37 protein-coding genes and 1 rRNA gene (1 of these 38 running past the window's edge) are annotated in these 49,864 nt (G+C 71.5%); 15 read left to right on the top strand and 23 right to left on the bottom strand.

What is annotated here, in order from left to right:
* A 5S ribosomal RNA gene (rrf, locus tag ACZ4MF_RS29550) occupies positions 1-95 on the top strand; the annotation flags it as partial.
* A 90-nt stretch (positions 96-185) separates the two neighbouring features.
* Here rrf and ACZ4MF_RS29545 read toward each other — a convergent pair.
* The 5 genes from ACZ4MF_RS29545 to ACZ4MF_RS29525 are packed head-to-tail and all read right to left on the bottom strand — an operon-like array spanning position 186 to position 5,811.
* Complete coding sequence (locus ACZ4MF_RS29545; protein WP_467494890.1) at positions 186-1,496, bottom strand: DUF58 domain-containing protein; 1,311 nt, start codon at positions 1,494-1,496, stop codon at positions 186-188.
* The gene (locus ACZ4MF_RS29540) at positions 1,496-2,476 is read right to left on the bottom strand and encodes an AAA family ATPase (RefSeq protein ID WP_467494901.1); all 981 of its coding nucleotides are present in this window, start codon (positions 2,474-2,476) and stop codon (positions 1,496-1,498) included. Before ACZ4MF_RS29540 ends, ACZ4MF_RS29545 begins: the two co-directional genes overlap by 1 nt.
* Complete coding sequence (locus tag ACZ4MF_RS29535; protein WP_467494889.1) at positions 2,476-3,672, bottom strand: DUF4350 domain-containing protein; 1,197 nt, start codon at positions 3,670-3,672, stop codon at positions 2,476-2,478. Before ACZ4MF_RS29535 ends, ACZ4MF_RS29540 begins: the two co-directional genes overlap by 1 nt.
* Positions 3,669-4,448: a DUF4129 domain-containing protein gene (locus tag ACZ4MF_RS29530; protein ID WP_467494888.1), complete on the bottom strand. Its 780-nt coding sequence runs from the start codon at positions 4,446-4,448 to the stop codon at positions 3,669-3,671. The genes ACZ4MF_RS29535 and ACZ4MF_RS29530 overlap by 4 nt, the downstream gene beginning before the upstream one ends.
* Positions 4,449-4,452: 4 nt before the next feature.
* Complete coding sequence (locus ACZ4MF_RS29525; RefSeq protein WP_467494887.1) at positions 4,453-5,811, bottom strand: DUF7847 domain-containing protein; 1,359 nt, start codon at positions 5,809-5,811, stop codon at positions 4,453-4,455.
* 140 nt (positions 5,812-5,951) lie between these two features.
* On the opposite strand from ACZ4MF_RS29525, the gene mtnA reads away from it, so the two are divergent.
* On the top strand, positions 5,952-7,094 hold the full coding sequence (gene mtnA, locus ACZ4MF_RS29520) for an S-methyl-5-thioribose-1-phosphate isomerase (RefSeq protein WP_467494886.1): 1,143 nt from the start codon (positions 5,952-5,954) through the stop codon (positions 7,092-7,094).
* Positions 7,095-7,567: 473 nt separating this feature from the next.
* Here the strand turns inward: mtnA and ACZ4MF_RS29515 are convergent, their stop codons facing one another.
* Positions 7,568-7,675, bottom strand: a complete 108-nt coding sequence (locus ACZ4MF_RS29515) for a helix-turn-helix domain-containing protein (RefSeq protein WP_467494885.1) — start codon at positions 7,673-7,675, stop codon at positions 7,568-7,570.
* A 925-nt stretch (positions 7,676-8,600) separates the two neighbouring features.
* On the opposite strand from ACZ4MF_RS29515, the gene mtrA reads away from it, so the two are divergent.
* The 6 genes from mtrA (at position 8,601) to ACZ4MF_RS29485 (ending at position 16,322) form a co-directional block, all read left to right on the top strand.
* Complete coding sequence (gene mtrA, locus ACZ4MF_RS29510) at positions 8,601-9,290, top strand: two-component system response regulator MtrA (protein ID WP_350839843.1); 690 nt, start codon at positions 8,601-8,603, stop codon at positions 9,288-9,290.
* 1 nt (position 9,291) lies between these two features.
* Positions 9,292-11,406, top strand: coding sequence for an MtrAB system histidine kinase MtrB (gene mtrB, locus ACZ4MF_RS29505; protein WP_467494884.1), 2,115 nt, complete (start codon positions 9,292-9,294; stop codon positions 11,404-11,406).
* Positions 11,396-13,237 carry an LpqB family beta-propeller domain-containing protein gene (locus ACZ4MF_RS29500; RefSeq protein WP_467494883.1) on the top strand — a complete coding sequence of 614 codons (1,842 nt, stop codon included), beginning with the start codon at positions 11,396-11,398 and terminating at the stop codon, positions 13,235-13,237. Before mtrB ends, ACZ4MF_RS29500 begins: the two co-directional genes overlap by 11 nt.
* A 205-nt stretch (positions 13,238-13,442) precedes the next feature.
* Positions 13,443-14,366, top strand: a complete 924-nt coding sequence (locus ACZ4MF_RS29495; RefSeq protein WP_467494882.1) for a ComF family protein — start codon at positions 13,443-13,445, stop codon at positions 14,364-14,366.
* Between the two features lie 312 nt (positions 14,367-14,678).
* Complete coding sequence (hpf, locus tag ACZ4MF_RS29490) at positions 14,679-15,371, top strand: ribosome hibernation-promoting factor, HPF/YfiA family (protein ID WP_356031727.1); 693 nt, start codon at positions 14,679-14,681, stop codon at positions 15,369-15,371.
* Positions 15,372-15,575: 204 nt separating this feature from the next.
* On the top strand, positions 15,576-16,322 hold the full coding sequence (locus tag ACZ4MF_RS29485; protein ID WP_356031725.1) for a response regulator transcription factor: 747 nt from the start codon (positions 15,576-15,578) through the stop codon (positions 16,320-16,322).
* A 28-nt stretch (positions 16,323-16,350) separates the two neighbouring features.
* On the opposite strand, the gene ACZ4MF_RS29480 is transcribed toward ACZ4MF_RS29485, so the two are convergent.
* Positions 16,351-17,526 carry a winged helix-turn-helix domain-containing protein gene (locus ACZ4MF_RS29480; protein WP_467494881.1) on the bottom strand — a complete coding sequence of 392 codons (1,176 nt, stop codon included), beginning with the start codon at positions 17,524-17,526 and terminating at the stop codon, positions 16,351-16,353.
* A 63-nt stretch (positions 17,527-17,589) separates the two neighbouring features.
* Positions 17,590-18,159 (bottom strand): GNAT family N-acetyltransferase, encoded by a 570-nt coding sequence (locus ACZ4MF_RS29475; RefSeq protein ID WP_467494880.1) that lies wholly within the window; start codon positions 18,157-18,159, stop codon positions 17,590-17,592.
* 253 nt (positions 18,160-18,412) lie between these two features.
* Between ACZ4MF_RS29475 and secA the strand changes: the two genes are divergently transcribed.
* Positions 18,413-21,223, top strand: coding sequence for a preprotein translocase subunit SecA (gene secA, locus ACZ4MF_RS29470; RefSeq protein ID WP_467494879.1), 2,811 nt, complete (start codon positions 18,413-18,415; stop codon positions 21,221-21,223).
* Between the two features lie 114 nt (positions 21,224-21,337).
* Here the strand turns inward: secA and ACZ4MF_RS29465 are convergent, their stop codons facing one another.
* A complete protein-coding gene (locus ACZ4MF_RS29465; RefSeq protein ID WP_467494878.1) occupies positions 21,338-21,853 on the bottom strand; it encodes an Rv3235 family protein in 516 nt (171 codons plus the stop codon).
* A 290-nt stretch (positions 21,854-22,143) separates the two neighbouring features.
* On the opposite strand from ACZ4MF_RS29465, the gene ACZ4MF_RS29460 reads away from it, so the two are divergent.
* Positions 22,144-22,659, top strand: a complete 516-nt coding sequence (locus ACZ4MF_RS29460; RefSeq protein ID WP_467494877.1) for a DUF6912 family protein — start codon at positions 22,144-22,146, stop codon at positions 22,657-22,659.
* 71 nt (positions 22,660-22,730) lie between these two features.
* Positions 22,731-23,399, top strand: a complete 669-nt coding sequence (locus tag ACZ4MF_RS29455) for an HAD family hydrolase (RefSeq protein WP_467494876.1) — start codon at positions 22,731-22,733, stop codon at positions 23,397-23,399.
* A gap of 68 nt (positions 23,400-23,467) precedes the next feature.
* On the opposite strand, the gene ACZ4MF_RS29450 is transcribed toward ACZ4MF_RS29455, so the two are convergent.
* Positions 23,468-24,034, bottom strand: a complete 567-nt coding sequence (locus tag ACZ4MF_RS29450) for a DJ-1/PfpI family protein (RefSeq protein WP_356031709.1) — start codon at positions 24,032-24,034, stop codon at positions 23,468-23,470.
* A 572-nt stretch (positions 24,035-24,606) separates the two neighbouring features.
* Here ACZ4MF_RS29450 and ACZ4MF_RS29445 point away from each other — a divergent pair.
* The gene (locus tag ACZ4MF_RS29445; RefSeq protein WP_467494875.1) at positions 24,607-29,544 is read left to right on the top strand and encodes an NAD-glutamate dehydrogenase; all 4,938 of its coding nucleotides are present in this window, start codon (positions 24,607-24,609) and stop codon (positions 29,542-29,544) included.
* A 103-nt stretch (positions 29,545-29,647) separates the two neighbouring features.
* Positions 29,648-31,171 carry a hypothetical protein gene (locus ACZ4MF_RS29440; protein ID WP_467494874.1) on the top strand — a complete coding sequence of 508 codons (1,524 nt, stop codon included), beginning with the start codon at positions 29,648-29,650 and terminating at the stop codon, positions 31,169-31,171.
* Positions 31,172-31,229: 58 nt separating this feature from the next.
* On the opposite strand, the gene ACZ4MF_RS29435 is transcribed toward ACZ4MF_RS29440, so the two are convergent.
* The 4 genes from ACZ4MF_RS29435 to ACZ4MF_RS29420 form a co-directional block, all read right to left on the bottom strand.
* A complete protein-coding gene (locus tag ACZ4MF_RS29435) occupies positions 31,230-32,906 on the bottom strand; it encodes a glycosyltransferase family 2 protein (protein WP_467494873.1) in 1,677 nt (558 codons plus the stop codon).
* The gene (locus ACZ4MF_RS29430) at positions 32,903-35,110 is read right to left on the bottom strand and encodes a CDP-glycerol glycerophosphotransferase family protein (RefSeq protein WP_467494872.1); all 2,208 of its coding nucleotides are present in this window, start codon (positions 35,108-35,110) and stop codon (positions 32,903-32,905) included. The genes ACZ4MF_RS29435 and ACZ4MF_RS29430 overlap by 4 nt, the downstream gene beginning before the upstream one ends.
* Before the next feature lie 232 nt (positions 35,111-35,342).
* A complete protein-coding gene (locus tag ACZ4MF_RS29425) occupies positions 35,343-36,167 on the bottom strand; it encodes an ABC transporter ATP-binding protein (RefSeq protein ID WP_467494900.1) in 825 nt (274 codons plus the stop codon).
* 61 nt (positions 36,168-36,228) lie between these two features.
* On the bottom strand, positions 36,229-37,140 hold the full coding sequence (locus ACZ4MF_RS29420) for an ABC transporter permease (RefSeq protein ID WP_467494871.1): 912 nt from the start codon (positions 37,138-37,140) through the stop codon (positions 36,229-36,231).
* A gap of 200 nt (positions 37,141-37,340) precedes the next feature.
* On the opposite strand from ACZ4MF_RS29420, the gene ACZ4MF_RS29415 reads away from it, so the two are divergent.
* Positions 37,341-37,967: a TetR/AcrR family transcriptional regulator gene (locus tag ACZ4MF_RS29415; protein ID WP_467494870.1), complete on the top strand. Its 627-nt coding sequence runs from the start codon at positions 37,341-37,343 to the stop codon at positions 37,965-37,967.
* Between the two features lie 25 nt (positions 37,968-37,992).
* On the opposite strand, the gene ACZ4MF_RS29410 is transcribed toward ACZ4MF_RS29415, so the two are convergent.
* The 4 genes from ACZ4MF_RS29410 to ACZ4MF_RS29395 form a co-directional block, all read right to left on the bottom strand.
* The gene (locus ACZ4MF_RS29410) at positions 37,993-38,946 is read right to left on the bottom strand and encodes an ADP-ribosylglycohydrolase family protein (protein WP_467494869.1); all 954 of its coding nucleotides are present in this window, start codon (positions 38,944-38,946) and stop codon (positions 37,993-37,995) included.
* Positions 38,947-38,955: 9 nt separating this feature from the next.
* Positions 38,956-39,936, bottom strand: a complete 981-nt coding sequence (galE, locus tag ACZ4MF_RS29405) for a UDP-glucose 4-epimerase GalE (RefSeq protein WP_356031697.1) — start codon at positions 39,934-39,936, stop codon at positions 38,956-38,958.
* 117 nt (positions 39,937-40,053) lie between these two features.
* Positions 40,054-41,742, bottom strand: coding sequence for a glycosyltransferase family 2 protein (locus tag ACZ4MF_RS29400; RefSeq protein ID WP_467494899.1), 1,689 nt, complete (start codon positions 41,740-41,742; stop codon positions 40,054-40,056).
* Between the two features lie 171 nt (positions 41,743-41,913).
* Positions 41,914-42,438, bottom strand: a complete 525-nt coding sequence (locus tag ACZ4MF_RS29395) for a MarR family winged helix-turn-helix transcriptional regulator (RefSeq protein WP_467494868.1) — start codon at positions 42,436-42,438, stop codon at positions 41,914-41,916.
* 126 nt (positions 42,439-42,564) lie between these two features.
* On the opposite strand from ACZ4MF_RS29395, the gene ACZ4MF_RS29390 reads away from it, so the two are divergent.
* On the top strand, positions 42,565-42,978 hold the full coding sequence (locus tag ACZ4MF_RS29390) for an organic hydroperoxide resistance protein (RefSeq protein ID WP_467494867.1): 414 nt from the start codon (positions 42,565-42,567) through the stop codon (positions 42,976-42,978).
* Here ACZ4MF_RS29390 and ACZ4MF_RS29385 read toward each other — a convergent pair.
* From ACZ4MF_RS29385 to ACZ4MF_RS29365, 5 genes are all read right to left on the bottom strand, one after another.
* Positions 42,968-45,187, bottom strand: coding sequence for a bifunctional glycosyltransferase/CDP-glycerol:glycerophosphate glycerophosphotransferase (locus ACZ4MF_RS29385; RefSeq protein ID WP_467494866.1), 2,220 nt, complete (start codon positions 45,185-45,187; stop codon positions 42,968-42,970). The two genes, ACZ4MF_RS29390 and ACZ4MF_RS29385, sit on opposite strands and share 11 nt — an antisense overlap.
* Positions 45,188-45,456: 269 nt before the next feature.
* Positions 45,457-46,365 (bottom strand): carbohydrate ABC transporter permease, encoded by a 909-nt coding sequence (locus ACZ4MF_RS29380; RefSeq protein WP_467494865.1) that lies wholly within the window; start codon positions 46,363-46,365, stop codon positions 45,457-45,459.
* Positions 46,362-47,720 carry a carbohydrate ABC transporter permease gene (locus tag ACZ4MF_RS29375; RefSeq protein WP_467494864.1) on the bottom strand — a complete coding sequence of 453 codons (1,359 nt, stop codon included), beginning with the start codon at positions 47,718-47,720 and terminating at the stop codon, positions 46,362-46,364. The genes ACZ4MF_RS29380 and ACZ4MF_RS29375 overlap by 4 nt, the downstream gene beginning before the upstream one ends.
* Positions 47,721-47,727: 7 nt before the next feature.
* A complete protein-coding gene (locus ACZ4MF_RS29370; RefSeq protein ID WP_467494863.1) occupies positions 47,728-49,107 on the bottom strand; it encodes an ABC transporter substrate-binding protein in 1,380 nt (459 codons plus the stop codon).
* Between the two features lie 191 nt (positions 49,108-49,298).
* Positions 49,299-49,864, bottom strand: partial view of an FHA domain-containing protein gene (locus ACZ4MF_RS29365; RefSeq protein ID WP_467494862.1) — the end only. It continues 2,989 nt past the right edge of the window; only the last 566 of its 3,555 coding nucleotides appear in the window; the start codon falls outside the window, past its right edge; its stop codon occupies positions 49,299-49,301.

The following is a 49,864-nucleotide window of genomic DNA, read 5'->3' as shown; positions in this document are numbered from 1 at the left end:
AAACGCCCGGTTACATTCCGAACCCGGAAGCTAAGCCTCACAGCGCCGATGGTACTGCAGGGGGGACCCTGTGGGAGAGTAGGACGCCGCCGAACAATTCTTGGGAAAGGCCCACGCCATCAGGCGTGGGCCTTTCTGCGTTTCACCTACTTTCCGTTCTCGATGAACGGAGGGGCGGGCTCCTCTCAGAGCCGGCCCGCCGCTTTCAGAGCGAGATACGCGTCCGCCAGCGTCGGCGCCAGGTCTTCGGGGGTCGCGTCCACCACCGTCACCCCATGACGACGGAGCTGTTCTGCTGTGTTCCGACGCTCGCTCTGTGCCTGAGCCGCGGCCGCGGCCTCGTACACCGCCTCTGCGTTGCCCCGGGCCTTGCCCATGCGCGCGATGTGTGGGTCCGCCACCGAGGCGACCAGAACCGTGTGCCGTTGCGTGAGCTGCGGGAGCAGTGGGAGAAGGCCCTGTTCCATCGGGGCAGCGTCGAGTGCGGTGAGCAGGACGATCAAGGAGCGGCGTGGCGCCGTACGGAGTGCCGTGGCGGTGAGGCCGCGTGCGTCCGTTTCGACGAGTTCCGGTTCGAGCGGGGCCATCGCGTGGACCAGGGACGGCAGGACGTCTCCTGCGGAGCGGCCCTGGACGAGGGCGCGTACCCGGCGGTCGTAGGCGAGGAGCGCCACACGGTCGCCGGCCCGGGAGGCGAGCGCGGCGAGGAGCAGGGCCGCGTCCATGGAGGCGTCGAGGCGCGGGGCGTCGCCCACGCGGCCGGCGGAGGTGCGGCCGGTGTCCAGGACCAGCAGGATCTGCCGGTCCCGTTCCGGGCGCCAGGTGCGGACGGCGACGGTGGACTGCCGGGCGGTGGCTCGCCAGTCGATCGAGCGGGTGTCGTCGCCGGGGACGTACTCGCGCAGGCTGTCGAACTCGGTCCCCTCGCCGCGTGTCAGCACGCTGGTGCGGCCGTCCAGTTCACGCAATCGGGCGAGTTTCGACGGGAGATGCTTTCGGCTGGTGAACGGGGGCAGAACCCGTACAGTCCAGGGCACCTTGTGGGTGCCCTGGCGGGAGAACAGGCCGAGTGGGCCGTAGGAGCGGATCGTGACGCGGTCGGCCCGTCGGTCGCCGCGGCGTGTCGGGCGCAGTCGGGTCGTCACGCGCCTGCGTTCACCCGGGGGGACGGTCAGGCGGTGGCGGGAGGCCTCGATCTCGGTGCCGGGCTGCCAGGTGCTCGGTGGCCAGGCGTCCCGTAGCTGTGCCCGCAGAGGGCGGCGGGACGGGTTGGTGAGTGTGAGGGTGACGTCGGCGGTCTCGCCGAGGCGCGTGGAGGTGTCGCCGGAGCGGGTCAGGGCGAGACGTCGGACGGGCGCGGCGAGAGCGAAGTCGCAGGCGCAGGCCAGTGCCAGGGGCCCGTTGACCGCGAGGATGCCTGTCCAGCCGGGTTCCAGGATGCCGACGGGGATCGAGCCGAGGGCCGCGAGCAGGGCGGCACGTCCGGTGAGCGCCATCAGCGGGGGACCGGGACGTGGGCGAGGACGGCGTTGATGACGGAGTCGGCGGTCACGCCCTCCATCTCGGCCTCGGGGCGCAGTTGGACACGGTGGCGCAGGGTGGGCAGGGCGAGCGCCTTGACGTCGTCGGGGATGACGTAGTCGCGGCCGGTGAGCCACGCCCAGGCGCGCGAGGTGGCGAGGAGGGCCGTGGCGCCGCGCGGGGAGACGCCGAGGGTGAGCGAGGGTGACTCGCGGGTGGCGCGGCAGATGTCCACGACGTAGGCGGTGATCTCGGGGGAGACGGTCGTCTTGGCGACGGCTGCGCGGGCCACGTCGAGGTCGGCGGGGCCGGCGACGGGGCGTACGCCGGCGGCGCGCAGGTCGCGCGGGTTGAAGCCGGAGGCGTGGCGGGTGAGGACGTCGATCTCGTCCTGGCGGGAGGGCAGAGGGATCGTCAGTTTGAGGAGGAAACGGTCGAGTTGGGCTTCCGGGAGGGGATAGGTGCCCTCGTATTCGACGGGGTTCTGCGTCGCGGCGACCAGGAAGGGGTCGGGGAGCGGGCGTGGGGTGCCGTCGACCGTGACCTGGCGTTCCTCCATGGCTTCGAGGAGGGAGGACTGAGTCTTGGGCGGGGTGCGGTTGATCTCGTCCGCGAGGAGGAGGTTGGTGAAGACCGGGCCTTCCTGGAAGGAGAACTCGGCGGTGCGGGTGTCGTAGACGAGGGAGCCGGTGACGTCGCTCGGCATCAGGTCGGGGGTGAACTGGACGCGTTTGGTGTCGAGTTCGAGGGCCGAGGCGAGGGTGCGGACGAGGAGCGTCTTGGCGACTCCGGGGACTCCTTCGAGGAGGACGTGTCCGCGGCAGAGGAGGGCGACGACGAGGCCGGTCACGGCGGGGTCCTGGCCGACCACGGCTTTGGCGATCTCGGCGCGCAGGGCTTCCAGAGAGGCTCGGGCGGCGCCGGTGGTCCCGGCGTTGTCAGTGGTCGGGTCCATCATGAATGGCGTACCTCTCTTTCGAGGGCGTCGAGTTGGTCGGTCAGTGCGATGAGGGCCGCGTCGTCGCGGGGCGGCGGTCCGAAGAGGAGGGGGTGCAGGGTCTGTCCGTCGCCGGAGCGGTGGGCGGACAGGGCGGGTAGCAGGGCCTCGGGCGCGTGCGCCTGGGCGACGGGGACGCCGACGAGGGGGGCGAGCCGGGTGCGGGTGGCGGAGCGAAGAGCGGCGGCCGCGCGGTCGCGGGCGTCGGCTTTGCGGTAGAGGCGGGCGCGGCCTTCGGCGGTTTCGGAGGCGCGGATCGCGACGGGGAGTCTTTCGGGCACGAGCGGGCCGAAGCGGCGTGCCCGCCACAAGGCGGCGAGAGCGGCCGCGATGAAGAGCTGGAGCGTGCCCCAGAGCCAGCCCGAGGGGAGCAGGTCGAGGAAGTTCTTCTGGTCGCCGTCGTGGGCGGCCGAGGTGTCGGCGAGCGAGGGGAGGTACCAGACCAGATGGGGGCGGGAGCCGAGGAGTTGAAGGGCGAGCGAGGCGTTGCCCTGCTTGTCGAAGTGGTCGTTGTAGAGGATGTCGGGGGCGCCGAGCACGATGGTGTCACCCGCCCCGGATGCCGCGGGGATGCGCAGCAGGGTGGCGAGGCGTGCGCTGGGGTAGCAGTGTTCGGCGTCGAGGCGGGTGGTGGTGTAGCGGATGCCGCCGGTGTCTGCGCTGCCCGCGCGCCGGGCCTCGGGGAGGGCGCAGCCGGGGGCGAGAGTGTCACGGCTGCTCGTGGTGGGGTCCGCGGTGACCCCGGGGGCGAGCCGCTCGACGGACCAGCTGCCGGCTGCGACCAGGACGGTGCGTCCGCCGGAGGCCGCGGTCGCCTGGTGCAACTGCTCCTGTTGTCGGGTCGTCAGCAGGTCGGGTACGGCGACCAGCAGGGTGGTGTCCGGGCCGGTGACGGCTCGCGCCTGGCCGAGGGTGGTGACCACGCGGGTGGAAATGCCGCGGTCGGCGAGGAGTTGGGCGACGGCGCGGCTGCCGTAGGGGTCGGCGGAGCGCGGGTCCAGTTCGCCGTGCCGGGCGGTGGAGCGTACGGCGGCCATGGCGATGGCCGCCGCGAGGAGCAGGACGACGGCGAGCGTGATGCCTCGCGCGCGGGTCCACACCTGGCGGGCGGTGGGCGCTGTGGAGGTGGCAGGCACGGAGGCCTCGGCGGTCACTGGGCCGCCCCTTGGCGGGCGTTGCGGGCTGTGCTCACGGCGCTGTGGGCGAGGGCGGGCCTGGTGCGTTCCAGGTCGCGGTCGAGTTCGGCCATGCGTTGGTACGACTGCTCGTTCGCGCTGCGTCCGCCGTATGTGATGTCGTCGAACTCCCGTGCCGCGGAGGCGAGTCGGTCCGTGTGCGCCGGGAGTGTGCGGCCGGCTTCGGTGGCCGCTTCGTCGGCGGTGCGGCCGGGGCGGACGTCGAGCAGGGCCCGTTCCTCCAGGGAGCGGACGATGGCCCGCATGCGTTCCTGGACGGCCTGGTTCCAGTGGCCCTGGGCCGCGTGTGCCTCGCCGGCCGCGCGGTGTTCGGCGGCGCTGCGAGGGCGGTCGTCGAACAGGGAGGCAGCGGAGGCGGGTTGGCGGCGCGGGGTGCCCAGGCGCCACCACAGGGCGGCCAGGACGACGACGATGAACAGGATCACGACGACCAGGCCGAGCGTGCCGCCGGGTGTCGCGGAGGCGGCCGAGCCGAGCAGCCGGTCGAGCCAGTCCCAGAACGCGTTCAGGGCGCGCTGGAACAGGCCGGGTTCGTTCTCGTGGTACATGCGCTTGGACAGTTCGCGCCGAGCCGCCTCCCGCGCGGGGTCGCGCGAGAGGGTCACTGGCGGCTTGTCACCCGAGCCGCCTGCTGCGCGGACGGCCGTGTCCGACGCGCGCAGCAGGCCGCGTACGACCGTGTTGCCGACGCCGACCGGGGCCGCCGCCGTGAGAACTCCCCCCGTGAGACTCACCGCATCAGCTCCCCGGGACGGGACCGGGGGTGCCGGTGCCGTAGCCCTGGACACCGGCGGCGCGGGCCAGTTCGAGGTCGAGGGCCTCGCGGCGGATGCGCTGGTCGATGTAGAGGAGCACGGTGACGCCGGCGCTGATGGGGAGGGTGAGCGTGGCGCCGACCAGCGCGCCGATTCCTTGGACGATCAGGGTCGTCCAGCCGATGTGCCCGCCGTTGGCGCCGAGCAGGTCGTTCATGCCGTCACCGCTCGCGGCGGCTCCGATGAGGGTGAAGGGGATGGTCACGACGGCCGAGACGATGAGGGTGATGAGGAGGGTGAGCAGCATGATGCCGAAGATGCGCCACCAGGAGCCGCGCACGAGCTTCGCCGAGCGCTTCAGGGACTTCACGATGCCCTGCCGCTCCAGCATCAGGGCGGGGGCGGCGAGGTAGTAGCGGATCAGCAGCCACACGCCGACGACGGTGCCGCCGAGGAAGCCCAGGGCGAGCAGTGCCGCTCCGGCGTTGTCGCCGCCGCCGGCGATCAGGACGAGCAGGCCGGGCAGTGCCCCGGCGAAGATCGCGCCGACGAAGATCAGGGCCAGCAGGATGAGCAGCCCGAGCAGCTTCAGGATCTGCGGCCGGGCGTCGCGCCAGCTCTCCCGGGTGGTGACCGGTCGGCCGAGGACGGCCCGGCTGGTGATGGTGGTGAGCAGGGCGGTCGCGATGAGCATGGCGGCCGTGCGGATCACCGAGAGGACGCCGGTGCCGATCATGGTGTCGCGCAGGGCGTGGAGTGCTTCGGAGGGGGTGGCGTTGGGGTCGCTGACCGTGGTCTGGACGTCGTTCAGCACGAAGCCCTGAAGGAGGACCATGCTGACGTTCATGACCAGGGCGACGGTCAGCGAGATGCCGAGCACCGTGCGCCAGTAGGTGCGCATGGTGGAGACGGCGCCGTCGAGGATCTCGCCGACGCCGAGCGGGCGGAGCGGGATGACACCGGGCTTGGCCGCGGGCGGGGGGCCGCCCCAGCCGCCGCCCCAGGCTCCGTAGCCGCCGGGGGCGCCGTAGCCGGTGGGCGGGCCCGCGTAGCCGCCGGGGCCCGGTGTGCCGGGCTGCTGTCCGCCCCAGCCCGGGCCGGGCGGTGGGGGCGGCGGAGCCTGGTGCGGGCCGGGGGCACTGGTGGGGGCGGACCACTGGCCGGGCGGCGGCTGTTCCTTGGACCACTTCACGCCTGGGCCCTGCGCGTCGGTGCCCGGCTGCGGCGCGGGCTCGGCATCGGCGGGGCGGCCGGCGGGCTCGGCGGGGCCGGACGCGCCGGGTTCCCGCCCCTCGGACGACGGGGCGGATCCGGGCGAGGCCCAGCCCGGAGTGTCTGTCATCGAAGCTCCTTCTCGGTGCCGGTCCGCTGTCGCGGCGGCAGGTTGGCAGCCATCGTGCCATGGGGTGGTTGTCCCCGGACCTGCCGCGGTGGGCGCCGGACTCCTTCAATTGTCCGCGGGATCCGGGGCAGACTGATCACATGGCTGATCAGCAGGCGCGAAGCGACGGGGACAAGCGGCCGACCGAGATACCTGTGGTCCGATGGGAGGAACCACCCGAAGGTCCTGTGCTGGTCCTTCTCGATCAGACGCGGCTTCCGGCGGAGGAGGTCGAGCTGGTGTGCACGGACGCGCCGGCGCTGGTGGAGGCGATCCGTTCGCTCGCCGTGCGCGGGGCGCCGCTGCTCGGGATCGCCGGGGCGTACGGCGTCGCGCTCGCCGCCGCGCGGGGCTTCGACGTGGCAGAGGCGGCGCGGGCGCTGGAGGGCGCCCGGCCCACCGCGGTGAATCTGTCCGTCGGGGTGCGCCGGGCCGAGGCGGCGCACCGGGCGGCGCTGGCGAAGAGCGGCGATCCCGAAGCGGCGGCAGCCGCGGCGCTGGCCGCCGCGCGGACGCTGCACCGCGAGGATGCCGAGGCCAGCGCCCGGATGGCGGCGCACGGTCTGGCGCTGCTGGACGAGTTGCTGTCCGGCGGTGGCCACCGGATTCTCACCCATTGCAACACCGGTTCGCTGGTGTCGGGCGGGGAGGGCACGGCCTTCGCGGTGGCCCTCCAGGCGCACCGTGAGGGGCGGTTGCGGCGGTTGTGGGTGGACGAAACGCGTCCGTTGCTGCAAGGTGCTCGCCTGACGGCGTACGAAGCGGCACGCAGCGGCATGGCGTACACCTTGCTCACCGACAACGCGGCGGGTTCCCTGTTCGCGGCGGGTCAGGTGGACGCGGTGCTGATCGGGGCGGACCGCATCGCGGCCGACGGTTCGGTGGCGAACAAGGTGGGGAGCTATCCGCTCGCTGTGCTGGCGCGGTACCACCATGTGCCGTTCATCGTGGTGGCGCCGGTGACGACGATCGATCCGGACACTCCCGACGGGGCGTCCATCGAGGTCGAGCAGCGCCCCGGCTTTGAGGTGACGGAGATCACAGCACCCCAGGTGCCGGTGACGGGAGCGGGAGGCGGGATTCCGGTGGCACCCCTGGGGACCCAGGCGTACAACCCGGCGTTCGATGTGACGCCGCCCGAGCTGGTGACGGCCATCGTCACCGAAGGGGGAGCCGTTTCGCCCGTGACCGCCGAGGCTCTTGCGGAGCTGTGTGCGAGGTCACGCCAGGTAACGATTAGCTAATGGGATGATGTCGGCTCGACCGACGAAAACGGCCCCTCCGCCTGCGACGATCCGCAGGAGAGGGGCTGTTGACATCTGTGGCTGACATCAAGGCAATGCCATATCAGGTGGCGTGGAGGGGGCATCGTTCGTCCGCCGCAAGGTGTACCTCGCCTTGCCAGACGTAGAAGCCGCCGTCCAGCCACCCAGTGCCCCCGCATGCGCATTCGCCGGGGTTGCGGGAGAGCCGCAGGCTCACGCTGTAGTGGGCCCCCTCGGGTGCCCCGTTGGGGCTGTGTGAGCCGAGGGAACACGAGCAGGGGACGGAGTTGCCGGGCTTTCCGGTCACGGAACCATCATCGGTGGTAACGCAAGTGCCGGAACAGGTCGGGCAGGACTCTTCTGCGATGATGAGGGCGGATCGATTCGACATGGCTTCGACTCCTTCGAATCGGACGAGGCCGCGCCCGGTGTCGACGGGTGCGGCCTAACTTTCACTGCTCCGCGTCCTTGCCCCAACGGGCCACGGTGGCGCGGGAGATCCCGGTGAGTTCGGCGACGCGGCGGGTGGGGACGCCTGCGCTGATGGCTTCGAGGATCAAGGGGCGGAGATGGGTGTCCAGCCGCTCCAACTCGGATGTGAGGCGGACTCGCTCTTTGCCCGGCTCTACGAGCTGTCGTACGGCCTTGGCCCGAGCGTCTTCGGGGGTGCTCGCGGGGGTGTCCGATGCGGAGGCTTGGACGGTGCGAGGCGGTCGCTGTACGGCCTTGGGTTGTTGTCGATTTCGGCGGGTGGACATGCACCCATGCTGCCGCTCTGTCTCACATGAGACAAGTAGTCGCGGATAAGACGCATATGCCAGCTTGGGACGCTAGCAGAACCCCAGCTCAGAGGCTTCTCGCGATCCTGAACCCGGCCCATGGGGCAGGGAGCTGTTACAGGTTTCTCTACCTCATCAAGCCCCGGCTGCGCTCCGCTCCGCCGGGCGCGCTCCCGGCTCCGCCGCGGGCGCCGCTCCTGCCTCCGGCCCGCTCCGCCCGCGCTGCGCCGACGCGCGCCCACATGTGGATAGGACCGGAGGCCATGAGGTGATCACCGCATAGCGCGGCCAGCGGTCAAGACCATGCCTCCGGCGGGGGATCGGCCGGCACCGGGATGGAGGGGGCGCCGTTCCCGCCCGCGGGTCCGTAGTGGCTTGCGCGGGGAGCTCCCATCCCGACCACCGTCGACCCAGGCAGAGCCGAGCAGACGCGGCCCATGGCGTCCAGGTCGTTCGTACAGTGGCGCGCTCCACCTGGACGCCATGAACCACGCCCGCTCCACGGTGTGTGGGTCGACGGCGGACGGGATGGGAGCTGGGGAGGGTGGTGGGTAGGGGTGAGAGGGCCGGTGTCGGCAGACGAGCTGACATCCGTTACTGACATCAACATCGGCGGACAGGGGCAGACAGTGACGGCTACCTGCGGCTAGGGTCACCGGCCAGTGACCTCCCTCACCAGGGCACCTGTCACTGTTATGAGAATGGGATGATGTCGTTTATGAAGGGACGAGTCCTTGTCGTCGACGACGACAGCGCACTGGCCGAGATGCTCGGCATCGTGTTGCGTGGTGAAGGTTTTGAGCCGTCTTTCGTAGCCGACGGCGACAAGGCGCTGGCCGCTTTCCGGGAGGCCAAGCCCGATCTGGTGCTGCTCGACCTGATGCTGCCCGGACGGGACGGCATCGAGGTGTGCAGGCTGATCCGGGCGGAGTCCGGGGTGCCGATCGTGATGCTCACGGCGAAGAGCGACACCGTCGATGTCGTCGTGGGCCTGGAGTCGGGTGCCGATGACTACATCGTCAAGCCGTTCAAGCCGAAGGAACTGGTCGCCCGGATCCGGGCGCGGCTGCGGAGGTCGGAGGAGCCGGCGCCGGAGCAGCTGACCATCGGTGACCTGGTCATCGACGTGGCCGGGCACTCGGTGAAGCGGGACGGGCAGTCGATCGCGCTGACCCCGCTGGAGTTCGACCTGCTGGTCGCGCTCGCGCGCAAGCCGTGGCAGGTGTTCACGCGTGAGGTGCTGCTCGAGCAGGTGTGGGGGTACCGGCACGCCGCCGACACGCGGCTGGTCAACGTGCATGTCCAGCGGCTGCGCTCCAAGGTCGAGAAGGACCCGGAGCGGCCGGAGATCGTGGTGACCGTCCGTGGTGTCGGTTACAAGGCCGGACCGAGCTGACATGTCCGGGGACAGCGCCGCTTCGGCTCCCGGCCGGTCCGGGGCCCGTCAGGGGCGGCCTGTCGGCCGGAGCGCGGGTGCGCGGTTCGGGCGGCTCTTCGAGGGCGGGCTGCTCCAGGGCGGGGTCCAGGGCAGTCCGGTCCTGCGGCTGTTCCTGCGCTGGGTGCGCCGTCCGCTGCTGCCGGTGATGCGGCTGTGGCGGCGCAACATCCAGCTCAGGGTGGTCGCCACAACCCTGCTGATGTCGCTGGGCGTCGTCCTGCTGCTGGGCTTCGTCGTGATCGGGCAGGTGCGCAACGGTCTGCTGGACGCGAAGGTGAAGGCCTCGCAGAGTCAGGCCACCGGCGGGTTCGCGGTGGCCAAGCAGAAGGCGGACGAGGCGGCGAGCGGGACCGCGACGGGGACGAACGCGGCCCCCGCCACGGGCGACGGCACCTCGACCGCGGACGGGCGGCAGTCGCAGAACGTCATCCAGTGGATGAGCGACCTCGTGGAGTCGCTGTCCAGCGGTGGCGCGGGCGCCTTCGACGTGGTGACGCTGCCCGTCGGTGACGACAGCGGCGGCGGACGCAGCCCGCGCGGTTCCGGGAACGTCAACCCGACCTCCAGCGTGCCCGCGGACCTGCGCGAGCGGGTCAACAGCGGTACGACGGCCGCCCAGAGCTACACGCGGATCGTCTACTCCAACGGCAAGGACTCGCAGCCGGCGCTGGTCATCGGCAAGCAGGTCAACGACCCCAACGGACGGCCGTACGAGCTGTACTACCTCTTCCCGCTCACGCAGGAGGAGAAGTCCCTCAGCCTGGTCAAGGGCACGCTCGCGACCGCCGGGCTGTTCGTCGTCGTGCTGCTCGGGGCCATCGCCTGGCTGGTGGTGCGGCAGGTCGTGACGCCGGTGCGGATGGCGGCCGGTATCGCCGAGCGGCTGTCCGCCGGGCGGTTGCAGGAGCGGATGAAGGTCACCGGCGAGGACGACATCGCGCGCCTCGGCGAGGCCTTCAACAAGATGGCGCAGAACCTCCAGGTGAAGATCCAGCAGCTGGAGGACCTGTCGCGGATGCAGCGTCGGTTCGTGTCGGACGTCTCGCACGAGCTGCGCACACCGCTGACCACCGTCCGGATGGCGGCCGACGTCATCCACGAGGCGCGTGAGGATTTCGACCCGGTGACCGCGCGGTCGGCCGAGCTGCTCGCCGACCAGCTGGACCGGTTCGAGTCGCTGCTGGCGGATCTGCTGGAGATCAGCCGGTTCGACGCGGGCGCGGCGGCGCTGGAGGCGGAGCCGATAGATCTCAGGGAGGTCGTCCGGCGCGTGGTCAGCGGTGCCGAGCCGCTCGCGGAGCGCAAGGGCACGCACATACGCGTGCTCGGCGACCAGCAGCCCGTGGTCGCCGAGGCGGACGCCCGGCGCGTGGAGCGCGTGCTGCGCAATCTCGTGGTCAACGCCGTCGAGCACGGCGAGGGCAGGGACGTCGTCGTCAAGCTCGCGTCGGCGGGCGGCGCGGTCGCCGTCGCGGTGCGCGACTACGGCGTCGGGCTCAAGCCGGGCGAGGCCACGCGTGTCTTCAGCCGGTTCTGGCGGGCGGACCCGGCGCGCGCCCGTACCACCGGTGGTACGGGCCTCGGGCTGTCGATCGCCCTGGAGGACGCCAGGCTGCACGGCGGCTGGCTGCAGGCCTGGGGCGAGCCGGGGGGCGGCTCGCAGTTCCGGCTGACGCTGCCGAGGACCGCCGACGAGCCGCTGCGGGGCTCGCCGATACCGCTGGAGCCCAAGGACTCACGCCGTAACCGCGGCCTGGACGAGGCCGGGCTGCCCGGCGGGGGCGGGGAGAAGCGGGCCACGGTTCCGGTGCAGCAGGGCGGCGCCCAGGCGCCCGCGCTGCCGCCGCGCGCGCCGATCGCGCCGCGGCTGGCCGGGGTCACCCCGGCCGTCGACCCGACGGCCCTGCCCGGCAACGGCAACGGTGCCCGTGTGGTGCCCCGCCCCAGCGGCGGTGTGCGGCGCCCGGACGAGGGGCCCGCCGCGGGATCCGCGGCCAGTATGGATGCGGCCCGGCCGGATGCGGCCGCACCGGAGGACTCGACCCAGCCAGGGGAGGCATTTCGTGGCCGCTGACCGCAAGGGGGGCGCCCGGCAAAGACCCGGGCGCGCGGTGGCGTACGCCGCTCTGGGAGTCGTCCTGCTGGCGGGGTGTGCCTCGATGCCCGACAGCGGGGACCTGCGGAACGTGGAGTCCACGCCCCGGCAGGACACCGGGGTGCGGGTGTTCGCGATGCCGCCGGCCGAGGGCGCGGGTCCGGCCGAGATCATGCAGGGCTTCCTGGAGGCACTGACCAGCGACGATCCCTCGTACGACACGGCTCGCAAGTATCTGTCGGACGACGCGGCGCGCAGGTGGCGCCCGGAGCGGTCGACCACGGTCCTCGCGAACGGGCCGAGCATCGAGACCGACTGCCGCGCGGGCGCCGGCCAGGAGCCGACCGACAGCGTCACCTGTGTCCTCGCGGGCACCCAGGTCGCGACCGTGGACGCGCAGCAGGCGTACGAGCCCACCGACGGCTCCTACCGCAAGAAGGTGCACCTCACGCGGAGCACCAAGACCGGACAGTGGCGCATCGACGGGCTGCCCGACGGCGTCGTGATGGGCAAGTCGGACTTCCAGCGCAACTACACGTCCGTCGACAAGTACTACTTCGCCTCGGACACGACGGGCGGGCCGAGCGGGCAGCCGGCGGCGGTGGCCGATCCGGTGTTCGTACGCAGCAAGGTCGACGCGATGACGCAGATGGTCCGCTCGCTGCTGAACGGCCCGACCAGCTGGCTCGGCCCGGTCGTCAGGTCCGGGTTCCCGACCGGTACGGCCTTGCAGAAGGACGTGTCGGGGCTGGCGCCCGACGACCAGAACAAGCTGACGGTGCCGCTGAACCTCAAGGCGTCCCAGGTCACGCCGGGCAAGTGCACCGAGATGGCGACGCAGGTGCTGTTCACGCTGCGGAACCTGGCGCCGACGCTGGAGTCGGTCGAGCTGCAGGGCGCCGACGGCCGCAGGCTGTGCGACCTGAGCGAGGAGCGCGCCGAGTCAGCCGCCTGGCACGGGTCGGCCAAGAGCCCGGAGTACCTGTACTTCCTCGACGGCAAGCACCGGTTGGTGCGGATGCCGACGGGGAGCACGGCTACCGGAGCGCTTCCGGTGCCGGGTGTGTTCGGTGAGAGCGACAAGGGCCTGGAGTCGGTTGCCGTCTCGCGCGACGAGCACAGTGCGGCCGGCGTCGGTGACGCCGGGAAGTCGTTGTACGTGACGTCGCTGGCCTCGGGCGGTTCGCTCGGCAACGCGCTGGTGACCAGCGCGGGCCCGACCGAGGGCGACCGGCTGACGACACCGAGCTGGGACGCCCGCGGCGACCTGTGGGTGGCCGACCGCGACCCGCACCACGCGCGCCTGTACGTCGTGGAGCAGGGTGCCGCCAAGCCGCAGGAGGTCGCGGTCCCGGAGCTGTCCGGCCGGATCAAGGACGCCCGGGTGGCGGCCGACGGGGTACGGATCGCACTGGTCGTGGAGAAGAAGGGCGGCGAGCAGTCCCTGCTCATCGGCCGGATCCAGCGCGACGACGGCACCGGACAGGGCACCTCGGTGGTGGAACTGCGTTCGGCGGCGCCGGACTTGGAGCAGGTCAGCGCCATGTCGTGGGCCGGGGACAGCAGGCTGCTCGCGGTGGGCCGGGAGCAGGGCGGCGTGTTGCAGATGCGGTACGTCCAGGTCGACGGCTCCACGCTGGACGGTCCGGCGCCCGGTGCGCTCACCGGCGTCAAGGCCATCGCCGCGTCCGAGGACGAGCGGGTGCCGCTGGTGGCCTACTCGGAGGACGACGGGATCGTACGGCTGCCGTCCGGAGCGCAGTGGCAGAAGGTGGACAAGGACGGAACGGCACCGGTCTATCCGGGCTGACGGCCCTGCCGCCTGCGGGGCCGTGCGCGGCCGCGGTAGCGCCGAGCGCGGCGTTCCGCACCCCTGGTCCCGCACCTTGTCCCGCACCCCGTCATCTCCCTGTTCACTCGTATGGGTGATGGGCGTTGTGCGGTGCCTCGGGTTGTCCACAGGGCGTTGTCCACAGGGGTGGCAGGGCGGCTGCGGCGTTGGCACAGTGGTGGGCATGCGGGGGTGGTGGCGGGACCTCACCGACCTGGTGCTGCCGGCCGACTGCGCGGGCTGCGGAGCACCACGTACGCTGCTCTGCCCGCGGTGCCGGGCCGTGTTGGACGGGCGCGCGCCGCGGCGGGTGCGGCCGATGCCGGAGCCGACCGGGCTGCCGGTGGTGTACGCGGCGGCTCCGTACGCGCAGGAGGTGCGGGAACTGCTGCTGGCGCACAAGGAGCGGGGCGCGCTGGCTCTTGCGGGAGTGCTGGGCGGGGCTCTGGCGGGGGCCGTGCGGGCGGGGCTCGGCGGGAGGAGCGGCGCCGGTGCCCGCGACTGTCCGGACGGCGGAGGCGCCGGCACCGGCGGCCGGCCGGGTGGGGCCGCGGGTGAGCGGACAGTGGTGCTCGTCCCCGTGCCCTCCGCGCGGTGGGCCGTGCGGGCGCGCGGACACGATCCGGTCCGACGGATGGCGCTCGCGGCGGCCGGGGAGCTGCGGCGTGCCGGGACGCCGGCCCGGGTGGCGGCCGTACTGCGCCAGCGCCGGCCGGTGGCGGACCAGGCCGCACTCGACGCGCGACAGCGCCTGGAGAACCTCTCCGGCGCGCTGGAGGTGACGGCGGGCGGCGGCCGACTGCTGGACGGGGGACGGGTCGTGCTCGTGGACGACCTGATCACCACCGGCGCCAGCCTCGCGGAGGCGGCGCGGGCACTGCGGGATACGGCCCTGTCGAGTCGAGAAGAGGGGCGCGGAGTGAGAACCTCCGTGTACGCGGCCGTAACTCGGGAAGGAAGGGAAGAACGACAGAGCGGAACGCGGTCGGACGACGGGAAGTGGGTGCATGGTGCACCGGAAATGACGGCGTCGAACACCCTCGCGTACGCGCTCCGTGCGGCCGTGGTCGCCGCTCCTCGGGATTCTTTCGAAATAAACAGGAACTGACCGTCCACCTGCATCGTTGCAGGTGGCGAGAGGGGAATTTCACCTGAACGGAGGTACGCCGCAGTAGAGGGTGACGACATCCGTCCGGGCGAGATATGTTCGGTTGTGAGGAAAGGCGCAGGCCACACCTCTCATATCCGAATGCCGTGGCGCGGGTTTTCCGCAATCACCCGCGCCCATGGGGTGGAGATCTCGCCCATGGGGGAGGAGGAGGTGAAGTCACCGAGGTCCGAGGTCCGGTGATCACCGGACCTGGTGCAAAAGGGAGTTGCTCCGCCGACCGAGCGGAGCGATCCGGGAACGGAGTTCTGCGTGGACATCGTCGTCAAGGGCCGCAAGACCGAGGTGCCCGAGCGGTTCCGCAAGCACGTGGCCGAGAAGCTGAAGCTGGAGAAGATCCAGAAGCTCGACGGCAAGGTGATCAGCCTCGACGTCGAGGTGTCCAAGGAGCCCAACCCCCGACAGGCCGACCGCTGTGACCGGGTGGAGATCACCCTCCGCTCCCGCGGTCCGGTGATCCGGGCGGAAGCGGCGGCCAGCGACCCGTACGCGGCACTCGACCTGGCGGCGGAGAAGCTGGACGCCCGGCTGCGCAAGCAGCACGACAAGCGTTTCTCGCGGCGCGGCGCCCGCCGGATCTCGGCGGCCGAGGTTCCCGACCACGTCCCCGGCGCGGCGACGCTGAACGGCAACGGCCTGCCCGTCCACGAAGAAGACATGGACGGGGTGCCGACGAAGAAGATCGGCTCGCTGGAGGTCAAGGGTGAGGGTCCCCTCATCGTCCGCGAGAAGACCCACGTCGCCTCACCGATGACCCTCGACCAGGCCCTCTATGAGATGGAGCTGGTCGGGCACGACTTCTACTTGTTCGTCGACGCCGAGACGAAGCAACCGAGCGTCGTCTACCGGCGCCACGCCTACGACTACGGCGTGATCCATCTCGACCAGGACCAGATGGTCGCTGAGGCGCAGGCCCCCGCGGCGGGGGGCACGCTGGGCGGCTGATCCACCCGGAAGAAGCGGAACCGGTGCCCCTGGCAGCGCGTGTGCGCCCCCAGGGGCACCGGTGTGCGACCAGTTCACGCCCCACATGTCACCTCTGCGTCGCCCGAGCATGAAATCATGGCCGAACCGGCCCAACCGGTGGGCCGTTGCCTTGGGTTGGCGATGGCGCGGGACAACAGGCCACAGCCTTCAGGGGGAGGAACGATGGCGGACACCTTCGGACCGATGCGGGACGAAGACGCCGACGACGGTGTCATCGGCAGGGGCCCGGACGCGGGCTCCTCACGCAGGGAGCCGATCAGGGTCCTGGTCGTGGACGACCACGCCCTCTTCCGGCGGGGCCTGGAGATCGTGCTGGCGGCCGAGGAGGACATCCAGGTCATCGGCGAGGCCGGCGACGGCGCCGAGGCCGTGGAGAAGGCCGCCGACCTGCTGCCCGACATCGTGCTGATGGACGTCCGCATGCCCAAGCGGGGTGGGATCGAGGCCTGCACCTCCATCAAGGAGGTCGCCCCCAGCGCGAAGATCATCATGCTGACGATCAGCGACGAGGAGGCCGACCTCTACGACGCGATCAAGGCGGGGGCGACCGGATACCTCCTCAAGGAGATCTCCACCGACGAGGTGGCGACCGCCATTCGCGCGGTGGCCGACGGGCAGTCCCAGATCAGCCCGTCCATGGCGTCCAAGCTCCTCACCGAGTTCAAGTCGATGATCCAGCGCACCGACGAGCGCCGCCTGGTGCCCGCGCCGCGGCTGACCGACCGGGAGCTGGAGGTCCTCAAGCTCGTCGCGACGGGGATGAACAACCGGGACATCGCCAAAGAGCTGTTCATCTCCGAGAACACCGTGAAGAACCACGTCCGCAACATCCTGGAGAAGCTCCAGCTGCACTCCAGGATGGAAGCGGTGGTCTACGCGATGCGGGAGAAGATCCTCGAGATCCGGTAGCGGACGACGGCGGCGGATCCTGCGGAGGTCAGCCGAGGGCGCGGGCGAGTTCCCTGACCAGGGGCTCGCGCAGCTCCGGTGCCGCCACGCGCTCCACGCGGACGTCCGTGCAGTCCACCCAGCTCGCCGCCTCGACCAGGGCCTGTGCGACCGCCGGGACGGCCTTCAGCTCGTCCACAGTGACCTGCTTGGCCACCAGCGTGCGGCCCTCGCGGGCCGGATCCACCCGTCCGACCAGGCGGCCGCCCGCCAGCACCGGCATCGCGAAGTAGCCGTAGACCCGCTTCGGCTTGGGGACGTACGCCTCCAGGCGGTGGGTGAAGCCGAAGATCCGCTCCGTGCGCGCCCGCTCCCAGATCAGTGAGTCGAACGGCGACAGCAGCGTGGTCCGGTGCCGGCCGCGCGGCGGGGTCGCGAGGGCCGCCGGGTCGGCCCAGGCGGGCCTGCCCCAGCCCTCGACCTCGACCGGCACCAGGCCCGAGTCGGCGATCACCCCGTCGACCTGCTCGCCCTTGAGACGGTGGTAGTCGGCGATGTCCGCGCGCGTGCCCACGCCCAGGGACTCGCCGGCCAGCCGGACCAGGCGGCGCAGGCACTCGGTGTCGTCCAGCTCGTCGTGCAGCAGCGTGTCCGGGATCGCACGCTCGGCGAGGTCGTACACCCGCTTCCAGCCGCGCCGCTGCACGCAGACCACCTCGCCGTACATCAGCGCGCGCTCCACGGCGACCTTGGTGCCCGACCAGTCCCACCATTCGTTCGTCCTCTTCGCGCCGCCCAGCTCCGTGGAGGTCAGCGGGCCCTCCGCGCGCAGCTGCTTGATGACCTGGTCGTACACGCCGTCGGGCAGATCGTGGTTCCAGTGCGGGCGATGACGGTAGGCGCGGCGGCGGAAGGCGAAGTGCGGCCACTCCTCGACCGGGAGGATGCACGCCGCGTGCGACCAGTACTCGAAGGCGTGCGTGTCGTGCCAGTAGGCCGATTCGACCGTCTTGCGGCCGACGGCGCCCAGGCGGGCGTAGGGCACGAGTTCGTGGGAGCGGGCCAGGACCGAGATCGTGTCGAGCTGGACCGCGCCGAGGTGGCGCAGCACCCCGCGGACACCGGCCCGCCGGTCGGGCGCGCCGAGGAAGCCCTGGGCCCGCAGGGCGATGCGGCGGGCGTCGTCCGCGGTGAGGGAGATGGTCGGGCGCGGAAGGGTCGTCATGCCCCGGACCCTAGAGGCTGCCACTGACAATCCGTGCTGAGCTGGGCTTTCGCCCCGGGCGGCTCAGCCGCGGGCCGGCAGGTACGGTGCCGTGGAGGGCAGGCCCAGGTCCGAGGGGAGCAGCGAGCCGACCCAGCAGTCCCGCCGTACCCCTTTGTTGTTCACCGCGGAGCGCAGGGTGCCCTCGATGGTGAAGCCCGCGCGCTCGGCCACCGCGCGGGAGGGGTGGTTGCCGACCTCGGCGCGCCATTCGACCCGGTCGACACCGACCGCGGTGAAGATCCACCGGCAGGCCGCGAGCGTGGCCTCGGTGACGTAGCCGCGCCCGCGGTGCTCCGCCGTTCCCCAGAAGCCGACCTCCGCCACGCCGAGCGAACGCATGGTGAGACCGAGCATTCCGGCGAGTTCCCCGCCCGGCAGGAAGACGCCGAAGGTGAACATCGAACCCTGTTCCCAGCCCTCGGGGACCAACTGCTGGGTGAAACCGTTCGCGTGCTCGGGCAGGTAGGGGGAGGGGACGGTGGTCCAGCGCTGGATGCCGGGGTCCTGGGCGGCCTCGTAGACCGCCTGGGTGTCGTGCGGGCCGACCGTGCGCAGGACCAGGCGGTCCGTGGTGAGAGTGACGGGTTCCATCGACCGATTGTGCTGGGCGTCCCGCGCGCGGGCCATCGTTTTTCGCTATGCGTGAGCGCGTGATCACATTTCGCGCAATTCCTCGCTCCGATGCGGCACTATCCCCGTGCCCCGTCCGTTGTCCTGGATGAGGCAAGCCGTCGGGCCGCCAGGCCTCCCGGCCCAGCCGGGTCCTCGCATACGATGGCCGTTGCTCAGTACGTCCAATGGAAACCGACCGTCCCAGGCCCGACCGGCAAGGAGACATACCCCCGTGTCCGTCCTCTCGAAGATCATGCGTGCAGGCGAAGGCAAGATCCTGCGCAAGCTGCACCGCATCGCGGACCAGGTCAACTCCATCGAAGAGGACTTCGTCGACCTCTCCGACGCCGAGCTGCGGGCCCTCACCGAGGAGTACAAGCAGCGGTACGCCGACGGTGAGAGCCTGGACGACCTGCTCCCCGAGGCGTTCGCCACCGTCCGCGAGGCCGCCAAGCGCGTGCTCGGCCAGCGGCACTACGACGTGCAGATGATGGGTGGCGCCGCCCTCCACCTCGGCTACGTGGCCGAGATGAAGACCGGCGAGGGCAAGACCCTCGTCGGCACGCTGCCCGCGTATCTGAACGCGCTGTCCGGTGACGGCGTCCACCTCATCACGGTCAACGACTACCTGGCCGAGCGCGACTCCGAGATGATGGGCCGCGTCCACAAGTTCCTGGGTCTGTCCGTCGGTTGCATCCTCGCCAACATGACGCCGGCCCAGCGCCGCGAGCAGTACGAATGCGACATCACGTACGGCACGAACAACGAGTTCGGCTTCGACTACCTGCGCGACAACATGGCGTGGTCGAAGGACGAGCTGGTGCAGCGCGGCCACAACTTCGCCATCGTCGACGAGGTCGACTCCATCCTGGTCGACGAGGCCCGTACGCCGCTGATCATCTCCGGCCCGGCCGACCAGGCCACCAAGTGGTACGGCGACTTCGCCAAGCTCGTCACGCGCCTGAAGAAGGGCGAGGCCGGCAACCCGCTCAAGGGCGTCGAGGAGACCGGCGACTACGACGTCGACGAGAAGAAGCGCACCGTCGCCATCCACGAGAACGGCGTCAGCAAGGTCGAGGACTGGCTGGGCATCGACAACCTCTACGAGTCGGTGAACACCCCGCTGGTGGGCTACCTGAACAACGCCATCAAGGCCAAGGAACTGTTCAAGAAGGACAAGGACTACGTCGTCATCGACGGCGAGGTCATGATCGTCGACGAGCACACGGGCCGTATCCTCGCAGGCCGCCGCTACAACGAGGGCATGCACCAGGCGATCGAGGCGAAGGAGGGGGTGGACATCAAGGACGAGAACCAGACGCTCGCCACGATCACCCTCCAGAACTTCTTCCGCCTCTACTCGAAGCTCTCCGGCATGACCGGTACGGCGATGACCGAGGCCGCCGAGTTCCACCAGATCTACAAGCTCGGCGTGGTCCCGATCCCGACCAACAGGCCGATGATCCGCAAGGACCAGTCGGACCTGATCTACCGCACCGAGGTCGCCAAGTTCGAGGCGGTCGTCGACGACATCGCGGAGAAGCACGAGAAGGGCCAGCCGATCCTCGTCGGCACGACCTCCGTCGAGAAGTCGGAGTACCTCTCGCAGCAGCTCTCCAAGCGCGGCATCCAGCACGAGGTGCTCAACGCCAAGCAGCACGAGCGCGAGGCGTCGATCGTCGCGCAGGCCGGCCGCAAGGGCGCCGTGACCGTGGCGACCAACATGGCCGGCCGTGGTACGGACATCAAGCTCGGCGGCAACCCCGAGGACCTCGCCGAGGCGGAGCTGCGCCAGCGCGGCCTGGACCCCGAGGAGCACATCGAGGAGTGGGCGCAGGCGCTGCCCGCCGCCCTGGAGAAGGCCGAGCAGGCGGTCAAGGCCGAGAAGGACGAGGTCGAGGACCTCGGCGGGCTGTACGTCCTCGGCACGGAGCGGCACGAGTCGCGCCGTATCGACAACCAGCTGCGCGGTCGTTCCGGCCGTCAGGGCGACCCGGGCGAGTCCCGGTTCTACCTCTCCCTCGGTGACGACCTGATGCGCCTGTTCAAGGCCCAGATGGTCGAGCGCGTGATGTCCATGGCGAACGTGCCGGACGACGTGCCGATCGAGAACAAGATGGTCACGCGCGCGATCGCGTCCGCGCAGTCGCAGGTCGAGCAGCAGAACTTCGAGACCCGTAAGAACGTCCTGAAGTACGACGAGGTGCTCAACCGGCAGCGCGAGGTCATCTACGGCGAGCGCCGCCGCGTGCTGGAGGGCGAGGACCTGCACGAGCAGGTCCAGCACTTCATGGACGACACGATCGACGCGTACGTCAGCGCGGAGACCGCCGAGGGCTTCCCGGAGGACTGGGATCTGGACCGGCTGTGGGGCGCCTTCAAGCAGCTCTACCCAGTGAAGGTCGATATCGACGAGTTGGAGGAGGCCGCCGGCGACCGGGCCGGTCTGACGGCCGAGTTCATCTCCGAGTCCGTCAAGGAGGACATCCACGAGCAGTACGAGTCCCGGGAGGCGCAGCTCGGCTCCGAGATCATGCGGGAGCTGGAGCGCCGGGTCGTGCTGTCGGTCCTCGACCGCAAGTGGCGCGAGCACCTCTACGAGATGGACTACCTCCAGGAGGGCATCGGCCTGCGCGCGATGGCGCAGAAGGACCCGCTGGTCGAGTATCAGCGCGAGGGCTTCGACATGTTCACCGCGATGATGGAGGGCATCAAGGAGGAGTCCGTCGGCTATCTGTTCAACCTGGAGGTCCAGGTCGAGCAGCAGGTCGAGGAGGTCCCCGTCGAGGCCGCCGAGCCGGTTGCCGAGGGCGTCCAGGACACGGTCCCGGCCCAGGCGGGGGCCCGTCCCGAGATCCGCGCGAAGGGTCTGGACGTGCCGCAGCGGCGGGATCTGCACTTCTCCGCGCCGACGGTGGACGGCGAGGGCGGCGTCGTCGAGCGCGACCTGGAGGACGACGAGCCGGTGCGGTCCGAGTCGGACGGCCTGACGCGCGCCGAGCGCCGTCGCCAGGCCAAGGGCGGACGGCGCCGCAAGAAGTGACGCGCGCGCGGTCGCAGAGCGGCTGAGCAGGGCCGGGCTCCCTCGGGGGAGCCCGGCCCTTCGTCATGGTGCCCGTGTCGGGGTTCGCCGGGCCTCGGCGGCGGTTGTGGGGGGCTACGGGGATGGCTGGGAGCGGGCTCCGGTTTCCACCGCCGTACAGCGCCAGCGGAGGTCCTGGCCCAGTTCCAGGCGGAAGGCCAGCGCGCGGAGCCGGCTGCCGGCGGAGATGCGGGCGAAGACCTCCAGGGCGCCGTCGCAGGGGACGTAGTAGCCGATGTCCCGGACGACGGGGCGGGCGCCGTGGGTGCGCAGGGGGCCGCGTTCGGCGAGGCGGGCCAGGTCGTCGTAGGCGCGGCCGGCGGTGTGGCGGAGCATCCAGTGGACGGGGCGCTGACCGCTCAGGACGGCCAGGAGGCGGTCCGCGAAGACGTCGGTGGGGCGCTGTGGGGGCTGGGCCGTCTCCGGGGCCCTGAGGGGCGGGCCGGCCGTCCTGGCGGGCGCCGGTGTGTCGCGGGCGCTCCTCGTCGGCGGCTTGCGGGGCGGGGCGCCGCCGGGGCGGCGGGTGTCGTGGCGGGTCGGCGGGCGGTGGCGCGGGCGGGGCTGGACGGTACGGCTCATGACCTTGTTCATGGGGTCCCCGTTCGGCGGGCTCGGTTGATACCGGTCGGTAACTCGCTGGTGGGGATCTTGTACGGGGCGCGGAGCCGGGTGGCAAGGGCGGCGGTGCGCTGCGGGCAGGGGCGGAGAAGTTCGCCTATCCGGGGGACCCGTGGGTCCTGGAACCCCGGAATCACGGGGGCGCACCGGGTGAATGCGTGGCCCGGTGTCCACGGGTTCACGGGTGTGGGCAGGGACTCGAAAGAGGACCCGCGCACGTATCCTGAAGCCTTCGAGCCCTTGATCAGGAAAGAGCGGCCACCATGCGCGTCTACGTCCCCCTGACCCTTCCCGCGCTCGCCGAGGCGCACAAGACGGGTGAGCTGGGGAGCGGCCCCTTCGTCGCGTACGCCGTCACACCCGCGCTGCGCGCGTGGTACGTCTCCGAGGACGTCGAGGAGCTGGAGTACGCCGCGCTCGGGCAGGCCGCGCTGGCCTCGCTGCGGCGGCTGGCGGCGGATTCGGGCGCGGCGCGGCGCCGGGTCGTGGTCGCCGTGGACGTGCCGGACGGTGCCGCGAGCGCCGGTCCGGACCGGGGGCCGGACCCGTCCGCGCCGGGCGAGGTGACCGTGGCGTCAGGCGTGCCGCTCGCGAAGGCGGCAGCCGTGCACGTCGACGCCGACGACGCGGAGCAGGACGTGGCCGCGGCGGCGCAGGCGCTGGCGGCGGCGGACGGCGGGGACGACGACGCGCAGTCCGTCGTGGACGGGGCGGACGACCACGAGCTGCTGTGGTTCGCGACGCAGGAGATCCCCCATCTGGTCGGGCGGGGCGCCTGACGTCCGGCCCGTCGTCGGCCCGGGGCGTGCGGCCGGGGTGATTGTCAGTGGGGGCGAGTACGGTTTTCGGCATGGGGATGCACGGAAGCGCGCACATCGTCTGGGACTGGAACGGCACGCTGTTCCACGACAATGACGCGATCATCGGGGCGACGAACGCGGCCTTCGCCGAGCTGGGGCTCGCGCCGATCACGATGGAGGAATACCGGGCGCTGTACTGCGTGCCGGTGCCGAAGTTCTACGAGCGGCTGCTCGGGCGGCTGCCGACGGAGGCCGAGTGGGAGCTGATGGACGGGGTGTTCCATCGGCACTACGCGGAGCAGCGGGAGCGCTGCGGGCTGACCGACGGGGCGGCGGAGCTGCTCGCCGGATGGAGAACAGCCGGGCACAGCCAGTCCCTGCTGAGCATGTACGGACACGAGGAACTGGTGCCGCTCGTGCGGGGGTTCGGCATCGAGGCGCAGTTCCTGCGGGTCGACGGGCGTACGGGCCCGTCCGGGGGGAGCAAGGCCGCGCACATGGTGCGGCATCTGGCGGCGCTCGGGACGGGCGTGGAGCCCGCGCGGACCGTGGTGATCGGGGACGCGGCGGACGACGCGGTCGCGGCGCGCGAGGTGGGGGCGCGGGCCGTGCTGTACACCGGGGGGTCGCACAGCCGGGACAGCCTGGAGGCCGTGGGCGTGCCGGTGGTGGACACGCTGGCGGAGGCGGTGCAGGAGGCAGAGCGAATAGCGGCGTAGCCGGGGGCGGCACCGCTGCGGGAGGTACGGCCGCTGCGCCCACCCGCCCCCGCTCTCCCTCGCGCCCCTCAGCCCGCCGGTGCCGCCGCCCGCAGGACCTTCAGGAACTCGCGCATCCAGGCCGGGTGGTCCGGCCAGGCACGGGAGGAGACCAGGGTGCCGTCGACGACCGCCTCGGTGTCCTGGAAGCCCGCGCCGGCCGCCTGCATGTCCGGTTCCAGGGCGGGGTACGCGGTGACCCTGCGGCCGCGCAGGGTGTCGATCGCCGCGGTGAGCAGAGGACCGTGGCAGATCTGGGCGACGGGCTTGTCGGCGTCGAAGAACGCCTTGAGGATCTTGCGCAGTTCGGGGTCGTTGCGCAGGTACTCCGGGGCGCGGCCGCCGGGGACGACGAGGGCGACGTACTCGCCGGGGTCGACGTCGGCGAAGGCCAGGTCGGCGGGCCAGGTGTAGCCGGGCTTCTCCGTGTAGGTGTCGTAGCCGGGTTCGAAGTCGTGGACGACGAAGCGCAGGGTCTTGCGGGAGGGAGCGGCGATATGGACCTCGTAGCCTTCCTCCAGCAGGCGCTGATAGGGGTAGAGGACTTCCAGGGACTCCGCTGCGTCGCCGGTGACGATCAGGATCTTCGCGGGCATGTCGGCTCCTCCGGGCAGGCAGGGTGTGCTCTCAGGGTGAGGTCGGGGATCTCGCGGCGCGACCTGACACTGAGACCTACCCGGACCGGCCTCCCGGCTACCCGCGGCCGTCCCCGCCGGATACGTCACTCGGGCCCGCCCTGCCGCTGTGCAGAACGTCAAACTTCGACCCCCTGTTTTGTACACATACGGCTCATGACGGGCCCGGGGTGAGGAGCGATAGCCTTGTGGCGTGATCAGCGCGATAGTTCGCGGGGACGATCGTGTCCCTGCCTTGCGCCCGGGTTGCACGGAACACCTCCGTGGCCGGGCGGCGGTCGCTGGTCTTCGCGGGCGGGGCGGGGCCGCAGGAGCTCCCGGGGCGCCGCGGGCAACCCTGGACATGGCCGTGCCGAGAGCAGCGTCACACCTGACGGGTGTGACGACAATGGCCGATTTCCTCCCGCTCATCTCACCTCGCGGCATAGCGTCTGAGCGGTCCGGACACCCCGGGCTGTGGCGTCGAGCCGGAGGGAAAGAGACCGTACTTCCTTCTACGTCACGCAACGGCGCGCGACAGGAGTCAGAGGACAATGCAGACCAAGCTGGACGAAGCCAAGGCCGAGCTGCTCGGAAGGGCCGCCCGGGTAGCTGAGAACAGCCCGGTCGGGGGGCACCTACCGACCGGGACCGCGGGCGAGGGCTCCCCGGACACCCCGGACAGCGAGTCCGTGCTCGCGTTCCTCCAGCGGTACTACCTGCACACCGCCCCGGAAGACCTCGCCGACCGCGACCCGGTCGACGTCTTCGGCGCCGCGGTCTCCCACTACCGTCTCGCCGAGACCCGCCCCCAGGGCACGGCGAACGTGCGGGTCCACACCCCGACCGTGGAGGAGAACGGGTGGACCTGCAGCCACAGCGTGGTCGAGGTCGTCACCGACGACATGCCCTTCCTGGTCGACTCGGTCACCAATGAGCTGACCCGGCAGGGACGCGGCATCCACGTCGTCGTCCATCCGCAGTTCGTCGTCCGGCGTGATCTGACCGGCAATCTGCTGGAGGTCCTGCCGACCCCGCCCGCCGGCGACCTCCCGCACGACGCGCACTTCGAGTCCTGGATCCACGTCGAGATCGACCGGGAGACGGACCGCGCCGACCTGAAGCAGATCACCGCCGATCTGCTGCGCGTCCTGTCCGACGTCCGCGAGGCCGTCGAGGACTGGGAGAAGATGCGCGCCACGGCGACCCGGATCGCCGACGAGCTGCCGGCCGACCCCGCCCCCGGCGACCTGGCCAAGGCCGAGGTCGAGGAGGCGCGCGAGCTGCTGCGCTGGCTGTCCGACGAGCACTTCACCTTCCTCGGCTACCGCGAGTACGAGCTGCGCGACGACGACACGCTCGCCGCCGTGCCCGGCACCGGCCTCGGCGTCCTGCGTTCCGACCCGCAGCACGCCGAGGACGATCAGCACCCGGTCAGCCCGTCCTTCGAGCGGCTGTCGGCCGACGCCCGCGCCAAGGCCCGCGAGCACAAGCTCCTCGTTCTGACCAAGGCGAACAGCCGGGCCACCGTGCACCGGCCGTCGTACCTGGACTACGTCGGGGTCAAGAAGTTCGACGCGGACGGCAACGTCGTCGGCGAGCGGCGGTTCCTCGGGCTCTTCTCGTCCGCCGCGTACACCGACTCCGTGCGCCGGGTCCCCGTCGTCCGCCGCAAGGTCGACGAGGTGCTGCACCGCGCCGGGTTCTCGCCGAACAGCCACGACGGCCGTGACCTGCTCCAGATCCTGGAGACCTACCCGCGCGACGAGCTGTTCCAGACGCCCGTCGCCGAGCTCCAGTCCATCGTCACCTCCGTGCTCTACCTCCAGGAGCGCCGCCGGCTGCGGCTGTACCTGCGCCAGGACGAGTACGGGCGCTACTACTCGGCCCTCGTCTACCTCCCGCGCGACCGCTACACCACGGGTGTCCGGCTGCGGATCATCGACATCCTCAAGGAGGAGCTCGGCGGCATCAGCGTCGACTTCACCGCCTGGAACACCGAATCGATCCTGTCCCGGCTGCACTTCGTCGTCCGCGTCCCGCCGGGCACCGTGCTGCCCGAGCTGTCGGACGCCGACCGCGACCGCATCGAGGCCCGTCTCGTCGAGGCCGCCCGCTCCTGGGCCGACGCGTTCGCCGAGGCGCTGACCGCCGAGTGCGGCGAGGAGCACGCGGCCGAGATGCTGCGCCGCTACGGCACCGCGTTCCCCGAGGGCTACAAGGCCGACCACACGCCGCGTGCCGCGGTCGCCGACCTGGTCCACCTGGAGCAGCTCGGCGGGGACAAGGCCTTCAGCCTGAGCCTGTACGAGCCGGTGGGCGCGGGTCCCGAGGAGCGCCGGTTCAAGATCTACCAGAAGGGCGGCTCGGTCTCCCTCTCGCAGGTGCTGCCGGTGCTCAGCCGCCTCGGCGTCGAGGTCACCGATGAGCGGCCCTACGAGCTGCGCTGCTCGGACCGTACGACCGCGTGGATCTACGACTTCGGTCTGCGCGTGCCCCAGGCGGCGGGCGGCGGGGAGCACCTCGGCGACGACGCCCGTGACCGCTTCCAGGAGGCCTTCGCCGCCACCTGGACCGGCAAGGCCGAGAACGACGGCTTCAACGCGCTCGTGCTGGGCGCCGGGCTGTCCTGGCGGCAGGCGATGGTGCTGCGTGCCTACGCCAAGTACCTGCGCCAGGCCGGTTCGACCTTCTCGCAGGACTACATGGAGGACACCCTCCGCAACAACGTCCACACCACCCGGCTGCTCGTCTCGCTGTTCGAGGCGCGGATGTCGCCGGACCGGCAGAAGGCCGGCCTGGAGATCACGGACGCGCTGCTGGAGGAGCTGGACGCGGCCCTGGACCAGGTGGCGAGCCTGGACGAGGACCGGATCCTGCGGTCCTTCCTCACCGTCATCAAGGCGACGCTGCGCACGAACTTCTTCCAGGAGAAGGGCGACGGCACGCCGCACGACTACGTCTCCATGAAGTTCGACCCGCAGGCCATCCCCGACCTGCCCGCGCCGCGCCCGGCGTTCGAGATCTGGGTGTACTCGCCGCGCGTCGAGGGCGTGCACCTGCGCTTCGGCAAGGTCGCGCGCGGCGGTCTGCGCTGGTCCGACCGGCGTGAGGACTTCCGTACCGAGATCCTCGGCCTGGTCAAGGCGCAGATGGTGAAGAACACCGTCATCGTGCCGGTCGGCGCCAAGGGCGGCTTCGTCGCCAAGCAGCTGCCGGACCCGGCCAAGGACCGCGACGCGTGGCTGGCCGAGGGCGTCGCCAGCTACAAGACGTTCATCTCGGCGCTGCTCGACATCACCGACAACATGGTCGCCGGCGAGGTCGTGCCCCCGCAGGACGTGGTCCGCCACGACGGCGACGACACCTACCTGGTGGTCGCCGCCGACAAGGGCACCGCGACGTTCTCGGACATCGCCAACGGGGTCGCCGAGAAGTACAACTTCTGGCTGGGCGACGCCTTCGCCTCCGGCGGCAGCGCGGGCTACGACCACAAGGGCATGGGCATCACCGCGCGCGGCGCCTGGGAGTCCGTCAAGCGGCACTTCCGCGAGCTGGGCGTGGACACGCAAGGCCAGGACTTCACGGTCGTCGGCATCGGTGACATGTCCGGTGACGTGTTCGGCAACGGCATGCTGCTCTCCGAGCACATCCGGCTGGTCGCCGCCTTCGACCACCGGCACATCTTCATCGACCCGACCCCGGACGCGGAGACCTCGTACGCCGAGCGCCGCCGCCTGTTCGAGCTGCCCCGCTCCTCCTGGGCGGACTACAACACCGAGCTGCTGTCGGCGGGCGGCGGGATCTTCCCGCGCAGCGCCAAGTCGATCCCGGTGAACGCCCATGTCCGCGAGGCCCTCGGCATCGAGGGCAAGGTCACCAAGATGACCCCGGCCGACCTGATGAAGGCGATCCTGCACGCGCCGGTGGACCTGCTGTGGAACGGCGGCATCGGCACGTACGTGAAGTCGTCGGCCGAGTCCAACGCCGACGTCGGCGACAAGGCCAACGACGCCATCCGCGTCGACGGCGAGGACCTGCGCGTCAAGGTCGTCGGCGAGGGCGGCAACCTGGGTCTGACCCAGCTCGGCCGGATCGAGTTCGCCCGGCACGGCGGCAAGATCAACACCGACGCGATCGACAACAGTGCCGGTGTGGACACCTCCGACCACGAGGTGAACATCAAGATCCTGCTGAACGGCCTGGTCGCGGACGGCGACATGACCGTCAAGCAGCGCAACAAGCTCCTCGCCGAGATGACCGACGAGGTCGGCGCCCTGGTGCTGCGCAACAACTACGCGCAGAACACCGCCCTGGCCAACGCCCTCTCGCAGGCGGGCGCCATGCTCCACGCCCAGCAGCGGTTCATGCGCCACCTGGTGCGCGAGGGGCACCTGGACCGGGCGCTGGAGTTCCTGCCGACCGACCGCCAGATCCGTGAGCGGCTCGGCCAGGCGCAGGGCCTGACCAGCCCGGAGACGGCCGTCGTCCTGGCGTACACGAAGATCACGGTCGCCGAGGAGCTGCTGCGCACCTCGCTGCCGGACGACCCGTACCTGCGCGGCCTGCTGCACGCGTACTTCCCGACGGCCCTGCGGGAGCGGTTCGCCGAGGCGATCGACAACCACCCGCTGCGCCGCGAGATCACCACGACCGTGCTGGTCAACGACACGGTCAACACGGGCGGCACGACGTATCTGCACCGGCTGCGCGAGGAGACCGGTGCCTCCCTGGAGGAGGTCGTGCGGGCGCAGACCGCGGCCCGTGCCATCTTCTCCTCGGCTCCGGTGTGGGACGCGGTCGAGGCCCTGGACAACAGGGTCGACGCCGCCGTCCAGACCCGCATCCGGCTGCACTCGCGCCGGCTGGTCGAGCGCGGCACGCGCTGGCTGCTCAACAACCGGCCGCAGCCGCTCCAGCTCGCCGAGACGGTCGAGTTCTTCGCCGAGCGGGTCGAGCGGGTCTGGCAGGAGCTGCCGAAGCTGCTGCGCGGCGCGGACCTGGAGTGGTACCAGCACGTGTACGACGAGCTGTCCGCCGTCGGCGTCCCGGACGAGCTCGCCACGCGCGTGGCCGGTTTCTCCTCGGCCTTCCCGACGCTGGACATCGTCTCGGTGGCCGACCGCACGGGCAAGGAGCCGCTCGACGTCGCCGACGTCTACTACGACCTCGCCGACCGGCTGTCCATCACCCAGCTGATGGACCGCATCAGCGACCTGCCCCGCAACGACCGCTGGCAGTCCATGGCCCGCGCCTCCATCCGCGAGGACCTGTACGCGGCCCACGCGGGGCTCACTGCGGACGTGCTCGCGGCCGGCAACGGCACCTCGACGCCGGGGCAGCGGTTCGAGGCCTGGGAGCAGAAGAACTCCGCGATCCTGGGCCGGGCGCGCACCACCCTGGAGGAGATCCGCAGCTCGGACTCCTTCGACCTCGCCAACCTGTCGGTGGCGATGCGCACGATGCGGACGCTGCTGCGCACGCACTCGTAAGGTCCGCACGTAAGGAAGGCACCGAAGACGCCCCGGGCACCCAGCGGCCCGGGGCGTCTCGCTTCTTGCCGACCGTTAAGAAACCTCGGCTAGGGTCAGCAGGATGCACGCCGCACCGTCTGACACCGAGCCCGTGAGCCGCACGGAGCCGCCGCAGAACCCCACCGCACGGGCCGGCCGGGCCCTGCCCCAGGCCGTCGCCGCTCTCGTCGTGGTGCTGCTGCTCCTCGTGATCGTCCGCCTGCCCTGGGCGGGCGACCTCGGCATGCACGCGGCCACCATCGAGCGCCTGCGCCACAACCTGCTGCATCCCGGCAACCCGCTGGTCGACGCGGACACGCCGAGCCCGTACTACTCGCCGTGGATGCTGGTGCTGGGCCTGGTCGCCAAGCTCACCGGCCTGTCGGTGTTCGTCGTCCTGCGCATCGCCGCGGTCGTCGGCCTCGGCCTGCTGGTCACGGGCGTGTGGCGGTACGTCCGCACCCTCAGCGCCCACCGCGCCGCACCCGCCCTCGCCCTGCTGAGCCTGGTCCTGCTCTGGGGCCCGGTGCTGTTCAACTGGTCCGGGTTCGTGGGCCTGAACTCGCTGGCGTTGACGGTGTCGTACCCGAGCGTGTTCGCGATCGGCCTCACCTTCCACTTCTGGGCGTGGCTGACGCGCGCGCTGCGCGCGAGCGAGCCGGTGGCATGGGCGCACTGGGCGGCGCTGGGCCTGCTGTGGGCCGTGATCCTGCTCAGCCACCAGTTCACCGGAGTCGTCTCGTCCCTGGGCGCGCTGGCCATGGTGATCGCGGCCCGGCCCTCCCGCCAGGTGCTGCTGCGGCTGGCCGCCGCGCTGGCGCTGGGCATGCTGCTGCTGGGCCTGTGGCCGTACTACGACTTCTTCTCCCTGTTCTCGGCGGGCTCGGACCTGGAGGCCATCCACAAGCCGCTCTACGAGCAGCTGGCCGGGCACTTCGGCTTCGTCCTGCTGGGCGTGGCGGCCCTCGTCCTGCGCTTTCGGCGCGACCGCTGGGACCCGCTGGTGCTGTTCTTCGCCCTGGGCGCGCTGATGTTCGCCGCGGGCGGGCTGACCGGCCACTACTCCTGGGGCCGCGCGCTGCCCGCCGCGCTGATCCCGGCCCAGCTCGCGGCCGCGCTGGAGGCCGTGACGGCGGTGCGAAGCCGCGCGTGGGCGAGGACCGGCTGGGCGTGCGTGCTCGGCGCCGTACTGGCCGTGGGGGCGTGGACGCAGGCCGGGACGCTCGGGTACGTGATCCCGAAGGGCGCGCTGCCGTCGGCCGTCGCGGACAAGTACCACACGCCGTGGGTGGGCTACCACTGGATCACGCCGTGGGCGAAGTACGGCGACGTGGTGATGGCAGAGACGTTCCCGGCGCGGCAGATCCCCGCGTACGGGCCGTACACCGTGACGCCCGGCTATCCCGACTTCTTCCTGCCGGACGAGAAGCAGCGGGACGCGGCGGTGTCGCACTACTTCGCCACGGGCACGTCCGCCGCCGAACGGCAGGCGATCCTGCGGAAGTACCAGGTGCGGTGGGTCGTCGGGTCGAAGAGCCTGGCCGGACCCGGGTTGAAGAAGGTGACGACGGGTCCCGGGCACCAGGTCCTGTACCGCGTGGTGTGACGCCGGAAGGGGCGCGGGGAAGTCCCCGCGCCCCTTCGGCACAACGGCACCGGAACGGCTACCGGAGCACGCTCGACAGCAGCTTCGCCGCCTTACGGATCTTGGGCCGCGCCACCTTCTTGATGACCGGGCGGATCACCTTGGCCGTCACGCCCACCGGGCGCCAGCGGATCTGCAGGCGGCCGGGGTTGCGGCCCTCCGGCTCGATCGTGACGTCGTGCGGGGTCGCGCCCGAGCGGTACTCGATGCGCGCCGTGACCGCCGGGAAGTCCAGCGGGGCCAGCAGGACGCCCGAGTGGGCCAGACCCTGCTGCTGGAGCCGGATCTGGGGGTGCCGCAGGCCCTCGAAGCCCTGGAGCGGGACGGGAGCCGCCGCCAGGTCCAGGCGCACCGTGCCCTCGAAGAGGCCGGGGCTGATGGGGTCGAGACGGAAGGGGACCGTCATCCGCTTGTTGCCGGGCGACAGCAGCAGGCTCGCGCGCTGCGGGCCCACCGGCAGGCGCAGGCCCGGGTCGTACGTGCGGATCGAGAGCGTCAGGGCGGCCCCGCGCTCGCGCTTCAGCTCCGTGATCTCGTGGCGGAACTGCGCACTCGGGAACGGACGCGTGTCCAACTCCAGGTCGGACAGGTCCAGTTCGCGGCGGGCGCGGTCGGTGGCCGGGACCTCGCCGCCCCAGTACGGGACGCCCGACGCGTCGGCCGTGACCTGGCGGGGTGCCACCTTGTCGCCGAGACCGCGCGCCGCGAGCTGGGCGTCGGCCAGGCGGCCGTCCCGCAGCAGCCCCAGCACCACCCGCTCCGGACGCGGCAGCCGGGCGTAGGCGCCGTCGGCCAGCGTGTCCAGGTACGGGTTCATGATCTCGGCGAAGGAGCGCATCCACTCCTCGTCGCGGTAGGGCAGGTCGCCCGCGTACATCCGGAAGTCGTGCTTGAGGAACTTGAAGTCCTTGTCCTCGCGCAGCCCCGCGTGCCCGCTCTCGACCAGGAAGTCGTCGATCATGCGCTGGACCTTGACCCGGTCCGCCACGTTCTGGACCTTGTGCCGCTGGTTGGAGATGGACGCCGAGGCGGCCGCCGCGAACGGGTCGATGTACCAGACGTACACCGGGTCCGGGATGATCGTGAACGCCGTCGCCAGGCAGTAGGCCTGGGCCGAGAACAGCTGGTCCTCGTAGTGGATGCCCTCGGGGAAGCGCAGGTCGTGCCGGTCGAGGAAGGACCGCGCGTACATCTTGCTGGTCGACAGGTGCTCGAACAGCAGGCGCGGGTCCTTCTCGATGCCCTCGACGGTGCGCCTCTCGGTCACCAGGTGCGGCATCCACGTCGAGCGCCTGCCGTTGTCCACCCGCACGCGGCGGACCGCGCCCATGGTGAAGTCGACCTCGCGCTCACGGTGCGCGGCGAGCAGCAACTCCACCGCGCGGGGCGGGAGTTCGTCGTCGCTGTCGAGGAACATCAGATACGGCGCCCGGGCGATCTCGACGGCCCGGTTGCGCGGGGCGCTGCAGCCGCCGCTGTTCTCCGGCAGCCGCAGGTAGCGCACGCGCTCGTCCTGCGCCTCCAGCCGGCGCGCCACGGTGGGCGTGTCGTCGGTGGAGTGGTCGTCACTGATGATGATCTCGATGTTCGCGTGCGTCTGTGCGCGCAGCGACTCCACGGCCCGGGGCAGGCGCTCCGCGTCGTTGAAGACGATGACCGTGACCGTGACGTCAGGGGTCGTGGTCGTGGTCGTCATGCCGAGGCCTCCTCGGGGGTCGGGGCGGGGGTGCGGTCCTCGAGCGGGAGCACCGGGGGCAGGGAGTCCTCCGGCTCGCCGAGGAACACCCGGCGTACGACCCGTTCGGCGGCGCGGCCGTCGTCGTACTCGCAGAAGCGGCGGCGGAACGCGGCCCGTGCCTTCGCCGCGCACTCGCCCTGCCAGGCGCCGGAGACGAAGATCTCCGTCAGCTCCTCCTGGGTGCGCGCGACCTGGCCGGGGTGGTCTTCCATCAGGTCGAAGTAGACACCGCGGGTGGTCCGGTAGGTCTCCCAGTCGTCGGCGTAGACGACGATCGGGCGGTCCAGGTTGGCGTAGTCGAACATGATCGACGAGTAGTCCGTGACCAGCGCGTCGGCGGCCAGGCACAGCTCCTCGACGGGGTCGTAGGAGGAGACGTCGATGATCCGGCCGGAGCGGCGCAGGCCGGTGAGCGGGGAGGCGGCTCCGCCGTAGAAGTAGTGCGCGCGCACCAGCAGGACCGTGTCCTCGCCGAGCCGGTCGGCGAATTCCGCGAGGTCCAGGCGGGGGGTGAAGCCGGCCTCGTAGTCGCGGTGGGTCGGGGCGTACAGCACGGCCTTCTTGCCGGGGGCGATGCCGAGGCGGCGGCGGGCGGCGCGGACGTCGTCGGCGGTGGCCGTGTAGAAGACGTCGTTGCGCGGGTAGCCGTAGTCCAGCGAGGTGAAGCGGGCCGGGTAGGCACGCTCCCACATACGGGTCGAGTGGCTGTTGGCGCTGACGCTGTAGTCCCACTTGTCGATACGGCCCAGCAGCGCGTCGAAGTCCAGGCCCTTGGCGGCGGCCGGGTGCTCCATCTGGTCCAGGCCCATGCGCTTGAGCGGGGTGCCGTGGTGGGTCTGGAGGTGGATCGCGTCCGGGCGCTTGACCACCGCGTTGGGGAAGTTGACGTTGTTCACCAGGTACTTGGCGGTCGCCATGGTCTCCCAGTAGCGGCGGGTGCCGGGGATGACGTAGTCGGTGCCGGGCGGCAGCAGGGCCTCGTTGCTCTTCGACACCACCCACACCGGGTGGATGTGCGGGGCCAGTTCGGCCATCTTGGCGGCGATCGCGGCCGGGTTGCAGGCCACACCGCGCTCCCAGTAGGCGGCGAACACGGCCAGGTGCGGGTTGACCGGGCGGCTCAGCGCGCGCTGGTACTGCTGGTCGCGCAGCCTGGCGCCCAGCTCCTTCTTCCGGCTCTTGACGGCCTTCTTGGCGGCGCGTCGGGTGCGGTTGGCGGCCTGGAAGGCGCGGTACTTGGTGTACGCGCCCTCCTCCAGCAGCGCGTGCCGCACGCCCTCCACGCCCGCCGGGCGCTCGTGGTTCTCGGGGCGCCAGCGGACGGCGACGAGGGAGGCGCGGCGGAAGAACTCGCGCGCGACCGCGTCGGGGAGGTTCTCGCCGGCGAAGGTGCGCACCAGGTCGCGCATCATCAGGTCGTACAGCACCGCGCGGGTGGCGCGGCGGTCCTTGGTGAGCGGGAGCAGCGACTCGTAGCGGTCGATGAGCGCGAAGCGGTCCTCGGGGTCGAGGGGCGGCAGGCTCTCGGGGCGCAGCTCGCGGTTCTCGTACGCCGCCTGGTTCAGGCAGGCGACCCGGCCGGCGTGCAGCAGGGTCGCGTGGGCGGCCTGCGGCTCGTCGCCGGCGGTGAGCTGCTCCTCGTGCGCCCGCCAGAAGTCGGCGCGCAGCGCGCGGTTGCCGAGGATCGGGGTGAGGCGCAGCAGGTCGGCGGCCTCGTTCAGGGGGAGGCCCTCGCGGCCGACGGCGGCGAGCAGGCGGCCGTCGCGGGAGGCCCGGGCGGCGGTCTGCCAGGTGGTGACGACGTGGTCGAAGAGGAGCACGTCCACCGGGGCGCCGGGCTCGGCGTCGAGTTCGGCGGTGCGCTCGGCGAGCTGGCGCGGGGCGCCGGCGGGCAGGCCGTCCTTGGCGTGCACGAAGTGCAGCCAGCGGCCGGAGGCGCGGGCGGCGCCGGCCGCGCGGGCGGCGGCGTCCCCGGTGCCCTCCGGAAGGGGCACGACGATCGTCTCCGGAGCGTGGCCCTCGGCGGTCTCCCGGGCCCAGTCGCCGACCGCGGCGACGATGATCTCGGCGTCGAGGAGGGGATGGGCTTCCACGGAGTCCAGCAGCTCTGTCAGGTGCCCCTGTGCGTTCGGTCCGTAGACGATGACGCTGAGTTGGGGCATCGCAGTGGACTCCTTAGATCGTCGGTTCAGGCCACCCTTCATAACATACTGTCACTAAGCGTATGAAAAGGATAACCGGGGTGGAGTAAGAGGGCGGCCGGATGAGGGGCCCAGAGTGGAAGACGAACTTCCGCGGCCTGGGGTTTCTCCCGACGTAACTTTCCAGCCGCCTTCTTACTGTCGTTCTTGTGATCTGCTTACTCAAGCCCTTGCGGGCCGCTTACCCGGGGGGTCAGGCCGCCTTCTTCTTGGCGCCCTTCTCGCCGCTGAAGGCCTCGTACTCCTTCATGACGTCCTCGGTCGGACCGTCCATGCGCAGCTCGCCGCGTTCCAGCCAGATGGTCCGCTCGCAGGTGTCGCGGATCGACTTGTTGTTGTGGCTGACCAGGAACACCGTGCCCGCCTTCTCGCGCAGCTCGCGGATCCGGTCCTCGGAGCGCATCTGGAACCTGCGGTCGCCGGTGGCGAGGGCCTCGTCGATCAGCAGGACGTCGTGGTCCTTGGCGGCGGCGATGGAGAAACGCAGACGCGCGGCCATACCGGAGGAGTACGTGCGCATCGGAAGGGTGATGAAGTCACCCTTCTCGTTGATCCCGGAGAAGTCGACGATGTCTTGATATCGCTCCCTGACCTCTTCACGGGACATGCCCATGGCGAGGCCGCCGAGCCAGACGTTGCGCTCGCCCGTGAGGTCGTTCATCAGAGCCGCGTTGACGCCGAGGAGCGAGGGCTGGCCGTTGGTGTAGATGTGGCCGTTCTCCACCGGGAGCACGCCGGCGATCGCCTTGAGCAGGGTCGACTTGCCGGAGCCGTTGGTGCCGATCAGGCCGACCGCCTCGCCCTTGTAGGCGACGAACGAGACCTTCTTCACGGCGTGCACCGTGCGCACGCCCGCCGCCTTCTCGGCCTGCTTGCGGCGCATGATGCGGTTGAGGGCGGCGGTGGCGGAGCCGCGGCCGGAGCCGGTGCCGTGGACGCGGTAGACGATGTCGACGTTGTCGACCACGATCGTGGGGACCGTCTTGGCCTTCGCGAGGCGCTCGTACCGCTCGCGCATCGCGCGTGCCTCGGGGGACTCGGCCTCGTTGCCTGGGAGTTCGGGGTTCTGGGGAGTCTGCTCAGCCACGGCCGTACTTCTCCTCTGCCTTCCAGAAGTAGATGAAGCCGCCGACGCCGGCGACCAGGGCCCAGCCGACGGCGAGCGGCCACACGTGCGGGGGCAACTGCTTGGCGTGGAAGCTGGCGATCAGCGCGTAGCGCATGAGGTCGATGTAGACCGCGGCCGGGTTGCTCTCCAGCAGGATCGTGACGATGTGCGGCAGGTGGTCGCTCTTGGTGAGCTTGCTGATGCTCCACATCACGCCGGACATGTACATCCAGGTGCGCAGGATGAACGGCATCAGCTGGGCGATGTCGGGGGTCTTGGCGCCCATCCGCGCCATGAGCAGCGACATGCCCGCGTTGAACACGAACTGGAGGACCAGTGTGGGGATCACCAGCAGCCAGCCGATGGTGATCGGCAGGCCGTAGCAGAGCACGATGACGACCAGCGCGGCCATCGAGAACAGCAGCTGCTGGAGCTGCTGGATGCAGAAGGAGATCGGCAGGGCGGCGCGCGGGAAGTGCAGGGCGCGCACCAGGCCGAGGTTGCCGGAGATCGCCCGGGTGCCGACCTGGATCGAGCTCTGCGTGAACGTCCACACGAACACGCCCGTGACCAGGAACGGGATGTAGTCCGGCACGCCCTTCTTGGAGTTGAGCAGCACGCCGAAGATGAAGTAGTAGACCACCGCGTTCAGCAGCGGCGTCATGACCTGCCAGACCTGGCCGAGCTTCGCCTCGCTGTACTGCGCGGTGAGCTTGGCGGTGGCGAAGGCGGTGATGAAGTGGCGCCGGTTCCACAGCTGGCGGACGTACTCGGGCAGGGTCGGGCGGGCACCGCTGACCGTCAGGCCGTGCCGGGCGGCGAGGGCCGAGAGATCGTCTTCCGGGACCTGGGTGGGGGGCGGTGTGTCGAGGACCTGGCTCACATCCGCTGCTTTCGCTCGGGGGAGGGGGGTGCGCGTCCGGCCGGCCGCCGGGGCGCGTCGAGACGGTCGTCCGATGTTTCCTTACGCTTCTCTTCACGTTCTCTTACGTCGGGACGAGACCGTATCGTCGCAACGCGAGACTAGAGCCAATCGACGTCGGAACGCAACCGTATCGTCGTCGCGCACCTATGCTGTGAGTCATGACGACGAACGCCGACGAGATCCCGAAGCGTGCACGCCGCAGGACGCCTGCCGGGGCCGCCGTGCTCCGGGAGGACGTGACCGAGGCCATCCGGGCCGCGGTCTTCGAGGAGCTCGCGGCGGTGGGCTACGCCCGCATGTCCATCGAGGGCATCGCGCGCCGGGCGGGCGTCGGCAAGACCGCCGTGTACCGCCGGTGGCGTTCCAAGCTGCACCTGGTGCTCGACGTGGTCTCGGCGATGGCGGTCCTGGGCCTCCCGGCCCCGGACACGGGCGCTCTGGAGAGCGACCTCCGCCTCCTGTACGAGGTCACGTCCCGCGCCCTGCGCCATCCGGTGGCCTCGCAGATCATCCCCGACCTCCAGGCCGAGGCGGCCCGCAACCCCGAGATCGCCGAGGCCTTCCAGAAGGCCCTGCGCGACGGCCAGGAGGGCGTGGCCAGCAAGATCCTCGCGGCGGCGGAGTCGCGGGGCGAGGTCCGGCCCGGCATCGACCCCGACCTCGCCCTGGACCTGGTCTCGGGCCCCCTGTACTGGCGCGCGGTGGTGATCAGGTCCCCGAAGCCGCCGAAGGGCTACCTGGAGAGTCTGGCCCGGGCCACGGCGGGCGCGCTGAAGGCTCTGTAGACGCGCGGCGCGGGGGTCGCGTGGGCTACGGGGCGAGGAGCCCGTGGGCCAGTTCCGTCAGGTCCGCGGCCCGCAGCACGCGAGCGCCGAAGCCCGGCAGCGGTACGTGCAGGGGTTCGGTCCAGCGGGCCGGGATCGCGCTCAGGCCGTACACCGCGCCCGCCAGCGCGCCGGTGACCGCCGCCACCGTGTCCGTGTCACCGCCGAGGTCGACCGCCGCGCGGACCGCTTCCTCGTACGAGCCCGTGGTCCGCAGGGCCCAGACCGCCGAGCCCAGGCACGGCCAGACGGCGCCGTTGAATTCCGTCGCCTGATCGGGGTGCCAGTCGGGGGCGAGGACCACGGCGTAGCGCTCACGGTGGGCGGGGTGCAGGGCGCTCAGGGTGTCCGGTACGGCCGTGAGCGGGTCCGCCCCCGCCAGGGCCACCCGGACCAGCTCGTGCAGGACGGCCGTGCCCTCCCAGGCCGCCGGATCCCCGTGTGTGAGGGCGGAGAGGCGGCGGGCGGCGGTCATCGTCGCGTCGCGGCCGTGCCGGGCGAAGCGGACCGCCGAGGGTGCCGCCCGCATCAACGCGCCGTTGCCGGCGGCCCGTTGACTGACCTGGAAGTGGCGCAGGGCGGCCGTGTCCCACGGGTCGCCGCCGGTCAGGACGGCCTCCGTCTGGAGGCCGATGTCCTTCGGGCCGGCGGTCGCCCAGCGCCGGAAGCGGGCGAAGACGTCCGGCAGGTCCAGGCGGCCGCGCTCCAGCAGGGACGCGGCGGTCAGGACCGCCAGCTGCGTGTCGTCCGTGGCCTCGCCCGGGTCCCAGCCGCCGCCCCCGCACATCTCGCCGCCCGCGCCCGGCCGGGGGAAGCGGGCGGAGAACGCGCCCTCGGGGCCGAACTCGAAGGGCGCTCCGAGGGCGTCGCCCACGGCCGAGCCGAGTACGGCGCCGAGGGCGCGGTCGGCGAGACGCGCGGGGCGGGAACCGGCGGTCACGCCCGCAGGCTAGTCACGGGCCGCCTCGGGGTGGTGGTGGACCCAGCCCTCCCAGGCCGAGGTGATCATGTCCTGGACGTCGTACTTGGCCTGCCAGCCCAGTTCCGTGGCGATGCGCTCCGCCGAGGCGACGACACGCGCGGGGTCGCCGGGGCGGCGCGGGGTGACCGTCGGGGGACGGTCGTAGCCGGTGACCGCGTTGATGCGGTCGATCATCTCGCGCACCGACACGCCCTCGCCGCGGCCGATGTTCAGGGTCAGGTCCGTGCCGGGGGCGGAGCTCAGGGCGCGGGCGACGGTCACGTGCGCCTCGGCCAGGTCGACCACGTGGATGTAGTCGCGCACGCAGGTGCCGTCCGGTGTGGCGTAGTCGTCGCCGAAGATGCGCGGCGGCGCGCCCTCGGTGAGCTTCTCGAAGACCATCGGGATCAGGTTGAAGACCCCGGTGTCGGCGAGTTCGGGGGTGGCCGCGCCCGCCACGTTGAAGTAGCGCAGGGACGCGGTGGACAGGCCCGTCGCCTTGCCCGTCGCACGGACCAGCCACTCACCGGCCAGCTTCGTCTCGCCGTACGGGGACATCGGGACGCAGGGGGTCTCCTCCGTCACCAGGTCGACGTCCGGCATGCCGTAGACCGCCGCCGAGGAGGAGAACAGGAAGGACGGCACCTCCGCCGCCGTGACCGCCTCCAGGAGCACCCGCAGGCCTTCCACGTTCTCCCGGTAGTAGTGCAGCGGGAGGTCCACCGACTCGCCCACCTGCTTCTTCGCCGCGAGGTGCACGACCCCGCTGATCTCGTGCTCGGCGAGGGTGCGGGCCACCAGCTCCGCGTCCAGCGTGGAGCCCCGCACCAGCGGGACGTCCGCCGGCAGGCGCTCGGCGATGCCCGTGGACAGGTCGTCGTACACGACCGTGCGCTCGCCCGCCTCGGTCATCGCTCGTACGACGTGTGCCCCGATGTATCCGGCACCGCCGGTGATCAGCCAGGTCATGGAAAGGCCGTCCTCTTGTCCGTTGGCCCGTGGAACCGCTCGGTGGAGCAGCGGGCGTCTCTCAGTGAAGCAGCAGATGTGGGGGTGCGTGACGGTACACGCGTGCGTACCGGCTGTTTACCGGCGCTTCAGGCGCTTCAGGCGCCTCCGCGCCACCCGTGCCGCGCCGCCCACGCCGCTCGCCAGCCGCACGGCCAGCGCGCCGGAGTGCGTCGCGTACGGCTGCACCAGTAGCACACCGTGCCGCAGGCTCGGGACGGCGCGGCGGCGCAGCCGGCCGGCGCCCGTCGTGGCGTGCGCCGTGATCTCCCGCCGCGCGCCGTCCGCGAAGTGCACGGTGAGCCGCAGATCCCAGGTGCCCGCGCCGAGCACCGCCAGATCGACCGGCACCTCGGCCGTCCAACTGCCCGCGTCGGCATCCGCGTTCGCGCCCGTGCCGGAGGGGATGAGCGGGACCGTCGTACGCCCCCGCGTGTGCTCGATGTCCGCGCGGTTCTCGCGGTTCTCGCGCGCCACCCACTCCACGTCCAGCCCGCCCGGCCCGGCCTCGGCGACCCGGCCGTACAGCTCGTGCAGCCGCAGGCGCACCCGCGCGCCACGCGCGCGTGCGTCCAGTTCCGCGTCCACCGTGATCGGCAGGGTAGCGGTGGGGCGGGTCAGGAGCGGCGTCAGGGAGACCTGGGGGAGGTCCGCGGACCAGACGGGGAGACCGTCGCCGTCGCGGGCGTACGGCGGCAGCAGACGCGCCGGGCGCGCGGCGAGCTCCCGCAGGCGCGGCAGGTCGCGCGGCTCGGGCGCCGCAAGGACGACGCGCGCGAGCACGCGGCCCGGCGCCCCCGGGTCCAGCTCCCAGTCGGCGGCGTCGTAGCGCGCGAGGTACTCCTTGGTGTGCGTCCACCACGCGCGCTGGTAGTCCGCGTCGCGCAGCCCCAGTTCGCGCGCGTACATCCGCACCTCGTGGTCGAGGAACTTCGCCCGCGCCGCCCGCGCCAGCTCCTTCTGCCCGGCGTTCAGCAGCGTCTCGTACGCCAGCGCGCACGCCTCCGTGCGCGCCTGCCAGTTCTCGATGCGCTCCCGGTCCAGCGAGAGCGACAGCCGTTCGGCGGACCGGCGCACGTGCCACACGTACACGCGGTCCGGGACGAGCGCCATGCGCGGGTCGGCGGCCAGCACGCGCGAGGTGAAGACGATGTCCTCGTAGAGGAAGCGGCCGTCGGGGAAGCGGATGCCGTGTTCGCGCAGGAAGTCGGTGCGGTACAGCTTGTTGACGCACAGCGTGTCGTGGACCAGTCGGGGGCGCTCGGTGGGGCGCGCGAGGACCGTGTGCGCCGTGTAGAGGGGCTCCTGCCAGGGCGTCTCGCGCCCCGAGGGCAGCTCCCGGCGCACGCACAGTCCGCCCGTGACCTCGGCACGCGCCCCCGTGGCCGCCGCCAGCAGCGCGTCCACCGCACCGGCCGGCAGCACGTCGTCGCTGTCCAGGAACATCACGTACGGTGCGGTCACCGCCTCGATGCCGTCGTTGCGCGGGCTGCCGCAGCCGCCGCTGTTCACCTCGCGGCGCACCACCCGCAGCCGGGGCTCCTCGGCGGCCAGCCGGTCGAGCAGGTCGGCGCTGCCGTCCGTGGAGCAGTCGTCCACGGCCACGACCTCGGCGACGGCCGGACCCTGCGCGAGCGCCGAGCGCACGGCATCGCCCACATGAGCGGCGTCGTTGTAGCCGATGACGATCACACCGACCTGCGCCGGCCGTGCCGGTGCGGTGGGCGTCTCGGTTGGCTCAGGCGTGCTGTGCGGGTCAGGTCGCATGGGGTCCACGGGCCGGGAGCGTAGAAATCTTCGGTAATACCCGGTTAAGAAAGGCTTACGGCTCGGCCCGGAAGATGATCGGAATCGGCCTCGGGTTCCGCTTTTTGCGTCCTCTTTTCATCACCTGTGCCGTGCGCCACAACCGGATGAACGAGAGTACTGCGGCAGCCGTCACGAGCCCGTCGCGGGCGAGCCCCCGCCCCGGCTCGCCAGCGCCGCCGCGTCCAGCGTGCCGGTGAGCTGGTCCAGGCGGTCGCGCAGGTCGGCGATCTCGGCCGGGTCGAAGCCGGTCGCGGCGACGATGCGGCGCGGCACCTCCCGGGCCCGTTCGCGCAGGGCCGTGCCCTCCTCGGTGAGCCGGACCCGGACCGAGCGCTCGTCCTCGGCGCTGCGCTCCCGGCGTACCAGACCGGCCGCCTCCAGCCGCTTGACCAGCGGAGACAGCGTGCCGGAGTCGAGCCGCAGATGTTCGCCGAGCTGCTTGACCGGCAGGTCGCCCTGCTCCCACAGCACCAGCATCACCAGGTACTGCGGGTAGGTGAGTCCGAGGTCCTTGAGGACGACGCGGTAGACGCCGTTGAAGGCGCGGGACGCGGCGTGCAGGGAGAAGCAGATCTGGCGGTCCAGGCGGAGCCAGTCGGACTCGGCGTCCGCGGGGGCGCCGACGGTGTCGGTGGTGGGGGTCGTGGCGGTCATGGGTCCAGGGTAGCTCTCGCGGGTCATTCGATTGCGCACAATTTAGTTGTGTGCTCTACTTGTGGTCGTGAGGCGGCCAGGACAGGTGGCCGCCGGAACACCGACTCCGTAAAGGGAATGGTTCTCATGGACGCGCTCTACACCGCTGTCGCCACCGCCACCCACGGCCGCGACGGTCGTGCCGTCTCCTCCGACGGCAAGATCGACCTCAAGCTGGCCCCGCCGGTCGAGCTGGGCGGCAACGGCGAGGGGACCAACCCCGAGCAGCTCTTCGCCGCCGGTTACGCCGCGTGCTTCGGCAGCGCGCTCGGTCTCGTCGGCCGGCAGGCGAAGGTCGACGTCAGCGACGCCGCGGTGACCGCCGAGGTGGGCATCGGCAAGCAGGGCGAGGGCTTCGGGCTGAAGGTGACGCTGCGCGTCGAGCTGCCCGACACCGTGGACGAGGAGACCGGCCGCAAGCTGGTCGAGACCGCTCACCAGGTCTGCCCCTACTCCAACGCCACCCGCGGCAACATCGAGGTCGACCTCGTCATCGAGTGACCCGCACACCCCCGGAAGGCTGCGGCACGGTGACCGCCGGGGCGCGTGTGCAGGCCGACGGCACCGGATGGCGCTCCGCGAGCGGCACCACCGCCGGCAGCGCCTCCGGCGGCTGGCCGAGCACCACATGCCGTACGACGCGTTCGGCGGCGCGCCCGTCGTCGTACGGGCAGAAGCGCTCGCGGAACGCCGCCCGCAGCTGGGCCGAGCGCGAGCCGCGCCAGTGGCCGCTCGCGAAGATGTCGGCCAGCTCGTCCTCGCTGCGCGCGACCGCGCCCGGCGGGAACGCCCGCAGGTCGAAGTAGGCGCCACGGGCCGCCTCGTACGCCGCCCAGTCGGCGGTGTGCACGACGATCGGCCGGTCCAGGCACGCGTAGTCGAACATCAGCGACGCGTAGTCGGTGAGCAGCGCGTCCGAGGCCAGGCAGAGGGACGGCACGCTCGGGTGGTCGCGGACGTCGATGATCCGGCCGCCCCCGGCGCCCGGGTCGTAGGGCGTGCGCGCCAGGATCACGAAGCGCGGGCCGAGGCGGCGGGCGATCTCCGCCAGGTCGATCAGCGGGCCCTGGGTGCGCCGGTGGTCGCGGTGGGCCGGCGCGTACAGGATCGCGACCGCGCCGGGCGGGACGCCGAGCGACTCGCGCAGCCGGGTCACGTCCGCCGAGGTCGCCCGCTGGAAGACGTCGTTGCGCGGGGCGCCGTACTCCAGCGTGCGGTACCGGCCCGGCAGGACCCGCTCCCAGACCAGCGTCGCGTGCCGGTTGCCGGACAGGACGTGGTCCCACTGGTCGACGGCCCGCATCAGCGCCGCGAAGTCGGTGTCCCGGGCCGCCGCCGGGCGTTCCAGCAGGTCCAGGCCCATGTGCCCGAGCGGCGTGCCCTGTCCGGTCCGGATCACCACCTGCCCGCGCCGCTTGCGCAGCCGCCGCTCCAGGGCGTCGTCCGTGACCAGGTACGCGGAGCGGGCCAGTGCCGTCCAGTAGGCGGCCGTGCCGGGACGGATGTGGCGCGGGCCCGGTGGGAGGGCGTGCCGCTGCTCGGGGCGGGCGAGCCACGCGGTCCGGATGTGCGGGGCGTGGGCGCGCAGCGCCTCCTCCAGCGCACCCGGGTCGCCGGGGCCCGCCTCGGCGGAGAACACCGCCCGGTCGGCGCGCACCGGCAGCCGCAGCTGGACGCGGTAGTGCAGCCGCAGTGCCCCCGCGTGCAGGGCGCGGGCCAGCTTCACCGCCGTCCTCAGCGCGCGCCGGCGCGCGGCCGAGGCCAGCCGGAGCGCGCGGAAGGTGCGGCGCAGCCCGAAGCGGACCAGGGCGTGGCGCGGCCGCATCCGGGCGCCGGGGATGCGGTACTGGCGGTAGTGGGCGCGGGCCCGGCGCAGGAACTCGGCGTGGCTGCCGCGCGGCAGCCGGCCCCGCCTGGTGCACACCGCCGCGTAGTGGTCGATCATCCGACGGAACAACTCCGGCCGCCACCGGTCCAGTTCGGGATGCTCCGCAAGGTACGCGAACACCCGGTCGTACTGCGTGAACAGGTCGAAGTGGCGACGGGCGGCGCCGGCGCGGACACTGCCCCGGCGCCGCTGCCGGTAGTGCACGCAGACCCGGTCCAGGGTGGCGATCGACTCCGCTGCCATGAGCACCGGGAAGGTCCAGGGGGTGTCCTCGTAGGAGCCCGGCGGGAAGGCGAAGCCGTGCCGCTCGACGAACTCCCGCCGGCAGGCCTTGTTCCAGGCCACCGTCAGCACCCTGAGCACGGCCGGCCGGTCGGCCAGCCGGAACGGCGCGGGGCCCTCCCCGGCGAGCCGGCCGGCGAGCCGGTTGCGCACCTGGCGGCCGTCCCAGTACGTGCGCGCGTAGTCGTACACGAGGACGTCCGGCTCCCCGGTCTCCTCGATCCGTTCGGCGAGCGCCCGCAGCGCGTCCGGGGCGAGCGCGTCGTCGCCGTCCAGGAAGACCAGGTATTCGCCGCCCGCCTCCGCCATCCCCGCGTTCCGGGCGCTGCCGAGCCCCTGGTCCTCCGCCAGGTGGACGGCCTTCACGCGCGCGTCCCCGGCCGCGTACTCGTCGATGAGCGCGCCGCAGGCATCCGGTGAGCAGGCGTCCACGGCGATCAGTTCCAGATCCGCACACGACTGCGTGAGCACCGAGTCCAGGCACTCGGACAGATAGGCCTGGACCTGGTACGCGGGGACAATGACACTGAACCTGGGCAAGGGGCATCCATCGGTGGTCGATCGGCGCGGGGGTCTGACCAGGAACGGCCGTTGGAGTGAATTGGTTACGGCGGCGTACGGCATGTGGGGGACCGCGCGGGAACGGCGAAGGGGCGGGCCCGGTGAGGCCCGCCCCTCGGCAGAGACCCGCCCCTCGGCAGAGTCCCGCCCTTCGGCAGAGGTCCGCCCTTCGGCAGAGGTCCGCCCTTCGGCAGAGGTCCGCCCCTCGGCAGAGGCCCGCCCTTCGGCAGAGGGCCGCTGCAGGACCGCTACTTCACCGCGCCCGCCATCACCCCGGACACGAACTGCCGCTGGAACGCGAAGAACACGGCCAGCGGGATCACCATGGAGATGAACGCGCCGGGCGCCAGCACGTCGACGTTGTTGCCGAACTGCCGTACCTGCGTCTGCAGGGCGACCGTGATCGGCTGGGTGCCCGACTTGGTGAACACCAGCGCGACCAGCATGTCGTTCCACACCCACAGGAACTGGAAGATGCCGAGGCTCGCGATCGCGGGCCCGCCGAGCGGCATCACCACCCGGGCGAACAGCCGCAGTTCACCGGCGCCGTCCAGCCGGGCCGCCTCCAGCAGCTCGCGCGGGATCTCCGCGAAGAAGTTCCGCAGCAGGAACACCGCGAACGGCAGCCCGAAGCCGGTGTGGAACAGGATCACGCCGAAGATCGTCCCGAACAGGCCGATCTTCCCGAACAGTTCGGCGATCGGGATCAGCGCCACCTGCACCGGCACCACCAGCAGGCTCACCACGCCCAGGAACCACCAGTCCCGGCCCGGGAAGTCCATCCACGCGAACGCGTAGCCCGCGAGGGAGCCGACCACGACGACCAGGACCGTCGCCGGGACGGTGATCAGCACGGTGTTCCACAGGGAACTGGTGATGTCGCCGTTCTCCAGCAGCTTCTGGTAGCTGTCGAAGGTCAGCTGGGACGGCTTGGTGAACACCGTCCACCAGCCGCTCGCGCTCATGTCCTGCGGGGAGCGCAGCGAGGCCAGCAGCAGACCGACGGTCGGCACCAGCCAGAACAGGCCCACGAGGATCAGGAAGACGCGGACCAGGCCGCCGCCGAGCCGCTGCGCGATGCGCGAGCCGAGGGACTCCTTCGCCCCCGCCGTCCGGGCGGGTCCGGCTTTCGTCGTGCTCTTGGCGGTCGCCGTCATCGCCGTACCTCCCGCTCCCGCCGCAGCCGCCGGATGTTGAACGCCATCACCGGGATCACCAGCACCAGCAGCAGCACCGCGATGGCGCTCGCGACGCCCGGCTGGTCCTCGGCGAAGCCCCTGCGGTACAGCTCCAGGGCGAGCACGTTCGCGTCGGCCTGGGAGGAGCCCGGGGCGATGATGTAGACGAGGTCGAACACCTTCAGCACGTTGATCATCAGCGTGACGGTGACGACCGCGAGGACGGGCGCCAGCAGCGGCACGGTGACCTTGCGGAACACCTGCCACTCGGTGGCGCCGTCCACCCGCGCCGCCTCCAGCAACTCCCGGGGCACGCCCGCGAGTCCGGCCGCGATCAGCACCATCGCGAAGCCCGCCCACATCCAGACGTACGCCCCGATGATCGCCGGGGTGACCAGCGTCGGGCCGAGCCACGAGACTCCGTTGTACGGCTCCCTGAAGTTGCTCGCCGGAAGCCTGAGCCGGGCCCCTTCGGCGGACGCGGGCAGCGTGAAGGTGCCGTCGCCGGCGGCCTTGGTGGAGGCGACCACCCCGCCGTCCTTCACCGCCTCGATCCGCATCCCGGCGTAGCCCAGCTCGGACGGGTCGGGCACGCCGAGCCGGCCGACGCCCTTGCCGCGGGTGAAGTCCTGCCAGGTGGTGCCGGTGATCTTCCCCGGCTCCGGCCTCGCGGCCACGGCCCTCTTCGCGCCGTCCGGCATCTGGTCGGGGGCGACGCCGACGAGGGGGAGGGTGACGCTCTGGCCCGTGTGTACGGCCGCCTTGGTGATGAAGCCGCCCTGCTGAGCGACGAGGGGCGACTCGCGGCCCGGGTGGGCGTTCGGGAACGCCGACGACTGCGCGAAGGTGTCGTGCACCCCCACCCACACCGCGTTCGCGACGCCCTTGTGCGGATCCTGGTCGTACACCAGCCGGAAGATGATCCCGGCCGCCAGCATCGAGATCGCCATCGGCATGAAGACGACCAGCTTGAACGCCGTTCCCCAGCGCACCCGTTCGGTCAGCACCGCGAAGACCAGGCCGAGCGCGGTGGAGACCGTCGGCGCGAACACCACCCAGATGACGTTGTTCTTGAAGGCTGTGCGGATGCTGTCGTCCAAGAAGAGCGTTTTGTAGTTGTCGCCTCCGGCGAAGCCGTGGCCGGAGTTGTCCACGAAACTGCGGACCAGCGAGTACCCGATGGGGTAGACCACGAGCGCGCCGAGCAGCACCAGGGCGGGCAGCAGGAACAGCGCTGCCACGGCCCGGCGGGTGCCGGTCACGCTCTTGCGGCTCTTGGCGGAGGGGGGTGCGCCGGGACCCGGTGGGGTCCCGGCCGCCGCTGCCGACGCCATCGCCGGGTCAGCTCCCGCTTCCGTACGCCGCCGCCGCGTCCTTCTCCAGCTTCGCCTGGGTGCCCGCCACGTCCGACGGGTTGCGCAGGAAGTCCTGGAGGTCCTTCCACTCACCCTTGCCCGGGGTGCCGCCGAAGGCCTGCGGCGCCTGGTCGGACATGTCGAAGCGGAAGTCGTCACCGGACGCGATCAGCGCCTTGGCGATCTTCTGCTGCACCTCGTTCGGGTACGCCGAGATCGGCACGTTCTTGTTCGGCGAGAGATAGCCGCCGAGCCTGGCCTGGATCGTCGCCGCGTCCGGGGAGGCGAGGAAGGTGACCAGGGCCTGGGCCGCCTTGGAGTCCTTCAGGATGACCGCCGCGTCGCCGCCGGAGACCACGGGCGCGCTCGCGCCGACCGCGGGGAACGGGAACACCTTCGCGTCCGTGCCCACCTTCGCCTTGGTCTCACCGATGTTGACCTGCACGAAGTCGCCCTCGTAGACCATCGCGGCCTTCGGCTGGTCGCCGCCGGTGAAGGTCTGGGTGACCGAGGCCGGGAACTCGGTCTGCAGCGCCCCGCTCTGCCCGCCCGCGAGGGAGTCCTTCTTGCCCCAGATCTGCGCGAGCGTTTCGAGGGCCTGCTTGACCGACGGATCCGTCCACTTGATCTTGTGCTGGGTGAGCTGGTCGTACTTCGCGGGCCCCGCCTGGGACAGATAGACGTTCTCGAACCAGTCCGTCAGCGGCCAGCCGTCCGCGCCCGGCACCGAGAACGGCGTGACCCCGGAGTCGTAGACCGCCTGCGCGGTGGTCAGCAGGTCCTTCCAGGTCTTCGGTTCCTTGGCGCCCGCGTTCGCGAAGACCTTGGCGTTGTACCAGATCAGCGACTTGTTGGCGGCCTTGTAGTAGACGCCGTACTGCTTGCCGTCGACCTTGCCGATGTCCTGCCAGCCCTGTGAGTAGTTCTTCCGCAGCTCCTTCAGGGCGTCCGCCCCGAGCGGTTTGGCCCACTTCTGCTGCACGGCCTGTTTGATGGCGCCGGGCTGCGGCAGCATCGCCACGTCCGGCGGCTGGCCGCCCGCGATCTTCGAGCCGAGGAAGTTGATGATCGGGTCCTGGGCGGGCACGAAGGTGACCTTCGCGCCGGTCCGCTTCTCGAACTCGGCCAGCACCTGCTTGAAGTTGCTCTGTTCCTGGCCGGTCCAGACGGCGGCGATCTCCAGGGTGGCGCCGTTCAGCTTGGGGAGGCTGACGGTGGAACCGGTCGGGGTGGTCCCGCCGCCCTGCTTCCCCGTGTCGCTCTTGTCGCCGCCGCCGGAGCACGCGGAGAGCGCGAGGGCTCCCGCGAGCAGGGCGGCGACCGTGGTGACGGTCCTGCGTGTCCGGATGGTGCTGCTGCTGCGCATCACTTCCCCGTTCGTCGTTCTCCGTTGAACGTCAAGAAGACTGTCCCGTGCGGTCCGGTGTACGACGGGCCGCTCATGGCGGGCAAGAGCGCCTGCGGGGCCGGAGCGGTCATCGTGACCGGCTCGTGACCGAGAGTGTATGCGAGCGGGTTCGAGCCGACCGTGAAACGCGCGTCGGCGCGAGGGGGCGGTCAGAGCAGGGACGGCACCTGGGCCGCCGACACCTCCCGGGCCGCCCGCTCCACCGCGCTCGCCAGCAGCGCCAGGTCCGTGGGGCCGTTGCCCAGCTCCCGCACCGGCCGGCGGGCCGGCGGGTCGCCCATGCGGGCCCAGTCCAGCGGGACGACCGTGGGCCGCTGGGTCGCGGTGCGCGGGATACGGCCCGTCACCCGGCCCGCCTGGAATCCGGTGGCCCGGCCGCCGGGTGCCGCCAACCGGCCGCGCCCCGGCGCCGGTTCGTCCGGACCCGTCGTCGGGACGTCCAGCACGACCCGCAGCGTGGCCCGGCGCGCCGGCTCCGTCTCCGCCGTACGGCCCCCCGCACCGGCCGCCGCCACCAGGTGCACGCCGAGCCGCTCGCCCTCCCGGGCCACCGCCTCCAGCGCCCGCATCACCGACCCCGCGGCGGGCCGGCCGGGCGAGCCGAGCGCGGGCGAGACCAGCGCGTCCAGATCGTCGACGACCACCACGAGCCGGGGCAACGGCGGTGCCGCCTCGGCCCGCCCGCGCGCGGCGGCGCCCGGCCGCAGCCGCAGGG

Source organism: Streptomyces sp. NPDC025793 (genome assembly GCF_055558375.1).
This window is presented reverse-complemented; position numbering and strand designations above follow the sequence as displayed.

What these genes read in the sequence shown, in the direction of transcription:
- ACZ4MF_RS29545 (WP_467494890.1), bottom strand. Translation starts at nt 1,496, where the DNA reads ATGGCGCTCACCGGACGTGCCGCCCTGCTCGCGGCCCTCGGCTCGATC.
- ACZ4MF_RS29540 (WP_467494901.1), bottom strand. Translation starts at nt 2,476, where the DNA reads ATGGACCCGACCACTGACAACGCCGGGACCACCGGCGCCGCCCGAGCC.
- ACZ4MF_RS29525 (WP_467494887.1), bottom strand. Translation starts at nt 5,811, where the DNA reads ATGACAGACACTCCGGGCTGGGCCTCGCCCGGATCCGCCCCGTCGTCC.
- mtnA (WP_467494886.1), top strand. Translation starts at nt 5,952, where the DNA reads ATGGCTGATCAGCAGGCGCGAAGCGACGGGGACAAGCGGCCGACCGAG.
- mtrA (WP_350839843.1), top strand. Translation starts at nt 8,601, where the DNA reads ATGATGTCGTTTATGAAGGGACGAGTCCTTGTCGTCGACGACGACAGC.
- mtrB (WP_467494884.1), top strand. Translation starts at nt 9,292, where the DNA reads ATGTCCGGGGACAGCGCCGCTTCGGCTCCCGGCCGGTCCGGGGCCCGT.
- ACZ4MF_RS29495 (WP_467494882.1), top strand. Translation starts at nt 13,443, where the DNA reads ATGCGGGGGTGGTGGCGGGACCTCACCGACCTGGTGCTGCCGGCCGAC.
- ACZ4MF_RS29485 (WP_356031725.1), top strand. Translation starts at nt 15,576, where the DNA reads ATGGCGGACACCTTCGGACCGATGCGGGACGAAGACGCCGACGACGGT.
- ACZ4MF_RS29480 (WP_467494881.1), bottom strand. Translation starts at nt 17,526, where the DNA reads ATGACGACCCTTCCGCGCCCGACCATCTCCCTCACCGCGGACGACGCC.
- ACZ4MF_RS29475 (WP_467494880.1), bottom strand. Translation starts at nt 18,159, where the DNA reads ATGGAACCCGTCACTCTCACCACGGACCGCCTGGTCCTGCGCACGGTC.
- ACZ4MF_RS29465 (WP_467494878.1), bottom strand. Translation starts at nt 21,853, where the DNA reads ATGAACAAGGTCATGAGCCGTACCGTCCAGCCCCGCCCGCGCCACCGC.
- ACZ4MF_RS29460 (WP_467494877.1), top strand. Translation starts at nt 22,144, where the DNA reads ATGCGCGTCTACGTCCCCCTGACCCTTCCCGCGCTCGCCGAGGCGCAC.
- ACZ4MF_RS29455 (WP_467494876.1), top strand. Translation starts at nt 22,731, where the DNA reads ATGGGGATGCACGGAAGCGCGCACATCGTCTGGGACTGGAACGGCACG.
- ACZ4MF_RS29450 (WP_356031709.1), bottom strand. Translation starts at nt 24,034, where the DNA reads ATGCCCGCGAAGATCCTGATCGTCACCGGCGACGCAGCGGAGTCCCTG.
- ACZ4MF_RS29445 (WP_467494875.1), top strand. Translation starts at nt 24,607, where the DNA reads ATGCAGACCAAGCTGGACGAAGCCAAGGCCGAGCTGCTCGGAAGGGCC.
- ACZ4MF_RS29440 (WP_467494874.1), top strand. Translation starts at nt 29,648, where the DNA reads ATGCACGCCGCACCGTCTGACACCGAGCCCGTGAGCCGCACGGAGCCG.
- ACZ4MF_RS29435 (WP_467494873.1), bottom strand. Translation starts at nt 32,906, where the DNA reads ATGACGACCACGACCACGACCCCTGACGTCACGGTCACGGTCATCGTC.
- ACZ4MF_RS29430 (WP_467494872.1), bottom strand. Translation starts at nt 35,110, where the DNA reads ATGCCCCAACTCAGCGTCATCGTCTACGGACCGAACGCACAGGGGCAC.
- ACZ4MF_RS29425 (WP_467494900.1), bottom strand. Translation starts at nt 36,167, where the DNA reads ATGCGCGAGCGGTACGAGCGCCTCGCGAAGGCCAAGACGGTCCCCACG.
- ACZ4MF_RS29415 (WP_467494870.1), top strand. Translation starts at nt 37,341, where the DNA reads ATGACGACGAACGCCGACGAGATCCCGAAGCGTGCACGCCGCAGGACG.
- galE (WP_356031697.1), bottom strand. Translation starts at nt 39,936, where the DNA reads ATGACCTGGCTGATCACCGGCGGTGCCGGATACATCGGGGCACACGTC.
- ACZ4MF_RS29400 (WP_467494899.1), bottom strand. Translation starts at nt 41,742, where the DNA reads ATGCGACCTGACCCGCACAGCACGCCTGAGCCAACCGAGACGCCCACC.
- ACZ4MF_RS29395 (WP_467494868.1), bottom strand. Translation starts at nt 42,438, where the DNA reads ATGACCGCCACGACCCCCACCACCGACACCGTCGGCGCCCCCGCGGAC.
- ACZ4MF_RS29390 (WP_467494867.1), top strand. Translation starts at nt 42,565, where the DNA reads ATGGACGCGCTCTACACCGCTGTCGCCACCGCCACCCACGGCCGCGAC.
- ACZ4MF_RS29380 (WP_467494865.1), bottom strand. Translation starts at nt 46,365, where the DNA reads ATGACGGCGACCGCCAAGAGCACGACGAAAGCCGGACCCGCCCGGACG.
- ACZ4MF_RS29375 (WP_467494864.1), bottom strand. Translation starts at nt 47,720, where the DNA reads ATGGCGTCGGCAGCGGCGGCCGGGACCCCACCGGGTCCCGGCGCACCC.
- ACZ4MF_RS29370 (WP_467494863.1), bottom strand. Translation starts at nt 49,107, where the DNA reads ATGCGCAGCAGCAGCACCATCCGGACACGCAGGACCGTCACCACGGTC.